Genomic DNA, 56080 nt, shown 5'->3' on the forward strand with positions numbered 1-56080 from the left:
CGCCCGCCCCGACCCGGCCGACGCACCCGGCCCGCCCGACCGGTGCGGGCGGCCAGGCCCGGCCCACCGCGACGGCCACGCCCACCGCGACCCCCACGCCGTGACCGGTCGCCCGCGGGGACGTCGCGCGAGCGCGTCCGGCCAGGCCCCGCGGGAGGCCCGCAGCCACTGGGTCCTGCTCGCCCTGGTCCTGGTCGCGGTCCTCGGGCTGCTGGTCGTGTCGGGACTGACGCACGGCCAGGTGGGCGAGGGGGCCCACGACCCCCGCTCGCCCGACGGCGGCCGGGTGCCCGCCGGGGTGGCCGGGGGCGGGCCGCTGGTCGACCCGTCCCGACCGACGTCGCCCGGCCGGCACGTCCCGGACGGTCGCGTCGTGCTCACCTTCGACGACGGCCCCGACCGGTTCACCGGACCGATCCTGGACGAGCTGCGTCGCCTCGGGGTGCACGCCACCTTCTTCGTCACCGGCGCCGCGATCGTCGACCACCCCGAGCTGGTCCGTCGGATGCGGGCCGAGGGCCACGAGGTCGGCCTGCACACCTTCACCCACCCCAACCTGGCCCAGGTGCCCGTCTGGCGGCAGCGCCTGGAGCTGGCCCAGACCCAGCTCGCGCTCGCCGGCGCCACCGGGCAGACGACCGACCTGCTGCGGCCGCCGTACTCCTCCCGGGTCGACGCCCTCACCGGCAGCGAGTGGGCGGCCGCGCGGCACGACACCGGCTACCGGCTCGTCTACACCGACGTCGACACCCGCGACTGGGCGCGTCCGGGGGTCGCGCGCATCCGCGCCGCCGCGGTGCCGCCGGGTCGCGGCACGCCCGGCGCCGTGGTGATGCTGCACGACGGCGGGGGTGACCGCTCGCAGACCGTGCGCGCGCTCCCCGGGATCGTCCACGACCTGCGGGCGCGGGGCTACCGGTTCGACACCGTCACCCAGGCCCTCGGCACGACCTCCTCCTGGCACCCGGCGACCACCTCCCAGCGGCTCCAGGGGCTGCTGGTGCGTGGGGTCGTGCGCACGGCCGAGACCACCGTAGCCGTGCTGAAGGTCGCCTTCGCCGCCGTCGCCGTCCTGGCCCTCCTGCGCACCCTCCTGCTCCTGGCGCTCGCCCGCCGGCACGCGCGCTCGCTGCGCCCGGGGGCGCGCCGGACGGAGAGCTGGCCCGCCCCCGAGGACGTCCCGGCGGGCGCCTGGCCACCGGTGTCGGTCGTGGTGCCGGCGTACGACGAGGAGCTGGGGGTCGGACCGGCCGTCCGCTCCCTGGTGGCCAGCGACTACCCCGAGCTGGAGGTGATCGTGGTCGACGACGGGTCGACCGACCGCACGGCGGCCGTGGTCGAGGAGCTCGGGCTGCCCGACGTCCGCGTCGTGCGCCGCACCAACGCCGGCAAGCCCGCGGCGCTCAACACCGGCATCGCCCTGGCCCGTCACGACGTGCTGGTGCTGGTCGACGCCGACACCGTCTTCGAGCCCTCGGCGATGAAGGCCCTGGTGGCCCCGCTCCTGGACCCCGAGGTCGGGGCCGTCTCGGGCAACACCAAGGTCGGCAACCGCGGCGGGCTGCTGGGCCGCTGGCAGCACCTGGAGTACGTGATCGGCTTCAACCTCGACCGGCGCATGTTCGACGTGCTGCGCTGCATGCCGACCGTGCCCGGGGCGATCGGGGCCTTCCGCCGCGCCACGCTCGACGACGTGGGCGGGCTGAGCAGCGACACCCTGGCCGAGGACACCGACCTCACCATGGCCGTGTGCCGCGCCGGCTGGCGGGTCGTCTACGCCCCCGAGGCGCGGGCCTGGACCGAGGCGCCGGCCTCGCTCGGGCAGCTGTGGCGGCAGCGCTACCGCTGGTGCTACGGCACCATGCAGGCGATGTGGAAGCACCGCGGCGCCGTGCTCGAGCGCGGGGCCGCCGGCAAGCTGGGCCGGCGCGGGCTGCCCTACCTGCTGGCCTTCCAGGTCGCCCTGCCGCTGCTGGCCCCGGTCATCGACGTCTCGGCCGTCTACTCGGTCCTCTTCGCCCGCACGCCCGAGATCGCCGCCGTGTGGCTGGGCTTCCTGGGCGTGCAGCTGGCCGCGGCGGCGTACGCGTTCCGGCTCGACGGGGAGCGCCTGACCCCGCTGTGGAGCCTGGTCGCGCAGCAGTTCGTCTACCGCCAGCTGATGTACCTCGTGGTGCTGCAGTCCGTGGTCAGCGCCGTCTCGGGCCTGCGCCTGCGCTGGCACGTGATGCGCCGCACCGGCGACCTGGGCTCGGTGCCCGAGGGGCTGGGCGAGGCGGTCGGGACCGGGGCCGCGCGCGAGGACGCCGCCGCGCGCGGCTGACGCACCCGGCGCGGCACTCCGGGGCCTCACGGTGCATGCCTGTGGATCGTCGTTCGACGGATCTCGCGAGGCGTCGCAGGGTGGGGTCATGCCCGACCAGCCCCAGCCCCAGCCCCGTCTCGCGCCCTCGTCCCGGCCCGACGCCCGGTCCGAACCGTGCCGCGACCTCCCGCTCCCGGGCGGCCCGGACCTCGACGAGCTCTGCTCACCCCTCCCGCTGGACCGACCCTTCACCCGCGCCGGCGCGGCCGCGGCGGGGGTCGACCGGGTCGCGCTGGAGCGCCTGCTGCGCAGCGGGTCGGTGCGACGGCTGCTGCGCGGGGTCTACGTCTCCCGCCACGCACCGGACGACGCCGTGGTCCGGGCCACGGCGGCCCGGATGGCCCTGCCGCGCGCCGGCGTCGTGGTGGACCGGACGGCCGCCTGGGTGCACGGGGTCGAGGCCGAGGTGCTCGTCAGCGCTGCGGGTGGGCCCGGTGGGCCCGTGGGTGCCGTGCCGGTGGACCAGGCGCCGCGTCGTCGCCCGGGCCGGCACCTCCTGGGTCGCGACGTGACCGGTGTGCACGGCCTGCTGGTGACCACGCCGCTGCGCACCGCGCTCGACGTCGGCCTGCACCTCCCGCCGGGCCGGGCGCTGGCCGCCATGGACGCCCTGGTGCGCCGGGGGTCGGTCACGCACGCGGAGCTGCTCGCCGAGCTGCCCCGCTTCACCGGCACCGCCGGGGTGGGCCAGCTGCGGGTCCTGGCCGCGCAGGTCGACGACCGCGCCCGGTCGGCCGCGGAGTCGGTGCTGCGGCTGCACTGGCACACGGCCCGCCTGCCCACCGCCGTCCCCGGCCTGGGGGTCGCCACCGGCACCCGGCGGGTCCGGCTGGCCCTCGGGGTCGAGGGCCGGCAGTTCGGGGCCGTGGTGTCGGGGCAGGTGGCGACCGGGGAGGTGGCGCAGGAGCACCTGCGCGCCCTGGAGCGGCTGGGCTGGCGGGTCGTGGTGCTGGAGGACCACCGTCTCCTCCACACCGACCACGACCTGTGGGTCCGCCACCTCGAGCGCGAGTTCCACCTGCAGCTGCTGGCCCAGGCGGGGTAGGCGGTCAGCGCCTCCCGGGAGGTGGGTGGGCTGCGGGGCTCAGCGGCGCCGGAGGGCGGCCAGGGTCTCGTCCGCCATGGCCTGCTCGCCGGTGGCATTGGGGTGGACCGGGTAGGCGTTGACCGGGGCCAGGGGCTCCAGCCAGCGCACGCCGGGCCCGGAGCAGGCGTCGTGGCCGGCCGAGGGGGTGAAGGTGTCGACGTAGCGTGCGCCGGTCCTGGCGGCAGCTCGCCGGACGACGCGGTTGAGCACCTTCTCCTGCGCGACGAGCCAGGGGACGTCCCCGACCGCGATGCCGCTGACGGCGGTGCACCCCAGGGATCCCGTGGGCGGGAGGATCTGCGGGTAGCCGAGGATCACCACGGTCGCGCGCGGCGCGTGGTGACGCACGGCGCGCAGCGCGCGGACCACGTTGGGGTAGGTCCTGGACCGGATCAGGTCGGTGAAGGTGCTCCCGTACTTCTGCTGGCAGGGATTGCCCGTCGGGTCGGTCGCCGTGAGCTGGGTGCAGCCGAAGAACGAGCTGGTGAAGACGTCCTCGTCGTTCCCGCCGATGGTCATGGTGACCAGGCGGGTTCGCTTGCTGAGGGCCTGCAGCTGCGGCGGCACGCCGGCGGCCTGGGAGCCGAAGAAGTCGGCGGTCTTGGCGCCGCTGCAGGTCACGTCGGTGAAGGACGCCGGGCGCGTGATCGCGGCGATGTCGTGGGCGAAGTTCAGCGTCGAGCGGCTGCACGTGGCGGGGGAGCCCGCGACGAAGGGGGCGATCCCGGCGCCGGAGGAGTAGCTGTCGCCCAGGGCGACGTAGGGCGAGGTCTTGACCGACGCCCGGGCCGCCGGGGGCGGGGTGGTCTTGGCGTCCGCGGCGGCGGTGCCGCCGAGGACGCCCGCCCCGACGAGGGTGAGACAGGCAGCGAGAGAGGTGAGGGGTCGCACGGGTCCTCCGGATCACAGGGCCGGCGCCGGTGCGCCCACCTCGGTGTGACCCACGTTACGAACACGACCGGCCGGCGTCGAGCGCGGGGGGCCCGAGCACGGTCAGCCTGGCGTCAGGCGAGCTGCTCGATCGCCTCGTGCAGCGCGAGGGTGCGCCGGGCGGACTCGACGTGGAGGTTCTCGATCATCCGGCCCTGGTAGGTGACCACGCCGGAGCCACGACCGTCCTCCCACGCCTGGAGGATCCCGCGGGCGTCCTCCACGGCCTGCTCGCTCGGGGCGAAGGCGGCGTTGGCGCCCTCGACCTGGCCGGGGTGGATCAGGGTCTTGCCGTCGAAGCCCATCTCGCGACCCTGGCGGCACTCGTCGAGGAAGCCGTCGATGTCCTTCACGTCGTTGTAGACGCCGTCCAGGATCACCTTGCCGGCGGCCCGGGCTGCGAGCAGGGAGAGCGAGAGCCCGGTCAGGAGCGGGTGGCGGCCGGGCACGTGCTCGGCGTACAGCTCCTTGGCGAGGTCGTTGGTGCCCATCACCAGCACGCTCAGGCGCTCCGAGGCCCGGGCGATCTCCTCGGCGTGCAGCATCGCGACGGGCGTCTCGATCATCGCCCACAGGGTGGTGTGCTCGGGGGCACCGTGGCGCTCCATCGCCTCGACCAGGGTGTGCACGGCCGCGGCCGAGTCGACCTTCGGCACGACCACCGCGGCGGGCCCGGCCTGGCACACGGCGGCCAGGTCGTCCTCGTGCCACTCGGTGCCGGCGGCGTTGATCCGCACGGTGAGCTCGCGGGCGCCGTACCCACCCGAGGTGACGGCGGCGCAGGCGGCCTCGCGGGCACCCGGCTTGGCGTCCGGGGCGACGGCGTCCTCGAGGTCGAGGATCAGGCCGTCGCACGGGATGGACCTGGCCTTCTCCAGCGCGCGGGCGTTGGAGGAAGGCATGTAGAGCACCGACCGGCGGGGGCGGAGCTCGGTGGCGTCGCTCATGCGCCGGCCTCCGTCCCGGCGGACCCGATGGCGTCGTACTGCTCCTTCAGGGCGGGGTCGATGGCGGCCAGCTGCTCGGCCAGGCGCACCATCACCAGGCACTGCTTGAGCGAGGCGTCGTCCTCCATCTTGCCGTCGAGCATGACCGCGCCGGTGCCGTCGCCCATCGCCTCGACCACGCGGCGCGCGTGCGCGACGTCCTCGGGAGCGGGGGAGAAGACCTTGTTCGCGATCGCGATCTGCTTGGGGTGCAGCGACCAGGTGCCGACGCACCCGAGCAGGAAGGCGTTGCGGAACTGGTCCTCGCACGCCACGACGTCGGCGATGTCGCCGAACGGGCCGTAGTAGGGGTAGATGCCGTGCATGGCGCAGGCGTCGACCATCCGCGCGATCGTGTAGTGCCAGAGGTCCTGCTGGAAGACCGGGCGCTCGGCGGCGACGTCCTCGGCGCTGGAGGACGCCGGGTCGCGCCGCACCAGGTAGCCCGGGTGGCCGCCGCCGACGCGGGTGGTCTTCATCCGGCGGTCGGCCGCCAGGTCGGCGGGGCCGAGCGAGAGGCCCTGCATGCGCGGGGAGGCGCCGCAGATCTCCTCGACGTTGACCATGCCGCGCGCGGTCTCGAGGATCGCGTGGACCAGGATCGGGCGGTCGAGCCCGGCCTTGGCCTCGAGCTGGGCCAGCAGCCGGTCGACGTAGTGGATGTCCTCGGCGCCCTGCACCTTCGGGATCATCACCACGTCGAGGCGACTCCCCATCTCGGTGACCAGGGTGGTGAGGTCGTCCAGGCCCCAGGGCGAGTCCAGCGCGTTGACGCGGGTCCACAGCTGGGTCGGGCTGTCGGGGCCGCCGAGACCCTCGGTGCTGCGCGCGATGTCGACCAGGCCCTGGCGCGCGGCGAGCTTGTTGTCGGCCTTGACGGCGTCCTCGAGGTTGCCCAGGAGCACGTCGACCGATCCGACCATGTCGGGGACCTTGGCCGCCATCTTCGGGTTGCTGGGGTCGAAGAAGTGGATCGCCCGGCTGGGGCGGGCCGGGATCTCGCGGACGGGCTGGGGGGCCCCGACGGCGAGCGGGGCGAAGAAGTCCTTGGCGCTGCGCATGGCCGGACGCTAGCAGCGTCCCGGCGTGCCCGGGGTATGACGAATCCCACCCGAGACGCGTCGCGTCGCGCGCCCCGGAGGGCGTCCCGCGCCCGGTCAGGGCACCTTCGTCGCCGCGAGCAGCGCCTTGACGATCACCGCGACGCCGGCGGCGTCGGGGTGGTCCCCGTCGGCCGCGAGCAGCGGGGTCACGTCGACGGGGTGGGCGGCCGTGCCCTTGAAGGGGTGCAGCAGGTCGACGCAGGTGTCGCCGTGCCCCACCGCCGCCGCGCAGATCTCGCGGTTGGCGGCGTCGGTGACGTCCTCGCTGAAGTCGATCTGGGCCTGCCCGACGGACTTGCGGGTCATGGCGCCGTCGGTGAAGACGTTCCAGTAGTTCGTGACCAGGACCTGGGCCGACGCGGGCACGAGGGCCTTGATCTCGTCCAGGACCGTGGACAGGCTGCGCCCCATCCGGGAGGCCAGCGCCCCGTAGCAGGTCTCGTCGCAGGTGGCCGAGCGCCACTTGTCCAGGGCGGGGTAGAGGTCGTTGGCGCCGATCGTGACCAGCACGACGTCGGCCGTGCGCAGGGCCTGCTGCTGGGACGAGTCGTCGGTGAGGTCCTTCTCCACGTCGCCGGTGACCAGGCCGCCGTCGGAGAGGTCGCTGGTCGTGACGCGGCCCGGGGTCGTGCGGGCCAGGCCGGCGGCGTACTCCTTCACGATGCCGTCGCAGTCGCAGTTGGTGCCGGCCATCACCGAGTCGCCCAGCCCCACGACGTGCCACGAGGTCGGGGAGCCCGGGGTGCTGGAGGCGGTGCCGGCGGCGGAGGTGGACGGCGTCGCCGCGGCGGTCGACGAGCTGACCCCGCAGGCGGACAGGGTCAGGGCCAGGACGAGGAGGACCGCGGCCAGGAGGGGCCGGGTCGCCCCCCGGCACGCCCGCGTCACGGGCGCCACCCTCGGCCGCTCCACACGATGCCCTGGGGCAGGTAGGCGGAGTAGTTGCGGTAGTTGTGACCGCCCTGGGGGAACTCGATGCTGCTGACGGCCGGGTCGAGGTAGGAGGCGTGCAGCATCCGCTGGGTCGAGAGCCAGGACTCGCGGTCCTGCCGCCCGGCCACGAGCAGCATCCGGGACCCGTGCAGACCGCCGAGGTGGCCGTAGAGCCACTGCGGCGAGTTGTGCTGGCGCAGCTTGCGGCGTCCCCCGAACAGGCTGCCGGTCGTGTGGTCCTGGATCGGCTGGTAGTAGCCGCCGTAGCTCACCGCCGAGCTGAACCACGCGGGGTGGGAGGTGACCAGCTTGGCCGCGCAGAATCCGCCGGTGCTCCAGCCGCCCACCGACCAGTTCCGCCCCCGCGGCTGGGTCCGGAAGTGGCTGCTCATGAAGCGCGGCACGTCGGTCGAGAGCCACGTGTCGGCCGCGGGACCGCCGGGCACGTCGGTGCACTCGGTGTCGCGGGGCGGGGAGACCATCAGGGTCGGGAACACCGCGACGAACGGCTGCACCTGGTGGTGGGCGATCAGGTTCGTGGCGTCCCGGGCGAAGCCGAACTGGGTGAAGGCCAGCTCCGGCGAGCTCGGCTGACCGGCCAGGAACATCATCACGGGGAACTTGTGGTGGGCGTACGCCGGCTCGTCGTACTGCTTGGGCAGCCAGACGATGACCTGGTCGTCGCGACCCACGGACGGGTGCCGCACCGTCATGACGACCGCGCGGCCCTCGCCGGGCGCCACCAGGTCGTGGGTGCTGATCGCGGCGCCCTGGGTGACGTGACCGGTCAGGTCGGCCCAGCTGGTGTAGAAGGCGTAGCGGTCGTTGACGTCGAGGGCGAAGGCCAGCACCGCCAGTCCCTGGGCCAGCAGCGCCAGGACCAGGACGGGCACCCCGCGCAGCAGCAGCCGCCGCCCCCGCCCGGGCCGGCGCGTGCCGAGGACCGCCACCGCGACCGCGGCGAGCACCGCCACCGCGGCGCCGAGCACCGCCAGCACGAGCAACGGACGTCCTGTCAGCGCGAGCATCGTCGAGCACCTTCCTCAGGCGGACGGGGTCGGGAGCGGCCCCGTGGCCGTGTCGGCCCTCGGCGACGCTAGGAACGTCGCGCTGTCTGCGACCTGACACCGCAGCCCTCCTCGGGGTTCCCTTCGCCACCTCTCAGGCCCTTCTTGGACTGGGGGCGATTCCTGCGTGGGGGGAGTGGGTACCCGGAGGACCTCAACACCCTGTCTATCCCTGGAAGAGGACCTTCGTGACCGACCTGAGCTTCACCATCCCCGGCCTGACCCCCGAGCAGGGCTCCCGTGTCGTGGAGCTGCTCCAGCACCGGCTGGCGGCGTACAACGACCTCCACCTGACGCTCAAGCACGTGCACTGGAACGTCGTGGGACCCAACTTCATCGCGGTCCACGAGATGCTCGACCCGCAGGTCGAGCTCGTGCGCGGGTACGCCGACGAGGTCGCCGAGCGCATCGCCGCGATGGGCGGCTCGCCCGACGGCACCACGGCCGGGATCGCCAACGTGCGCAGCTGGGACGACTACAGCCTGGGTCGCGACACCGTCGACGCCCACCTGGCCGCCCTCGACCTCGTCTACAACGGCGTCGTGGCCTCCAACCGCGAGGGCATCGCCGAGGCCGGCGACCTCGACCCGATCACCGAGGACCTGCTGATCGGCCAGACCGCCGAGCTGGAGAAGTTCCAGTGGTTCATCCGCGCCCACCTCGAGAGCGCCGGCGGCGCCCTGCGCCACGAGGGTGCCAGCAGCGAGACCGAGGCGGCCGACGCCGCTCGCTGAGCGCCGCCGGAGGCCGTCGAGCGCGGCCTCCGACCCGTTCCCTGCACGGGCCTCCTCCGGAGCGACTACGTTCCGGGTGGAGGCACCGTGCAGACCCACCACCGTCGGACCACCCGCCGCGATCCTGTCGACCAGGCTCGCCGCGGGTGGTCCCGCGCGTTCGTGCTCGCGGTCGTCGCCGTGTCCCTCGCCGCCCTGGGGCCGGCCCTGACCCCGGCGAGCGCCGTGGCCGCGACGGCTCCCGGCCCCCGTGCGGAGTGGGTCTGGACCCGTCCGAGCCCCCGGACCCTGGTCGACCAGGCCCGGACCAACGGCGTCGGCGAGCTCTTCCTCGCCGTCCCGCCCGCCCTCGGGTCCTCACCGGACCTGGCGTGGGTCCGGTCCGTGGCCGACCGCGCCCACGCCGTCGGCATCCGGGTCGCGGCCCTGGGCGGCGACCCGGGGTGGATCGACGACCCGGGCGCCGGCGTGGCCTGGGCGCAGTCGGCGCAGGCGACCGGCCTCTTCGACGGCCTCCACGTCGACGTCGAGCCCTGGGTGCGTGCCGACTGGACCTCGAACCGCACGACGGTCGTGACCGGCTACCTCGAGGTGCTGCGCCGGCTCCAGGAGGTCGCCGCCGTGCCGCTCGAGGCCGACGTCGCCTTCTGGCTGGACACCGTCACCACCTCGGACGGGCGCGCGCTGGACGACGCGGTCGCCGGCCTGGTCGACGCCCTGACCGTGATGAGCTACCGCACCAGCGCCACCGGCCCCGACAGCATCACCGGCGTCGGGGCCCGCGCCCTGGCGACCGGGGCCGCGCACGGCATCCCCGTGCGACTGGCCGTGGAGACCCACGACCTACGTCCCGACCCCGACTGGGCCAAGCAGACCTTCTACGGCCAGCGCCGCTCCACCATGGCAGCGGTGATGGCCGCCGTCGACCGCGCCTCGGCCGGCGCCCCGGCGTACCGCGGGATCGCGGTGGAGGACCACGCCGGCTGGGTCGCGATGCGCCCCTGACGCGTCCCGGCTCAGGCCTCGACCTCGGAGCCGTCGCCGGCCCAGAGGGTGTGGAAGGTGCCCTCGCGGTCGGTGCGCTCGTAGGTGTGGGCGCCGAAGTTGTCGCGCAGGCCCTGGATCAGTGAGGCCGGGAGGCGGTCGCGGCGCAGCGCGTCGAAGTACGACAGCGAGGACCCGAACGCCGGCACGGGGATGCCGGCCGCGGTCGCGGTGGACACGACCCGGCGCCAGCCCGCCTCGCCCTTCTTCAGCGCGTCGGCGAAGTACTCGTTGGTCATCAGCGTGGTCAGGTCGGGCTCGGCCTCGAAGGCCTCGCGGATGCGGTCCAGGAACTTGGCCCGGATGATGCAGCCGCCACGCCAGATCGTGGCCATGTCGCCGGGGGAGACGTCCCAGTCGTGCTCGTTGCTGCCCTCGACGATCTGGTCGAAGCCCTGCGCGTAGGCCACGATCTTGGCGGCGTACAGCGCGGAGCGGACGTCCTCGACGAACGCGTCCTCGTCCTCGACCTGCGGGGCCTCGGTGGTCTGGGAGAAGACCGCGCGGGCGGCCTCGCGCTGGGCGGTGTGGCCCGAGACGCTGCGGGCGAAGGTGGCCTCGGCGATCCCGGTGACGGGTACGCCGAGGTCGAGCGCGCTCTGCACCGTCCAGCGGCCGGTGCCCTTCTGCTCCGCCGCGTCGCGCACGACGTCGACGAACGGCTGGCCGGTCGCGGCGTCGGTGTGCTTGAGCACCTGGGCGGTCATCTCGATCAGGAAGGAGTCGAGGTCGCCCTCGTTCCACTTCTCGAAGGTGGAGGCCAGCTCGGCCGGCTCCGTGCCGAGCACGGTGCGCAGGACGTCGTAGGCCTCGGCGATCAGCTGCATGTCGGCGTACTCGATGCCGTTGTGCACCATCTTGACGAAGTGGCCGGCGCCGTCGGGCCCGACGTGCGTGGCGCACGGGGTGCCGTCCACCTGCGCGGCGATGTCCTCGACGATCGGCCCCAGGGTCTCGTAGGCGTGCTCGGACCCGCCGACCATGATGGAGGGGCCCTCCAGCGCGCCGACCTCGCCGCCGGAGACGCCCATGCCGACGAAGTGCAGACCCTTCTCCTGGAGCGCCTCCTGGCGGCGCAGGGTGTCCTCGAAGTGGGCGTTGCCGGCGTCGACGACGATGTCGCCCTCGTCGAGCAGGGGGGTCAGCTCGTCGATGACGGCGTCGGTGGCGGCACCGGCCTTGACCATGATGATCACGGCGCGGGGCTGCTTGATGCTGGCCACGAAGTCGGCCATCGACTCCGACCCGACGAACGCGCCCTCCTCGCCGTGGGCGTCGAGGAACGAGGTCATCTTCTCGGTGGTGCGGTTGTGCACCGCGACGGTGCGGCCGTGGCGCGCCATGTTGCGTGCGAGGTTGCTGCCCATCACGGCCAGGCCGGTGAGACCGATGTCGGCGGTTGCGTGCTCAGAAGTCATGCTCCCGACCCTAGGGCCAGGGTGGGAGCGCCGGCACCGGGACCTCGGAGGGCTCCGCACGGGTCAGGGCGAGACCAGGCGCCCCAGGGCGAGCCGGGCCACCGGCAGGTAGGGCAGCACGACGACGGCCGGGCCGCTGACGCGCAGCCACGTGCCCGACCCGGAGCCGCGGGCGACGACGCCGTGGTCGAGGTGCAGCGTGACCGGGCCGAGGTGGGCGCGCCAGGTCCACTCGCGTCGGGCCTCGTCGACGTGCTCGACGGTGAACGGCACGGGCAGGGTCGGGCGGGGGAGCAGGCCGGCGCGCACGGTCCCGGTGGTGCCGGTCACCAGCCGCGGGGTGGAGCGCTCGACGCGCTGGATCTGGGGTGACCAGGTCGACCAGAGGTCGGGGTCGGCGTACCGCTCCCAGGCGCTGTCGACGTCCAGGCTGCCGTGCGTCTCCAGGGTGAGGGTGACCATCCCACGACGCTAGTCCGGGACGCCTGGGCCGCCCCGCTAGGTTGGCACGACCACCGGCCACACCGAGGAGACCGATGACCCGCTTCAGCGCGAGCAACCGCTCGAGCGCCACCCTGCAGTCCTCGCGCGGCGACGTGTGGAAGGCCCTGACCGACCCCGACCTGCTGCCGAGGCTCACGCCCTACCTGCAGCGCATCGACGTCGACGGCGACCGGTGGACCTGGCACGTCACCCGGATCCCGATCCTGGGCAAGTCCATCGGCAGCACCTTCACCGAGGTGATGACCTTCGACGAGCCGAACCACATCGAGTACCACCACGACCCGGAGCGCAGCGAGGAGCAGACCGAGGTCGAGGGCAGCTACGACCTCGAGGACGCGGGCTCCGGGTGCCGGGTCTCGATCGACCTCACCGTGACCGTCGAGCTGCCCTTCCCCCGCGCCATGCGCAAGCCGGTCGAGGGCACCATGAGCACCGTGATGGCCGGCATGGGCAAGGTCTTCGCCCGCAACCTGCTGCGTCACCTGGGCGAGCGATGAGGATCCTGGTCCTGGGCGCCACCGGCTACGTCGGCTCCCGTCTGGTCCCCGCCCTGGTCGAGGCCGGTCACGAGGTCGTCGCCGCCTCCTCCTCCGAGCCCGACCCCAGCCGCTTCTCCTGGGGCGAGGACGTCGAGTGGCGCCGGTGCGACGTCACCGACCCCGAGGCTGTCTCCGGCGCGCTCGAGGACGTCGAGGGCGTCTGCTACCTGGTGCACTCGCTGAACATCCGGGCCTTCGAGGACCGCGACCGCCAGGGTGCCGAGATCGTCCGCGACGCCATCCCCGGCACCGGCGTGCGCCGCGTGGTCTACCTCTCCGGCCTGGTGCCGGACCTGCCCGAGGACCAGCTCTCGCGGCACATCCACTCCCGGCTCGAGGTCGAGCAGGTGCTGCTCGAGGCCGCCACGGACGACGTCGCGGTGGTCGCGCTTCGGGCGGGTGTGGTCATCGGCGCCGGCTCCACGTCCTTCGAGGTGATCCGCCAGCTGGCCACGCTCCTGCTGGTGCAGCCGGTGCCGGGCTGGCTGCGCCACCGCGTGCAGCCGATCGCGGTCACCGACGTGCGCCGGGCGGTCGTCGAGATGTTCGCCTCCGACGACCTGCGCGGCGCCGTCGACATCGGTGGCCCCGACGTGGTGCCGTACGCCGGGTTGATGGGCGAGGTCTCCCGGGCCGCGGGCCTGCTGCGCCTGCGCGTCCCCACGGTGCCGGTCCCGGCGCCGATCGTCAGCCTCGGTGCCGCCCTGATGACGGCGGCGCCGTTCTGGACCGTGGCCTCGCTGATCGAGAGCCTCAAGGACGACATGGTCTGCCGCGAGGGACACACCTGGGAGCCGGCCGACGGGCCGCCGCTGCTGGGCGTGCGCGAAGCGATGACCCGGTGCTTCGCCGAGCCGGGCACGGTGCCCGAGGCCGCCGAGGCCAGCGACCCCGGCTGGACGCGGATGCGCGCCCCCGTGCTCGACGAGCTGAGGGCCCCGGCCACGGTCCGCGCCGGGGCCAGCCTGGCGCTGCACCGGGTGCGCGCCGTCCTGCCCTCCCGGGGCTGACCCCGGGCGCGGGGGGCGCGGTCAGGCCTGCGGGCCCCGGTCGCGCACCTGCTGCACGCTCGTCATGGCCTCCCGCAGCTCCTCGAGCCACTCCTCGGTGTGCTGGCCCACCAGGCGCACGCACCAGGCCAGGGCGTCGGCCCGGCTGCGGGCGACCCCGGCCTCGACCAGGGTGTCCAGGATGCGTCGCTGGGGCTGCCGCAACCGGGTCATGACCGGCACGGCCAGGTGGGTCCACACGGTCTCGACCGGCCCGCACTCCGCGCCCCAGGCCACCTTGCGCTCGAACCGGTGCTCGGCCTCCCGGGCGATGGCGATGCGCTGCTCGCGGGTGTCCTCGCGGAAGCGGGAGAGCCGGCCCCGCGCCGCCTCGGTCGCCGCGGCCCCGTCGTCCGCTGCTCCGTCGGGGACCGCGAGCGTGCCCACGATCGTGATCTCCTCCCGGTCCACCGTGACCCGGGCGGGGCCGGTGAACCAGTCGTCGGGGAGTCGTCCCAGCACCCAGCCGGTGACCTGACCCGTGATGTCCTCACTCATGTCCACTCCTTCGCCGTAATGAAGTAATTATGTAATCAGCGAGGGAGATCGGCAAGGGCCTCTGCCGTGGGCAGAACTGCCACCGGCAGAAGCGCTGGGACTCCGTCGGCGGGGTCGGCACGGTGGAGGGACCCACCCCAGGAGGTCCCGTGACCACACCACTGCTCACCGTCGGCTCGCTGGACGACCAGCTGGCCGCGCGGCTGCTGCACCAGCGCATCGTCCTGCTCGGTCAGGAGGTCGACGACGTCGTCGCCCGACGTGTCTGCGCCTCGCTGCTGCTGCTGTCCGCCGAGGACCCGCGCCGCGACATCAGCCTCCACATCAACTCCCCGGGCGGGTCGGTCACCGCCGGGCTGGCGATCCACGACGTGGTGCGGCTGATCCCGAACGACGTCAGCACCCTGGCGCTCGGGCTGGCGGCGGGCACGGCGCAGCTCCTGCTCTCTGCCGGTACGCCGGGCAAGCGGTTCGCCCTGCCGCACGCCCGCGTGATGGTGCACCGGGGCTCGGCCGGTGACGGCACACCGGGCGACCTCGGGATCCAGGGGGAGGACCTCGAGCACACCAAGGGCGTGCTGGTGGGGCTGATCGCCGAGCACACCGGCCAGCCCGTCGAGCGGGTCGAGCAGGACGCGTCGCGCGGCCGGTGGTTCACCGCGGAGCAGGCGCGGGACCACGGGATCGTCGACGAGGTGCTGCTCGACCTCGCCCCGGTGACCCCGATGGGCACGGGCCGTGCCGTGGGGCTGGGGGTGCGGGCGTGAGCTCGCGCACGATCCCCGGCGTCCGGGACCGTCCGCGGGCGGCTGCCTGGGGCTCCGGGGCTCGCCTCAGGCGGCCAGGGCCAGCGGCGCCGACGAGCGGGCGCCTGGCGCCAGGTCGCGGGTGACGCGTGCGGTGAGGTCCACCAGGCGCAGGCCGAGAGCTCCGGCCACCGCCCCGAGGATCTCCGAGCTGGGTTCCTTGCGGCCCCGCTCCACCTCGGAGAGGTAGGGCAGCGAGACGCCCGACCGCGAGGCGACGTCGGCCAGGGTGCGGTCCTGGCGGCGGCGCTCCGCGCGCAGCGCCCGGCCGACGGCCTCGCGCCACAGCGGCTCGGCGGGGGCGGGCCCGACGGGCTCGGTCCCCGACCGGTCCGCCGAGGGACCGGGCCGCACGTCGACGATGTCTCCCATGACCCGACGGTAGGCCCAGGACGGCGCACGTCCCAGGCGCGTTCGCCGCCGGCGTAACCGGCACGCCGGCGCCCGGACCAGGACCCGCGTGGGTCCCTACGCCTGCGGCGAGCGGCTCAGCCGGGCGCGCAGCGCGCGAGCCGGCTGGTCGTCGTCGAGCCGGGTGGCCTCGGCCCGCAGGGCCTCCGGCAGGTCGGCGATCCGCTGACCGGGCACGAGCACGGGCGCGTGCCCCAGGGGCAGGATGGTCCACCCGGTCGCGAGGGCCACCTGCACGAGGACGTCCCAGACCGTCTCGCCGCGCAGGTCGCTGAAGACGGCGGTCCCGCTGCTGCTGCGCTCCTCGAGGCCGAAGACCTCCCCGCCCCCGTCGGGGGTGACGATCCGCCCCCGGCCGAAGCGGTCGAGGCCCTCGGGCAGGTAGGGACCGAGCACCGCCAGCGCACGCTCCCGGCCCTCGTGGCCGTCGTGGCCCTCGACGAAGTGCTGGAGCAGGACCTCGACCGTCACGGGCGACAGGATGCCGGGTGCGGTGGCAGACCGACCTCGACTTCTCCGATCGTGGCGGCTCCCCGCCAACGACCAGGTCAGCGGGGCGCTCGTCCACCTCGATCCCGGCGTCCGGGGTCGGTCCGTCTCACTCCTGCGCGAGGTCGACCAGGTCGGTGGACTCCTGGGCCAGGCGGTCGGGGTCGATCTCCTGTCCCACGATCCGGCGCACGTCGTCGATGGCGTCCCAGTCGTTGGCGTGCATGCCGGCCACGACCTGCCGGCCGCGCAACCACCAGGCGGTGAACGCGGGCGACTCGGCCGACGAGGTGTCGCCGCGCACGACCACGCGGTCGAAGCCCTCGGGGCCGGGGGAGCCGACGTACTCCATGCCGAAGTCGTACTGGTCGGTGAAGAAGTAGGGCAGCGCCGTGTGGGTCTCGTCGCCGCCGGCCAGGTTGTGGGCCGCGACGGTGCCGTGCTGCTGGGCGGTGTCCCAGTGCTCGACGCGGACCGGACGACCCAGCACCGGGTGGTCGGCGTTGGCCACGTCGCCCGCGGCGAACACGTGCGGGTCGCTGGTGCGCAGCCGGGCGTCGGTGCGGATGCCGTCGTCGATGCGCAGGCCGGCCGCTCCCGCGGGCTCGACGACGGGCTCGGCGCCCACGCCGACGACCACGAGGTCGCAGCGGACCGCGTCGCCCTCGCGCAGGCTGACCAGGGCCCCGTCGCCGGAGCGCTCGACGCCGGTGATGTGGACCCCCGTGCGCAGGTCGACCCCGTGGGCGCGGTGCAGCCGGGTGAAGACCTGGGCGACCTCCTCGCCCAGCACCCGCAGGAGCGGGTGCGGCGCGGACTCGAGCACGGTCACCTCGGCGCCGCGGCTGCGGGCCGCGGCCGCCACCTCGAGGCCGATCCATCCACCGCCCACGATCGCGATGCGAGCCCCCTCGTGCAGCTGCTCGCGCAGCGCCAGCGACTCCTCGAGCGTGCGCAGGTAGGCGACGGGCGCGCCGCTGCCGTCGGCGACCGGGAAGGCCTTCGAGCGCGAGCCGGTGGCCAGCAGCAGCCGGTGGTAGCGCAGCGACTCGCCGCCGACCAGGACGGTGCGGGCGGCCAGGTCGATCGCCGTGGCACGCGTGCCCAGGCGCAGGTCGACGTCGTGGTCGGCGTACCAGCCCTCGTCGTGCAGCAGCGGGTCGGTCTCCTCGGCCTCGCCGAGCAGCAGGTCCTTCGACAGCGGCGGGCGCTCGTACGGCGGCCTCGACTCGTCGGTGACCAGCACCACCGGGCCGTCGTACCCCTGCTCGCGCAGCTCGGTGACGGCGGTGCCGGCGGCCACGCCGCCTCCCACGACGACGATCGGCTCGGACGTCCCGGAAGACTCGGACACGGTGCGCTCCCTCCACGGACCGTCGCTCGGTCCTCGTGGCCCCGAACCTAGCCCCGGCCTGGTGGCGTGGGGCACGCTCCCGGCCGGGCCCGGACCGGGGGGTCGTGGCTCTGGCAGGGTGGGCCCATGACGCAGCGCGACGTGCGGGTGCGACCCGTCGAGGTGGGCGACCGCGAGGCCTGGCGCGAGCTGTTCGCCGCCTACCGGCAGTTCTACGAGGTGCCCGACGACGGCGCCGTCCTGAACCGCGTGTGGGGATGGCTGCTCGACGACGACCACGAGGTGCACGGGCTGGTGGCCGAGGTCGACGGCGTCGTGGTCGGCCTGGCCCACCACCGCCTGTTCAGCCGGCCCTCCCGGGGAGCCCGGGGGCTCTACCTCGACGACCTGTTCACCTCCCCGGACGCCCGTGGCCGTGGCGTCGGCCGCGCCCTGCTGGCGCGGCTCGCCGAGCTCGCTCGGGAGCAGGGCTGCGACCGGGTCCGCTGGATCACCGCGGAGGACAACGCCACCGCCCGCAGGCTCTACGACGACGTGGCTCAGCGCACGAGCTGGGTGACCTACGACCTCGAGGTCTGAACCGGTCGGGCGACGGGACGGGTCTGGCAGGGTGACCCCATGAAGTTGGGACTGCAGCTGGGGTACTGGGGCGCACAGCCCCCCACGGGCACCGCGGAGCTGGTGGCGGCCGCCGAGGACGCGGGCTTCGACGCCCTCTTCACCGCCGAGGCCTACGGGTCCGACGCCTTCACACCGCTGGCCTGGTGGGGCCGCGAGACCAGCCGGCTGCGCCTGGGCACCTCGATCGTGCAGATGTCGGGCCGCAGCCCGGTCAGCATCGCGATGCACGTCCTGACCCTGGACCACCTCTCGGGCGGGCGCGTGATCCTGGGCATGGGCGTCAGCGGCCCCCAGGTCGTCGAGGGCTGGTACGGCGCGCCCTTCGCCAAGCCGCTGGCCCGCACCCGCGAGGTGGTCGACATCGTGCGCCAGGTCCTGGCCCGCGAGGCGCCGGTCACCGGTGACGGCCCCCACCACCCCCTGCCGTACGCCGGGGAGGGGTCGGTCGGGCTGGGCAAGCCGCTGCGCTCGATCACCCACCCCCTGCGCTCCGACGTGCCGATCTGGCTGGGCGCCGAGGGTCCGAAGAACGTCGCGCAGACCGCCGAGATCGCCGACGGTTGGATCCCGCTGTTCTACTCCCCGGCCTCGTCGGGGATGTACCAGCCCTGGCTCGACGAGGGGTTCGCCCGGCTCGGGGCCCGCCGCACCCGCGCCGACTTCGAGATCGCCGCCAGCTGCCACCTCCAGGTCACCGACGACAAGGCCGGCGTGCTCGCCTCGCTCAAGCCCTCGGTCGCCCTCTACATGGGTGGCATGGGGGCCAAGGAGCAGAACTTCCACAACGCCGTCTTCGTGCGGATGGGCTACTCCGACCTGGCCGAGGAGGTCCAGGAGCTGTACCTGGCCGGCCGCAAGGAGGAGGCGGCGGCCCGGGTGCCCGACGAGCTGGTCGACCAGCTGCACGTCGTGGGCGACCCGGCCTTCGTGCGCGAGCGGGTCGGCGAGTGGGAGGCCTCCGGGGTCACCACCCTGCTGCTCAGCTGCCGCACGCCCGAGGAGGTCCGGCTGGTGGCCGACACCCTGGGCTGATCCGGGAGCACGGCGGGACGGCTCAGGCCCGGGCCACGACCATCGCCGCGCCGAGCAGCCCGTCGCGGGTGGCGGCGACGTTGCGGCGCAGCCGGTCGAGGAACACCTCGCCGAACACCGCGGCCGGGGACAGCGACCCCGGGGGAGGTCCGCCCAGCGTGGAGGCGGTGCGGTCCTCGACCTCGAGCACCTCGAACCCGGCGGCGCGCAGGTGCTCGACGTACTCCTCGACCGACTCCACGAACGAGGACCGCTCGTCCTCGGCCCACGGCATCGGGAACGGCAGGTCGCCCTCGCGCGTCCGCACCTGGTCGTACGCCGCGAACAGCCCGCCCGGGGCCAGCACCCGCCGGACCTCGGTGAACAGCGCGCGCTTGTCGGGCACGTTCATGCCCACGTGGACCATGATCGCGGCCTCGAACGAGCCGTCGTCGAAGGGCAGCGACTCGGCCGGCGTCACGGCGTACGTCACCTGGTCGGCGAGGCCCACCCGCTCGGTCAGGTCGCGCGCCGCCTCGACCAGCGCGGGCGTGAGGTCGACCCCGGTGACGCGGAGCCCGCGGACGGCCGCGAGCCGGGCCGGGCCGCCGATGCCGCAGCCGACGTCGAGCAGCGTCGTGCCCGGCGCCAGGTCGAGCTGGTCGAGCAGGTGGGCGGTGGCGGGGGCGCCGCCCGCGTGCAGCTGGTCGACCGGGGCCAGGTCCTGCACCCGCAGCGCCTCGACGTCGACCCCGGCGTCGGCGAGGGTGGCCAGCACCGCCGCGGCGACCTCCCGGGTCCCGTAGTGCCGCGTGACCAGCTCCCGCACGTCCATGGCCGCTCCCTCGCCCCGGTCCCACCTGCTCGCACCCGGCACGCTAGGTGGGGACGGGGTCGGGCCGCCATGGTCGGAGGTCCCGGGCGCACGCTCAGCCGCCCGCGGGCCCCTCGTGCCGACGACGCCGCTCGAGCTCGCGCTGCTCGCGGCGCGACCGGGTGGCCAGGCGCCTCTCCTCGCGACGCACGAGCTCCTGCTCGATGTCGGCCACGGTGTCCTGCCGCGAGGTCAGCAGCTGCACCCACCGGATCCCCGAGAGCATCACGAAGACCGGCCACGGGAAGCCAAGCCCCGAGGCGAGCCAGATCGTCCAGCAGATGAGCGTCGGGGTGAGGAACGCCGCCAGGGCGGCCTGCCGACGCTGTCGGTAGCGGCGCTCGGCCTCGGCGTGCAGCAGCGGGCGCGGCGTGGCCCACGGGTCGCCGGAGGTGGCCAGCCGGGTGGGCGGGGCGGGGACGACCACGTCCTGGAGCAGCGGGACGAGCTCGCCCAGGGTGCGGGTGCGCGCCAGCGTGGCGGTCCGCTCGTCGACCTCGTCCTCGTCCAGACGGCCCTCGGCGTACGCCGACAGGAGATGCTCGCGGGCGACGTCGCGGTCCCGGTCGGAGGCACGCAGGTGCTGGTGCTGGGCCTGGCGGGGGTCCAGCGTGAACTGCTCCCAGAGCGTCGCACCCGACATGCGGGCCAGCCTAGTGCGCGTCCGGGGAGGTGCGGTCGCGCCGCAGGAGCACCAGCACGACGGTCGTCAGCACGCCCACGAGCACGGCGAACACCACGCCCGCCGTGACCAGGCCGACCAGCGTCGTGAGCAGTCCCACGCCCACGACCGGCACCGAGATGCCGACGTAGAGCACCACGAAGTACGCCGACGAGATCGCGCCGCGCCTCGCCGCCGGGCTGGCCTGCCCGACCGCGCCCAGCCCCGCGCGGAAGGTGAGGCCCTGGCCCACGCCGGCGACCAGGCCGCCGAGCACCAGCAGGACCAGCTGGCCCAGCAGCAGGCTGGCGGCCAGCACGACCATCCCGCCGGTCAGCGCGAGGCACCCGACCGTCATGGCGCGGGGGTGGCTCAGGCGCAGGGAGAGCACCTGCCCGGCGATCGAGGCGACGAAGACGAGCAGGACCACCAGCCCGACCAGGGCGGGGGAGCGCAGGTGCAGGACCTGGCCCAGGAAGGCCGGCGAGACCGCGGTGAACAGGCCCAGCACCGCGAAGCCCGCGAACCCGGCGACGGAGGCGCGCAGGAACACCGGCCGGACCTCGCCCGGGACGCTGATCCGCTGGGGGCGCAGCCGGGCGGACGGGTCGCGGTGCACGGTCTCGGGCTGGGCGAGGACGCAGGCGAGCGCCACGCCGACCAGGACCAGGTCGACGACGAACGGGACCACCAGCGGGCGCGGCGCCCACTGCGCCAGCAGGCCCGCGACGACCGGGCCCAGGCCGAGCCCGCCCATGTTGGCGGCGGCCGCGACCAGCCCGGCCCGCTCGGCGCCGCCCTCGTCGGCCAGGTCGACCACCGCGGCGGTCGCGGTGCCGGTGAAGATGCCGGCGGAGAGGCCGGAGACCAGCCGGGCGGCGTACACCCACGCCATCGAGCCGGTAGGGCTCGCCAGCAGGAACAGCACCGCCGAGACGGCGGACAGGCCGAGGCCGGCCAGCAGCATCGGGCGCCGGCCCACCTGGTCCGACCAGTGCCCCGAGAGCAGCAGCGCGGCGGCCACCCCGACGGGGTAGACCGCGAACACCACCGTGGTGGTGAGCTCCCCGAAGCCGAAGCGCTGCTCCAGGAACGGGTAGAGCGGGGTGGGCAGGGTGGTGCCCAGCATCGCGACCGCGAAGGCGGTCGCGACCAGGGCGACCGGGGCGACCCGGGCGACCCGGGGGCTCACGCCGGCTCTACCGGGGCGATCCCGTCCCGGTGCCGCACGGCGAGGTCGCGGTAGACCTCCTCGTTGTGGTCGACCCAGAACTGCGCCCCGGTGCCCTCGATCGGACCCTTGACCTTCGCCGGGGACCCGGTGACGAGCAGCTCGTCGCCGAACTCGGTGCCCGCCAGCACCAGCGAGCCCGCGGCGACCAGGGTGCGGCGGCCGATCCTGGCGCCGTCCAGGACCGTCGCGTGGTTGCCGATCAGGGCGTTGGCCCCGACGGTGGCGCTGTGCACCAGGCAGAGGTGGGCGATGGTGGCGCCGGCGCCGATGTCGCACGGCATCTCGACGCCGGAGTGCAGCACCGAGCCGTCCTGCACGTTGGCGCCGGCCCGGATCGTGATCGGGGAGTAGTCGGCGCGCAGGACCGCGCCGTACCAGATCGAGGCGCCGGACTCGACGCGGACGTCGCCGACCAGGGTGGCGGTGGGGGCGATGAAGACGTCGTCGGCGACGGTGGGGGAGATCCCGTCGAGGGAGTAGAGCGGCATGCCGCTCACCCTAGGGCGACTACCAGCCCCGCTCGCGCCACTCCGCCAGGTGCGGGCGCTCGCGCCCGAGGACCGAGTCGTCGCCGTGGCCGGGGTAGAACCAGGTCTCGTCCGGCAGCCGGTCGAAGACCTTGGTCGCGACCTCGTCGACCAGGGTGCGGAAGGCCTCGGCGTCGCCGAAGGTGTTCCCCACGCCCCCGGGGAACAGGCTGTCGCCGGTCCACAGGTGCGGGGTGCCGTCGGGGTCGTCGTACAGCAGGGCGATCGACCCCGGGGTGTGCCCGACGAGGTGGATGACCTCCAGGCGGACCTCGCCGAACTCGACCGTGTCGCCGTGGCGGACGCGGTCGTCGACCTCGGTGCCGGTCTGCTCGGTGACCGAGTCGGCGTCGTCCTCACCGGCGACGACCACGGCGCCGGTGGCCGCCACGACCTCGGCCAGGGCGCGGTGGTGGTCCCAGTGGCGGTGGGTGGTGACGACGTGACCCAGGCGCGTGTCGCCGACCAGCTCGAGCAGGCGCGGCCCGTCCGCGGCGGCGTCGACCAGGAGCTGGGCGTCGGTGGCCCGGCAGCGCAGCAGGTAGCAGTTGTTCGACATCTTCTCGTCGACCGCCAGCTTGGTGATCACCAGGCCGGCCAGCTCCCGGGTGTCGGGCGGCCCGCCGGGGGTGACCTTGCCGGTGTAGGGGCCCGGGTCCCCGTTGCTGGGGGTGCTGCCGTCGCTGCTCGTCGCCATGGGGCCAGCCTAGGGGCCCGTACGCTCGAGGTCGGGCCGCCGCACGTTAGGCTGGGCGAACACGTGTTCGACCGCCGCGTCCGACTCTCCGGCCGGCACCGTCCATCCACCACGCGTAGGGGTTCGACCAGTGGCTGACCAGCTCGTCATCCGAGGTGCTCGCGAGCACAACCTCAAGGACATCTCCCTCGACCTGCCGCGCGACTCCCTGATCGTGTTCACCGGCCTGTCCGGGTCGGGCAAGTCGAGCCTCGCCTTCGACACCATCTTCGCCGAGGGCCAGCGTCGCTACGTCGAGTCGCTCTCGGCGTACGCCCGTCAGTTCCTGGGGCAGATGGACAAGCCCGACGTCGACTTCATCGAGGGCCTCAGCCCCGCGGTCTCGATCGACCAGAAGTCGACCTCGAAGAACCCGCGCTCGACCGTCGGCACCATCACCGAGGTCTACGACTACCTGCGCCTGCTCTACGCCCGCGCGGGCCGCCCGCACTGCCCGCAGTGCGGCGCCCCGATCGAGCGCCAGACCCCGCAGCAGATCGTGGACCGCGTCCTCCAGCTCGAGGAGGGCACCCGCTTCCAGGTGCTGGCCCCGGTGATCCGCGGGCGCAAGGGGGAGTACCTCGAGCTGTTCCGCAGCCTGCAGTCCCAGGGCTTCAGCCGTGCCCGCGTCAACGGCGACACCATCCAGCTCGCCGAGCCGCCGACGCTGGAGAAGCAGAAGAAGCACACCATCGAGGTCGTGGTCGACCGGCTCTCGGCCAAGGAGTCCAGCAAGCGCCGCCTGACCGACTCGGTCGAGACCGCGCTGGAGCTGGCCGGCGGCCTGGTGCTGTTCGACCTGGTGGACCTCGACGCCAAGGACCCGCGCAAGGAGCTGCGCTTCTCGGAGAAGATGTCGTGCCCCAACGAGCACGACATCGAGACCGACGAGCTCGAGCCGCGCTCGTTCTCCTTCAACTCGCCCTTCGGCGCCTGCCCGGAGTGCCACGGGCTGGGCACCCGGATGGAGGTCGACCCCGAGCTGGTCGTCGCCGACCCCGGGGCCACCCTGGGCGAGGGCGTCATCCAGCCCTGGTCCGGCGCCCACGTCGCCGACTACTTCACCCGCCTGCTGGGTGCACTGGGCGACGAGCTCGGCTTCGACCTGAACACCCCGTGGGAGAAGCTGCCCGCCAAGGCCCGCAAGGCGGTGCTCGAGGGGCACGCCACCAAGGTGCACGTGCGCCACACCAACCGCTACGGCCGCCAGCGCTCCTACTACACCAACTTCGAGGGCGTGCGGCCCTACATCGAGCGTCGCCACCGCGAGGCCGAGAGCGACACCAGCCGCGAGCGCTTCGAGGGCTACATGCGCGAGGTCGCCTGCCCCGCCTGCCAGGGCACCCGCCTCAAGCCCGTGATCACCTCGGTGTCGCTGGGCGGCGAGTTCGACCGGGGCGGCCTGAGCATCGCCCAGGTCTGCGCGCTGCCGCTCAACGAGGCCGCGGCCTGGCTCAACGCGCTGGAGCTGTCGGCGCGTGAGCGGCAGATCGCCGAGCAGGTCCTCAAGGAGATCCAGGAGCGGCTGCGCTTCCTGCTCGACGTCGGCCTGGACTACCTGTCGCTGGACCGGCCCTCGGCCACCCTCTCGGGTGGCGAGGCCCAGCGGATCCGGCTCGCGACCCAGATCGGCGCCGGGCTGGTGGGGGTCCTCTACGTCCTCGACGAGCCCAGCATCGGGCTGCACCAGCGCGACAACCAGCGGCTGATCGAGACGCTGGTCAGGCTCAAGAACCTCGGCAACACCCTGATCGTGGTCGAGCACGACGAGGACACCATCAAGGTGGCCGACTGGGTGGTCGACATCGGGCCCGGCGCCGGCGAGCACGGCGGCCAGGTGGTCCACTCCGGCACGGTCCAGGGCCTGCTCGAGCACCGCGACTCCGAGACCGGGCTCTACCTCTCGGGGCGCAAGAGCATCGCGGTCCCGGCCACCCGGCGCCCGCCGACGAAGGGCCGCGAGCTCAAGGTCCACGGTGCGCGGGAGAACAACCTGCAGAACGTCGACGTGGCGTTCCCGCTGGGCTGCTTCGTCTCGGTCACCGGTGTCTCCGGCTCCGGCAAGTCCACGCTGGTCAACGACATCCTCTACACCGCGCTGGCCAAGCAGATCTACAACGCCCGCACCGTGCCGGGTCGGCACCGCAAGATCACCGGCATCGAGCAGGTCGACAAGGTGATCCACGTCGACCAGTCGCCGATCGGTCGCACGCCGCGGTCCAACCCGGCGACCTACACCGGGGTCTGGGACCACGTGCGCAAGCTGTTCGCCTCGACCCCCGAGGCCAAGATGCGCGGCTACCTCCAGGGCCGGTTCTCCTTCAACGTCAAGGGCGGCCGCTGCGAGGCGTGCTCCGGCGACGGCACCCTGAAGATCGAGATGAACTTCCTGCCCGACGTCTACGTGCCCTGCGAGGTGTGCCACGGGGCCCGCTACAACCGCGAGACCCTCGAGGTGCACTACAAGGGCAAGACCGTCGCCGACGTCCTGGACATGCCGATCGAGGAGGCGGTGGACTTCTTCGCCGCCATCCCGGCCATCTCGCGCCACCTCACCACCCTGGTCGAGGTCGGTCTGGGCTACGTCCGGCTGGGCCAGCCCGCCACCACCTTGTCCGGCGGCGAGGCGCAGCGCGTCAAGCTGGCCAGCGAGCTCCAGAAGCGCAACACCGGAAGCACGGTCTACGTCCTCGACGAGCCGACCACCGGTCTGCACTTCGAGGACATCCGCAAGCTGCTGGGGGTGCTCTCGAGCCTGGTCGACAAGGGCAACACCGTGCTGGTCATCGAGCACAACCTCGACGTCATCAAGACCTCGGACTGGGTCATCGACATGGGCCCGGCCGGCGGCAACCGTGGCGGCACGGTGGTGGCCACGGGCACCCCCGAGCAGGTGGCGCAGCACCCGGACAGCTTCACCGGCGAGTTCCTCAAGCCGTTGCTGGGCTGAGGGCGCCCGGGGCTGCCCGGGGCCGCGCAGGCCGGCCAGGGCCGGTCGTCTTCAGCGCAGTCTCAGCCGGGTGCGGCACGCTGGAGGGGCGCGCGGGGCCCGGAGTCCACCGGGACACCAGCCCTCGTCACCAGCCCGCGCCCGTCCCGACCGGAGGTCCCCATGAGCGTCGATCGATCCACCCCCACCCCGCTGGTCGCCGACCGGCGGCACCTCCTCGGCGGGCTCCTGGGCCTCGGGGTGGGGCTGCCCCTGCTGGCCGCCTGCGGCTCCTCCGACTCGTCCGGGTCCTCCGGGTCGTCCGGCTCCGGCGGCACGACCGCCAAGGGCGCGATCGGCAAGGCCGCCGACGTGCCGGTCGGCGGCGGCAAGATCTACAGCGGCGACAAGGTCGTGGTCACCCAGCCGACCCAGGGGCAGTTCAAGGCGTTCAGCGCCATCTGCACCCACCAGGGCTGCCCGGTCTCCGAGATCAAGGGCACCTCGATCGACTGCACGTGCCACGGCAGCAAGTTCTCGATCAAGGACGGGTCCGTCCTCCAGGGGCCGGCCACCAAGCCCCTCCAGGAGCTCAAGGTGACCACCAGCGGCGGGGAGATCAGCGTCTCCTGACGCCACCACCCGGTCCGGGCCGACGGCCCGGACCGGGTCAGGCGTCAGGCCTTGACCGAGAGCACCGGGCAGGGGGCGTCGAGCAGGATCTGCTGGGCGGTGCTGCCGGTGATCAGCTTGCCGGCCGGGCTCCGGCGGCGCATCCCGATCACGATCAGGTCGGCGTCCTCGCTCGCGGCGAGGGTGAGGATGGCCTCGGCGGCCGACTTGCCGTCGGTGGGCTGCATCACCGCGTGGTCGAGGTCGGCGTCGGCCAGCTCGGCCTCGATGGCGTCCATGTCCTGCGCGGTGGCGAAGCTGGCGTGCGCGTAGTCGCCGTTGTGGCCGGTGTTGAGCACCACCAGGCGCGCGGAGGACGCCGACGCCCACTTCTTGGCGTGCTGGAAGGCCGCGAGGCCCTCGGGGGTCGGCAGGTACCCGACGACGATGGTCCGCAGGTCGTTGCTCATCAGCTGCTCCTCGTGAGTGCGGCGACGCGGGACCACGTCGCCGCGGACAGGATATCGGTGCCCGCGCCTGGGCCTGGTGCTGTCGGTAGCGTCTCGTAGGCTTGAGCCCGTGGCCGACCCGTCGACGTACCGTCCTGCCGCCGGCTCGATCCCCACCCGTCCGGGCGTCTACCGCTTCCGCGACAAGGACGGGCGGGTCGTCTACGTCGGCAAGGCCAAGAGCCTGCGGCCGCGGCTGTCGTCGTACTTCCAGGACCTCGCCAACCTGCACCCCCGCACGGCCACGATGGTGACCACGGCGGCGTCGGTGGAGTGGACCGTGGTCGGCACCGAGGTCGAGGCGCTCCAGCTGGAGTACTCCTGGATCAAGGAGTTCGACCCCCGCTTCAACGTCAAGTACCGCGACGACAAGTCCTACCCGTGGCTGGCGATCACGATGGGCGAGGAGTTCCCGCGCGTCATGGTCGGCCGGGGGGTCAAGCGCAAGGGCGTGCGCTACTTCGGCCCCTACAGCCACGCGTGGGCGATCCGCGAGACCGTCGACCTGCTGCTGCGGGTGTTCCCGATGCGGTCCTGCAGCAACGGCGTCTTCAAGCGGTCCCAGCAGATCGGTCGCCCCTGCCTGCTGGGCTACATCGAGAAGTGCGCGGCGCCCTGCGTGGGCCGCGTCGACGCCGACGAGCACCGCGCCATCGCCGACGACTTCGCCGAGTTCATGGGCGGCAAGACCGACGCCTTCGTCAAGCGCGTCCAGCAGCAGATGTACGCCGCGTCCGAGGTCCAGGACTACGAGCGCGCGGCGCGCCTGCGCGACGACCTCGGGGCGCTGACCAAGGCCCTGGAGAAGCAGGCCGTCGTCTTCGGCGACGGCACCGACGCCGACGTGATCGCCCTGGCCGAGGACCCGCTCGAGGTGGCCGTGCAGATCTTCCACGTGCGCTCGGGGCGCATCCGCGGCCAGCGCGGCTGGGTCGCCGACCGGGTCGACGACCTCGACACCGCGGGGCTGGTGGGGGAGTTCCTGCTCCAGCTGTACGCCGGCGAGGACGGCGACGCCATCCCGCGAGAGATCCTGGTCCCCGAGATGCCCGAGGACGCCGTCACCTTCGAGCAGCTGCTCTCGGAGAGCCGGGGCAGCCGGGTCAGCATCCGGGTGCCGCGGCGGGGCGACAAGCGCACGCTCCAGGAGACCGTCGCGCAGAACGCCCAGCAGTCCCTGCTGCTGCACAAGACCAAGCGGGCCAGCGACCTCACCGCCCGCAACCAGGCCCTGGAGGAGATCCAGGAGGCCCTGGACCTGCCCGGCGTGCCCCTGCGGATCGAGTGCTACGACATCTCCCACCACCAGGGCAGCGAGACGGTGGCCTCGATGGTGGTCTTCGAGGACGGACTGGCGCGCAAGAGCGAGTACCGCCGGTTCGTGATCAAGACGGTGGAGGGGTCCAACGACGTCGCCTCGATGCACGAGGTGATCACCCGACGCTTCCGGCGTCTCCTCGACGAGCGCATCGAGCACGGCGACCTGGCCGGTGGCGAGGTCGACCCCGACTCGGGCCCGATGCTGATCGACCCCGACACCGGTCGCCCCCGCAAGTTCGCCTACACCCCGGGCCTGGTCGTGGTCGACGGCGGGCTGCCCCAGGTCGCCGCCGCCCAGCGCGCCCTCGAGGAGCTCGGCATCGACGACGTCCCCCTGTGCGGGCTGGCCAAGCGCCTGGAGGAGGTGTGGCTGCCCGGCGAGGAGGACCCGGTGATCCTGCCGCGCAGCAGCGAGGGGCTCTACCTGCTCCAGCGCGTGCGCGACGAGGCGCACCGCTTCGCCATCAACCACCACCGCTCGCGACGGTCCAAGACCATGGTCGAGAGCACCCTGGACGACGTCCCCGGTCTCGGCGAGGTCCGGCGCAAGACCCTGATCAAGCACTTCGGGTCGTTGAAGAAGCTCCGGTCCGCGACGGTCGAGGAGATCGCCCTGGTGCCCGGCATCGGCACCCGCACCGCCACGGCCATCGCCGACGCCGTGGCCGCCACCCCCCGCTCGGCGGCGGTCAACACCGCCACCGGTGAGATCGAGGAGAGCTGATGTCGCACCCGTCCCCACCGGCCGGAGGAGCGCCTGGAGCAGCCGACGCGCCGGAGCCCGGCGAGCTGGTCGTGGTCACCGGCATGACCGGGGCGGGCCGCAGCACGGCCGCCAAGGAGCTCGAGGACCTCGGCTACTTCGTGGTCGACAACCTGCCCCCCGAGCTGGTGGGCGCGGTCGTCGGTCTCGTCGACGAGCGGCAGGGCCTGCAGCAGCCGGTCGCGGTGGTCGTCGACGTCCGCGCCGGGGTGTTCTTCGACGCCCTGCGCGCCCAGCTCCACGAGCGGTTCCACCTGCGGCGGCGCACCCTGCTGTTCCTGGAGGCCTCCGACGACATCCTGGTCCGGCGGCAGGAGGCGGCCCGGCGTCCGCACCCCCTCCAGGGGGCGGGACGGCTGCTGGAGGGCATCGCCCAGGAGCGGGTCGTGATGGCCACCCTGCGCGGCGACGCCGACCTCGTGGTCGACACCACCTCGCTCAACGTCCACCAGCTCAAGGACAAGATCGCCAGCTCCTTCGGCACGACCGAGACCGTGCGGCTGCAGGTCACCGTGATCAGCTTCGGGTTCAAGTACGGCGTCCCGGTCGACGCCGACCTGATGGCCGACATGCGCTTCCTGCCGAACCCGTTCTGGGTCCCCGAGCTGCGGCTGCGCACCGGCCTGGACGACGACGTGGCGGCGTACGTCAAGGACCGGGACGACGCCCAGGAGTTCCTGGAGCGCTACGTGCCCGTGATCGAGACCGTGGGGGAGGGCTACCTGCGCGAGGGCAAGCGGTTCATGACGGTGGCCGTGGGCTGCACCGGCGGCAAGCACCGCAGCGTGGCGATGTCGGAGGAGATCGCCCAGCGGCTGCGCGGACTGGGCCTGGCCGCGACCGCCACCCACCGCGACCTGGGCCGGGAGTAGGCCGGCGTGGCGACGACGCGGTGGTCCTCCGAGCCGTCCGTGGTGGCGCTGGGTGGCGGGCACGGCCTCGCGGCCTCCCTGACCGCCCTGCGGAGCCTGACCGCCGACCTGACCGCGGTGGTGACGGTGGCCGACAACGGCGGCTCGTCGGGCCGCCTGCGCGAGGAGTTCGGCGTGCTCCCCCCGGGCGACCTGCGGATGGCCCTGGCCGCCCTGTGCGGCGACGACCGCTGGGGCCGCACCTGGGCCCAGGTGCTCCAGCACCGGTTCGCCTCCGACGGCGACATGCACGGCCACTCCATGGGCAACCTGCTGATCGTCACGCTGTGGGAGCTGCTGCACGACCACGTCGACGGGCTGGACTGGGTCGCGGGCCTGCTGGGCGCCCGCGGACGGGTGCTGCCGATGGCCGTGACCCCGCTGGACATCACCGCTCGCGTCCGCGGGGCCGGGGACGACCCGGAGGCCGTCGAGGTCGTCCGGGGACAGGTGGAGGTGGCCTCGACGCCGGGTGAGGTGCTGTCGGTCAGCCTGGACCCCGAGGACGCGACGGCGTGCCCCGAGGCGGTCGAGGCGATCGCGCAGGCCGACTGGGTCGTCCTGGGGCCCGGGTCGTGGTTCACCAGCGTGCTGCCGCACCTGCTCGTGCCCGACCTGCGCCGGGCGCTGTGCAGCACCGACGCCGGCGTGGTGGTGACGATGAACCTCGAGCCCAACACCGAGGAGACCCGGGGCCTGGACCACGCCGACCACCTGCGGGTGCTGCTGGACCACGCCCCCGACCTCGGGGTCCACACCGTGCTGGCCGACACCTCCGCCGCGGGCGACGAGCGCCTGGCCGAGGCCGTGGCCGCCGCCGGCGCCCGCCTGGTCCTGGCCGATCTCGCCTCCGACACGCCGGGGGTGCACGACCCGGTGAAGCTGGGCACCGCGTATGCGTCCCTCACCGGCGCGAACTAGGGTGGCGACCATGGCGATGACGGCACAGGTGAAGGCGGAGCTAGCCAGCACGAACGTGACGAAGACCTGCTGCCGCAAGGCCGAGGTCTCCTCCACGCTCCGGTTCGCGGACGCCCTGCACCTGGTGAACGGCGGCATCGTGGTCGAGGCCGAGCTCGACACCGGTGCTGCGGCCCGCCGGATGCGCAAGGACATCACCGAGGTCTTCGGCCACCAGCCCGAGGTGGTGCTGCTCAAGGGCAGCGGCATCCGTCGCGGCTCCCGCTACATCGTGCGCGTGGCCAAGGACGGCGAGTCCCTGGCTCGCCAGACCGGCCTGATCGACCAGCGCAACCGGCCCGTGCGCGGGCTGCCCCCCGTCGTGGTCAACGGGTCCGGCTGCGACGCCGTCGCCGCCTGGCGCGGGGCGTTCCTGGCCCACGGCTCGCTGACCGAGCCCGGCCGCAGCAGCGCGCTCGAGGTGACCTGCCCCGGCCCCGAGGCCGCCCTGGCCCTCGTCGGGTCGGCGCGCCGGCTCGGCATCTCGGCCAAGGCCCGCGAGGTGCGCGGCGTGGACCGGGTCGTGATCCGCGACGGCGACGCCATCAGCCAGCTGCTCACCCGCCTGGGGGCCCACGAGTCGGTCCTGGCCTGGGAGGAGCGCCGGATGCGGCGCGAGGTCCGCGCCACCGCCAACCGCCTGGCCAACTTCGACGACGCCAACCTGCGCCGCTCCGCCCGCGCCGCGGTGGCCGCCGGCGCCCGCGTCGAGCGGGCCCTGGAGATCCTGGGCGACGAGATCCCCGACCACCTCCAGCAGGCCGGGCGGCTGCGGCTGGAGCACAAGCAGGCCTCCCTGGAGGAGCTCGGTCAGCTCAGCGACCCGGTGCTGACCAAGGACGCGATCGCGGGCCGGATCCGCCGCCTGCTGGCCATGGCCGACAAGCAGGCCGAGGACCTCGGCATCCCCGACACCGAGTCCTCGTTGACCCCGGAGATGCTGGCCGAGGAGGCCTGACCCGGCCCGTCGAGGTCACGGCCGGATCACGATAGGGTCGCAGTCCGACCAGATCGCCGATCCAGGAGATTTCGCTGTGACTGTCCGCGTTGGTATCAACGGCTTCGGCCGCATCGGCCGCAACTTCTTCCGCGCGGTGCGCGCGTCGGGGGCCGACATCGAGATCGTGGGGGTCAACGACCTCACCGACAACAAGACCCTGGCCCACCTGCTGAAGTTCGACTCGATCCTGGGTCGCCTCGACGCGGACGTCTCCGCCACCGACACCTCGATCCGGGTCGGCGACCAGGAGATCACCGCGTTCGCCGAGCGCGACCCCGCCGCCCTGAAGTGGGGCGAGATCGGCGCGGACGTCGTCGTGGAGTCCACCGGCTTCTTCACCGACGCCACCAAGGCCAAGGCCCACCTCACCGGCGGCGCCAAGAAGGTCATCATCTCGGCCCCCGCGACCAACGACGACTTCACCGTCGTCATGGGCGTGAACCACGAGGACTACGACCCGGCCACGCACCACGTCATCTCCAACGCCTCGTGCACCACCAACTGCCTGGCGCCGATGGCCAAGGCGCTCAACGACGAGTTCGGCATCGTCAAGGGCCTGATGACCACCATCCACGCCTACACCGCCGACCAGAACCTCCAGGACAACATCCACAAGGACCCGCGTCGCGCCCGCGCGGCCGCCATCAACCTGGTGCCGACCTCGACCGGTGCCGCGAAGGCGATCGGCCTGGTCCTGCCCGAGCTCAAGGGCAAGCTCGACGGCTACGCCATCCGCGTGCCCGTCCCGACTGGCTCCGCCACCGACCTCACCTTCGAGGCCGGCCGCGAGACCACCGTCGAGGAGGTCAACGCCGCGGTCGAGAAGGCCGCCGACGGCCGCTTCCTGCGCTACTCCACCGACCCGCTGGTCTCGACCGACATCGTCACCGACCCGGCGTCCTGCATCTTCGACGCGCCCCTGACCAAGGTCATCGGCAACCAGGTCAAGGTCGTCGGCTGGTACGACAACGAGTGGGGCTACTCCAACCGCCTGGCCGACCTGATCACCCACATCGGCGCGACCCTCTGATCGTGGGCGACTACGCGAACCTCGGCGACGTCGCCGGCCAGCGGGTCCTGGTCCGCTCGGACCTGAACGTCCCGCTCGACGGCCGGACCATCACCGACGACGGCCGGATCCGCGCCAGCGTCCCCACCATCCGTGCCCTGGCCGACGCCGGGGCGCGGGTGGTGGTGATGGCGCACCTGGGCCGCCCCCAGGGTGAGCCCGACGAGAAGTACTCCCTCGCTCCCGTGGCGACGCGACTCGGTGAGCTGCTGGGCACCGAGGTGGCCTTCGCGAGCGACACGGTGGGCGAGTCCGCCCGGTCCGTCGTCGACGGCCTCGGTGACGGTCAGGTCGCGGTCCTGGAGAACGTCCGCTTCAACGCGGGCGAGACCAGCAAGGACGACGCCGAGCGAGGGGCGTTCGCCGACCAGCTGGCGGCCCTGGGCGACGTCTTCGTCAGCGACGGCTTCGGCGTCGTGCACCGCAAGCAGGCCAGCGTGTACGACGTCGCGCAGCGGCTCCCGCACGCCATGGGCGGCCTGGTCAGCGCCGAGATCGAGGTGCTGCGGCGCCTCACCGACGCCCCCGAGCACCCCTACGTGGTCGTGCTCGGCGGGTCCAAGGTCAGCGACAAGCTCGCGGTCATCGACAACCTGCTCGGCAAGGCCGACACCCTGCTGATCGGCGGCGGGATGGTCTTCACCTTCCTCGCGGCCCAGGGTCACGAGGTGGGCAAGAGCCTGCTCGAGACCGACCAGGTCGAGACCTGCCGCGACTACCTGCGCCGCTCGGAGGAGTCCGGGGTGCGGATCGTGCTGCCCACCGACGTCGTCGTGGCGCCGGAGTTCTCCGCCGACGCGACGCCCACGGTCGTCGCGGTCGACGCGATCCCCGCCGACCAGATCGGTCTCGACATCGGGCCCGACTCGGGCGCGGCCTTCGCGGCCGAGATCGCGGGCGCCCGCACGGTGTTCTGGAACGGGCCCATGGGCGTGTTCGAGTTCGACGCCTTCGCCGCCGGCACGCGCGCGGTCGCCCAGGCCCTCACCGAGGTCGACGGCCTCTCCGTGGTCGGGGGAGGCGACTCCGCGGCCGCCGTACGCCGTCTGGGGTTCGCCGACGACGCCTTCGGCCACATCTCCACCGGTGGCGGCGCCAGCCTGGAGTACCTCGAGGGCAAGGACCTGCCCGGCGTCGACGTCCTGTCCTGAGCCGCCCCAACCCCGCCACCTCCTCGACGATCGGACTCCCACCTTGGCCACGAGCACGCGCACGCCCCTGATGGCGGGCAACTGGAAGATGAACCTCAACCACCAGGAGGCCGTCGTCCTGGTCCAGAAGCTCGCCTGGACGCTGTCGGACAAGAAGCACGACTTCGCCCGCACCGAGGTCGTGGTCGTCCCGCCGTTCACCGACCTGCGCAGCGTGCAGACGATCGTGGACGGGGACCGGCTGCACCTGCGCTACGGCGCCCAGGACGTCTCCGCGCACGACAACGGCGCCTGGACCGGTGAGGTCTCCGCGAGCATGCTGGCCAAGCTCGGGTGCTCCTACGTCGTGGTGGGCCACAGTGAGCGCCGGCAGCACCACGCGGAGGACGACGCGCTGGTCAACGCCAAGGCGCACGCCGCCCGCGCGGCCGGGATGACCCCGATCGTGTGCGTCGGCGAGGGCCTCGAGGTCCGCCAGGCCGGTCGCCAGGTCGAGCACACGCTGGCCCAGGTGGACGGCTCGCTGGCCGGGTTCGCCCCCGAGCAGGTCGCCGGCATCGTCGTCGCCTACGAGCCCGTCTGGGCGATCGGCACCGGCGAGGTCGCGACCCCGCAGGACGCCCAGGAGGTGTGCGGCGCGATCCGCGCCCGGGTCGGCGAGACCTTCGGCGCCGAGGCGGCCGCCGGGGTGCGCGTGCTGTACGGCGGCTCGGTCAAGGCCGCGAACGTCGCCGGCATCATGGACCAGGACGACGTCGACGGGTGCCTCGTCGGTGGGGCCAGCCTGCAGGTCGAGGAGTTCGGCGGGATCTGCCGCTTCCGCGACATGCCCCGCCTGGGATGAGGGTCGTCCGGCCCCGGCGCGTCAGGGCTTGTTAGGCTGCCGCCGTGGTTATCGTCTTCGAGGTCTTGCTCATCATCTCGAGCTTGCTCATGATCCTGCTGGTGCTCCTCCACAAGGGGCGCGGCGGCGGGCTCTCCGACATGTTCGGCGGTGGTGTCTCGAGCGGGCTGGGCGGATCGTCCGTGGCCGAGCGCAACCTGGACCGCATCACGATCGGCATCGGTCTGGTGTGGATCGCGTGCGTCGTCGGTCTGGGCCTCCTGCTCAAGACCGGGAACTGAACTCAAGCTCTCTCGAAGGAGACCACCGTGGCAGGCGCAGGAAACGCCATCAGGGGCAGCCGTGTCGGTGCCGGCCCCATGGGCGAGGCGGAGCGTGGCGACGCCGCTCCGCGACAGAACGTGACCTACTTCTGCTCCCACGAGCACGTCACGCTGATCGCCTTCGCGATGGAGGCCACGGTCCCCGAGACCTGGGACTGCCCCCGCTGCGGGCTGCCGGCCAGCATGGACTCGGACAACCCGCCCCCGGCGCCCAAGATCGAGCCCTACAAGACGCACCTGGCCTACGTGAAGGAGCGCCGCTCCGAGACCGAGGCCAAGGACATCCTCGAAGAGGCGATCACCACCCTGCGGCGCCGTCGCAAGAGCGGTGACGTCGTCTTCTGAGACCTCAGCCGGCCTGGAGGTCCCCAGGCGGCGGGTCTCGCCTCGTGGACTTCGCGCCCCGGACGTGCTGCTGGTCGTGGCCATGGTCGCGTGGTTGCTGCTGACGACCACGTGGCTCTCGTGGAGCAGCCAGTTCCGCGCCTCGGGCGACTCGCAGTCCTACATCCGGATGGCAAGGGCAGCACCTGGGTTGCCGAGCAGCAGCATCGGCTCCGCGTACACCGACCGGTTCGTCCCCCACTACGCGGTCGGACTGACGGCCAGGGCTCTCGGCGTGCAGGTCGAAGTGGTCTACTGCGCCTTCTCGGGGGTGGTGCTCCTCGGTGTCGTCCTCGTCGCCCGCGCGATCCTGCTCAGGCTGGTGGCACCTCGGTGGCCGGTCAGCCTGGGCCTCGCGGTGCTCCTGCTGAACCCGTACTTCTTCCGCACCTACCTCCCGTTCCCGGCGCTGTACGCCGACCCGCTCTTCGTCCTGGGCCTGGCTGTTGCCATCCTCGGGCTGGTGGATCGTCGTCTCGTGATCCTGGGGCTGGGTGTGGTGATCGCCGTGCTCGCACGTCAAACGGCTCTCCTGGCGGTCCCACCTCTGGCCATCTGGGTCTGGTGCGACAGGACGTGGGACCTCACCCGGCGGACGAGAGTCGTGACCGCTCTGGGTCTCGTGGTCGTCCCGTGGTTGGGCCACCGCGCCATCCGACAGGTCACGGCTCCGTTCACGGCGCAGTTCGAGCCCCGCATCCCCCAAGACACGGTGCTGCCGCTCGTCCTGCACCCGTCCGGCCACGTCTCGCCGCTCGTCATCCACGTGGCGCGGACGTTCCTCCCGCTCCTGGTCGCTCTCGCGCTGCTGGCGGTGGGGTGGGCCGTGGGGCGGCGCACCCGCCGGGGCTGGAGCAGTCCCCACGCCTTGGGGGCAGGTGTCCTCCTGGTGGTCTCGGCCGCCATCGTTGCTCAACCCCTGTTGATCAGCCCTGACTTCCCGGGTCTCGCCGCCAACGAGCAACGGTTGTCGGCCTTGGCCGTCCTCACCCTCGCGCTGGCCGTCGCGTTGTTCTCGAGCGAGCCGCTGAGGGCGACGCGGGTGAGGGGGGGAACGATGCTCGATCGGGCCGGCGTTGCCCTCTTCCTCGTGTCGATGCTCATCTCGTCGCTGCGGGCCGAGTCCACGGTGATCGGCCCGGCGAGCAAGGCGGCGGTCATAGCGGTCCAGCTCGTCTGCGCCCTGATTGCCGCCGGGAGCCTGTGGTGCATGTCCCGTTCGGGTCAGCGCCCAGCGGTCAGCCCTGCAACCGGCTCGCTGCCGCCTCGTCGAGGAACCAGGTGGCGTTCTCGACGGTGATGCCGCGGGCGGGGGTCTCGGCGACCGACCCCTCGTCGGCCAGGGCGCGGGCGACGGCGTCGGCCTTGCCCTCGCCGGAGACCAGGAACCACACCTCGCGCGCGTGGTTGAGCGCGTCGAGGCTCAGCGTGATCCGCTCCGGCGGGGGCTTGGGGGAGTCGGTGACCCCCATCGCGATCGCGTCGTGGCGCTCGAGCTGGTCGAAGCCGGGGAACAGCGAGGCGACGTGGCCGTCGGGACCGACGCCGAGCAGGACGAGGTCGAACAGGTCCGTCTCGTGCATCCGCACCTGGTCGCCGTACGCCGACGCGGCGGTCTCGAGGTCGGCGTGCGCCTCGTCGCTCGCGGGCATCGCGTGCACGCGCGACGGGTCGACGCCCACCTTGTCGAGCAGGTCGAGCCCGACCGAGCGGTCGTTGCGGTCCTCGGAGTCGGCCGGCACGTAGCGCTCGTCGCCCCAGAAGAAGTCGACGACCGCCCAGTCCAGCCCGGCGTCGGGCAGCTCGGCGACCTGCTGGTAGATCGCGTCGGCGATGGTGCCGCCGGTCAGGACCAGGGACGGCACCCGCCCCTCCCGCTGCACCTCGACCAGCCGCTCGACCAGCCGCAGGGCGACCGTGCGCGCCAGGGTCTCGGCGTCGGGGTGGACCGCCACGGTCACGCCCGAGGACGCGTCGGTCGGGGTGGGGTCGGAGGGGGAGTGGGACATCAGGACTCCAGGGTGACGAGACGTCGGGCGGTGGCGGCGTAGATGTCGTCCTCGTCGAGGCGACGCAGCTCCTCGGCCAGGAGCTCGGGGATGGTGCGCCGCTTGAGCGCGACGGGACGGTCGGGCTGACCGGGGGAGACGAACGTCGCGAGCTTGCCGTCGGGCCGGGTGATCGAGATGTCCCCGCCCTTGGTGGTCATCACGACCTCGGTGATGCCGGGCCCGCCGGAGGTGTGCCGGTCGACGTCGACCTTGAGCCGGTCGGTCAGCCAGGCGACCAGGAGGTCGGCGCTCGGGCTGGTGCGCTCGGCGGTCACCGAGGCCCGCGTGACCTTCTGGGGGTGCTGGTCGAGGGCGGCCGCCATCAGCGCCCGCCAGGGGGTCAGGCGGGTCCAGGCGAGGTCGGTGTTGCCCTTGGCGTACGCCGCCGCCTGCTGCCGGATCGCCGTCGTCCTGCCGCGCGTGACCGAGGCCGCGTCGGTGACCCGGCGCTGGGCCAGCGCGCCGAGCGGGTCGGCGGCCGGGTCGCTCGGGGCGTCGGTGGGCCACCACACGGCGACGGGGGAGTCGGGGAGCAGCAGCGGCAGCACGACCGACTCGGGGTGCTTGACGACCTCGCCCCGGAGGCGGATCAGGGCGGTCTCCCCGCTCCAGCCCTGGCCGGTGCCGACCTGGGCGTTGATGTGGCCGTGCCCGCGCCCGTCACCGAGGATGACCCCCAGCACGCGGGCCGGGTGCTCCTGGGAGGCGGCGCGGGCGCAGTCCATGGCCTGGGCGGAGCCGTCCTCGTCGACGACGACGACCAGCGTCATCACCATCCCCATCGCCGGCGACCCGGCCTTGCGCCGGGCGTCGGTGAGGGCCGCGGCGATGCCGGCGGAGTTGGTCTCGGTCAGCTCGATCACGACGGGCTCCTCACGCTGCTCGGACGGGGGTCGGACGGGGTGGCGGGGGCGCTCACGGCCGGCGCCAGGTGCGGCCGTCGCGGGCGAGCATCTGGTGGGCCGACTCGGGGCCCCACTGGCCGGGGGCGTACTGCTCGACCGAGGTCTTGCCGGCGGCGTCCTGGCGCTCCCAGTGCTGGAGGACGGGGTCGAGGATCTTCCAGGACAGCTCGACCTCCTCCTGCTGGGGGAACAGGGGCGGGTCGCCGAGCAGCACGTCGAGGATCAGGCGCTCGTAGGCCTCCGGGCTGGCCTCGGTGAAGGTGCCGCCGTAGGCGAAGTCCATGTTGACGTCGCGGATCTCCATCGCCGTGCCGGGCACCTTGGAGCCGAAGCGCATGGTGATGCCCTCGTCGGGCTGGATCCGGAAGACCACGGCGTTGTGGGTCAGGTCCTCGGTGGCGGTCTCGCTGAAGGGCAGGTGCGGCGCCCGCTTGAAGACCAGCGCGACCTCGGTGACGCGGCGGCCGAGGCGCTTGCCGGTGCGCAGGTAGAACGGCACCCCGGCCCAGCGCCGGGTCTCCACGTCGACCCGGATGGCGGCGAAGGTCTCGGTCGTGGAGGACTTCGAGATGTCCTCCTCGTCGAGGTAGCCGATGGTCTCCTCGCCGCCGGCCCAGCCCGCGGCGTACTGCCCGCGGGCGGTGGTCAGGTCGAGTCGGTGCGGCAGGGAGACCGAGGAGAGGATCTTCTGCTTCTCCACGCGCAGGCTCTCGGCGTCGAACGCGACCGGCTCCTCCATCGCGACCAGCGCCATCAGCTGGAGCAGGTGGTTCTGGATGACGTCGCGCGCGGCGCCGATGCCGTCGTAGTAGCTCGCCCGGCCGCCGATGCCGATGTCCTCGGCCATGGTGATCTGCACGTGGTCGACGTAGTTGCTGTTCCAGATCGGCTCGAACAGGTTGTTGGCGAAGCGCATCGCCAGGATGTTCTGCACCGTCTCCTTGCCGAGGTAGTGGTCGATGCGGAACACCGCCGAGGGCGGGAAGACCTCGTTGACCACGGCGTTGAGCTCGCGGGCCGACTCCAGGTCGTGGCCGAAGGGCTTCTCCACCACGACGCGACGCCACGAGCCCTCGCCGCCGTCGGTCAGCCCGTGCTCCTGCAGCTGCCCGATCACGTTGCCGAAGAACTTCGGCGGGATCGAGAGGTAGAAGGCGTGGTTGCCGCCGGTGCCGCGGACCTCGTCGAGCTCCTCGATGGTGCGGCGCAGGTTGCCGAACTGGATGTCGTCGTCGAAGTCGCCCTGGACGAAGCGGATGCCCTCCGACAGCTGCTGCCACACTTCCTCGCGGAACTCGGTGCGGGCGTGCTCGCGCACGGAGTCGTGCACGATCTGGGCGAAGTCCTGGTGCGCCCAGTCGCGGCGCGCGTAGCCGACCAGGCTGAAGCCGGGCGGCAGCAGACCGCGGTTGGCCAGGTCGTAGATCGCCGGCATCACCTTCTTGCGCGCCAGGTCGCCCGTCACGCCGAACAGCACCAGGCCGCAGGGCCCGGCGATCCGGGGCATCCGCCGGTCGTCGGGGTCGCGCAGCGGGTTGACCGAGCTGACGTGGTCGCTCACGCGAGCCTCCTGGGGCGAGTGCTGCTGGGGGTGGAGCCGCTGCTCACCGTGGTCACCGGGTGCGGTGGGTCCGGTAGTAGTCGATCAGCGCGCGGGTCGAGGCGTCCTGCTGGGCCAGGGCCTCGGCGTCGCCGTCGAGGGCGGGCCCGACCTCCTGGGCCAGCTTCTTGCCCAGCTCCACGCCCCACTGGTCGAAGCTGTCGATGCCCCAGACGGCCCCCTGGGTGAAGGTGACGTGCTCGTAGAGCGCGACCAGCTGACCCAGGACCGCGGGGTCCAGACGGGGAGCGATGATCGAGGTGGTCGGGCGGTTGCCGGTGAAGACCCGGGCCGGCACGATCGCCTCGTCCGTGCCCTCGGCCCGGACCTCCTCGGCGGTCTTGCCGAAGGCCAGCGCGCGGGTCTGGGCCAAGAAGTTGGCCAGGAACAGCTCGTGGACGTCGGTGTCGCCGTCGGTCAGGGCGTACGCCGGGTTGGCGAACGCGATGAAGTCGGCCGGGACGAGCCGGGTGCCCTGGTGGATCAGCTGGTAGAAGGCGTGCTGCCCGTTGGTGCCGGGCTCCCCCCAGAAGATCTCGCCGGTGTCGGTCGTGACCGGGCTGCCGTCCCAGCGCACCCCCTTGCCGTTGGACTCCATCGTCAGCTGCTGGAGGTACGCCGGGAAGCGGTGCAGCAGCTGGGCGTAGGGGAGCACCGCGTGGCTCTGGGCACCGAGGAAGTTGGTGTACCAGACGTTGAGCAGCCCCATCAGCAGCGGCACGTTGCGCGCCGGCTCGGTGGTGCGGAAGTGCTCGTCCACCGCGTGGAAGCCGGCCAGGAACTCCGCGAACCGCTCGGGGCCGATCGCGACGACCAGCGAGGTGCCGATGGCGGAGTCGACCGAGTAGCGCCCGCCGACCCAGTCCCAGAACCCGAAGGCGTTGTCGGGGTCGATCCCGAAGTCGGCGACCTTGTCCAGGGCCGTGGAGACGGCCACGAAGTGCTTGGCCACCGCCTCGGCCTCGTCGGCGTCACCCAGGCCCTCGAGCAGCCACGCCTTGCACAGGCGCGCGTTGGTCAGCGTCTCCAGGGTGCCGAAGGTCTTGCTGGAGACGATGAACAGCGTGGTGGCCGGGTCCAGCCCGGCCAACGTGGTCGCGGCGTCGGTCGGGTCGATGTTGGAGATGAAGCGGCACTCCAGGCCGTCCTGGCGGTAGGGGGCGAGCGCCTCGTAGGCCATCACCGGACCCAGGTCGGAGCCACCGATGCCGATGTTGACCACCGTGCGGATGCGCTCGCCCGTGACGCCGGTCCACGAGCCGTCGCGGACCTTGCGCGCGAACGCGTAGACCCGCTCGAGCACCTCGTGGACGTCGGCCGCGACGTCCTGGCCGTCGACCTCCACCCCGGAGGTCTGGGGGAGCCGCAGGGCCACGTGCTGCACCGCGCGGTCCTCGGTCACGTTGACGTGCTCGCCAGCGAACATCGCGTCGCGGCGGGCCGTCACGCCCACCTCCTCGGCCAGCTGCAGCAGCGCGGCCAGCACCTCGTCGTCGAGCAGCGCCTTGGAGAGGTCGACCGTGAGGTCGGCCGCGGTGAAGGTCAGCCGGGGGACGCGGTCGGCGTCGGCGGCGAACCAGCCCCGCAGGTCGGGCTCGAAGGCCTCGGCCAGCTCGGTCAGCCGGGACCAGGCCGCGGTGGTGGTGACGTCCACGGGCGCCTCGGTCACGCCTGCTTCGCCGCCTCGAGCTGGCCCTTGACGGTGTCCAGCAGCTCGCCCCAGGCGGACTCGAACTTCTCCACGCCCTCCCGCTCGACGGTGGTGATCACGTCGTCGTAGTCCACGCCGGCCGCGGCGAGGTCGTCCATGACCTTCTGGGCGTCGGCGTAGAACGGCCGCACCCGGTCACCGGTGATCTCGCCGTGGTCCTTGGTGGCCTCGAGGGTCTTGCCCGGCATCGTGTTGACGGTGCCGTCGACGCAGAGGTCCACGACGTACATCGTGTCGGGCAGGGAGGGGTTCTTGACCCCGGTCGAGGCCCACAGCGGCCGCTGCTTGCGGGCACCGGCGGCCTCGAGGGCCTCCCAGCGCTCGCCGCTGAAGAACTGCTCGTAGGCCTGGTAGGCCAGGCGGGCGTTGGCGACGCCGGCCTTGCTGAGCAGCTCGGTGTCGGCGCCGGACTTGTTGATCCGGTTGTCGATCTCGGTGTCCACGCGCGAGACGAAGAAGCTGGCCACGGAGTGGATCTTGGACAGGTCGTGCCCGTTGGCCTGCGCCTTCTCCAGGCCCGCGACGTAGGCCTCCATCACCGAGTGGTAGCGGTCCAGGCCGAAGATCAGGGTCACGTTGACGCTGATGCCCCCGCCCAGGGTGTCGGTGATGGCCGGGGCGCCCTCGGTGGTGGCCGGGATCTTGATCAGGAGGTTCTCACGGTCGATCTCGGCCCACAGCTCCTTGGCCGAGGCGAAGGTCGCCTCCTGGTCGTGCGCCAGCAGCGGCGAGACCTCGATCGAGACACGACCGTCGACGCCGTTGGTCGCGTCGGCGATCGGCTTCAGCACGTCGCAGGCGTTGCGCACGTCGGTGGTGGTCAGGGCGAAGACGGTCTTGTCGACGTCGGCGCCCTGGGCGGCGAGCTCGCGCACCTGGTCGTCGTACTTCTCGCCCTTGGCCAGCGCCGAGGCGAAGATCGAGGGGTTGGTGGTGACGCCGACGACGTGGTCCTCGTCGAGCAGGCGCTTGAGCTCACCGCTGTCGATGAGCTCGCGCGACAGGTCGTCGAGCCAGATCGAGACGCCGGCGTCGGACAGGTCCTTCAGGTGGTCGGTCATGCGGTTCCTCCCGGAACTGGCCCGTTCGGGGCCGTTGGTTGGTCGGTCGGTGCGGTGGCTCCGGTCGCCGGGTCGGCTCAGCCGGTGGCGACGCGGATGCTGTCCTCCGCCGCCGCGGCCACGGCCTCGGCGGTGATGCCGAACTCGCGGTAGAGGCGCAGGTAGTCGGCCGAGGCGCCGTAGTGCTCCAGCGACACGATCCGGCCGTGGTCGCCCACGATCTCGCGCCAGCCCTGGGCCACGCCGGCCTCGACGGCCACGCGGGCCTTGAGGGTCGGGGGGATCACGGTCTCGCGGTACGCCGGCTCCTGCTCGTCGAACCACTCGCGACACGGCATGGACACCACACGAGCCTGAACGCCCTGGCCCGCCAGGATCTTCCGCGCCTCGACGGCCAGCTGCAGCTCCGAGCCGGTCGCGACCAGCACGACGTCGGGGGTGCCGTCCTCGGCGTCGAGCAGGACGTAGCCGCCCTTGGCGACGTCGTCGGTGGTGGCGTAGCCGTCGGTGCCGCGGGGGTAGGTCGGCACGTTCTGGCGGGTCAGGATGATGCCGGCCGGACGGTCGTGGTTCTCGATGATGCGCTTCCAGCAGGCGGCCGTCTCGTTGGCGTCGCCGGGACGCACGACGTCGAGGCCCGGGATCGCCCGCAGCGCCGCGAGGTGCTCGACCGGCTGGTGGGTGGGACCGTCCTCGCCGAGGCCGATGGAGTCGTGCGTCCACACGTAGGTGACGGGCAGGTGCATCAGGGCCGCCAGCCGGACGGCGCCGCGCATGTAGTCGGAGAAGGTCAGGAAGGTGCCGCCGAAGACGCGGGTGTCACCGTGCGCGGCGATGCCGTTCATGATCGCGCCCATGCCGTGCTCGCGGATGCCGAAGTGCAGCACGCGGCCGGCGTACGGGTCGGCCTTCCACATCTTGGTGGCGCGGTCGGCCGGGATGAAGGAGGGAGCCCCTTCGATGGTGGTGTTGTTGGACTCCGCGAGGTCGGCCGAGCCGCCCCAGAACTCCGGCAGGGCCGCGGCGATGGCCTGGATGACGGCGCCGGAGGCCTTGCGGGTCGCGACACCCTTCTCGTCGGCGTCGAAGGTGGGCAGGTCGGCGTCCCAGCCGTCGGGCAGCGTCCTGCTCTTCATCCGGTGCAGCAGCTCGTGGCGGTCGGGGTGCTTCTTCGACCACGCGGCGTACTTCTCGTCCCACTCGCTGCCCCAGCTGGTGCCACGGTCGCGCAGCTGGCGGGTGTGGGCGATGACGTCGGCCGGGACCTCGAAGGTCTGCTCCGGGTCGAAGCCCATCAGCTTCTTGGTCGCGGCGACCTCGTCGGCGCCGAGCGCCGACCCGTGGGCCTTGCCGGTGCCCTGCAGGTTCGGGGCAGGCCAGGCGATGATCGTCTTGAGCCGGATGAAGCTCGGGCGGTCGGTGACCTCCCGCGCCGCGACGATGGCGGCGTGGAGGGCGTGGACGTCCTCCTTGTACTCCTTGCCGCCGTGGGTCCAGTCGACGGTCTGCACGTGCCAGCCGTAGGCCTCGTAGCGCGCGGCGACGTCCTCGGTGAAGGCGATGTTGGTGTCGTCCTCGATCGAGATCTGGTTGTCGTCGTAGATCAGCGTCAGGTTGCCCAGCTGCTGGGTGCCGGCGATCGAGGAGGCCTCGGCGCTGACGCCCTCCTCCAGGTCGCCGTCGGAGCACAGGGCGTAGACGTGGTGGTCGAAGGGCGACTCGCCCTGCTTGGCCTCCGGGTCGAACATGCCGCGCTGGCGGCGGGCGGCCATCGCGAAGCCGACGGCGTTGCCCACACCCTGGCCCAGCGGGCCGGTGGTGGTCTCGACGCCGGCGGTGTGGCCGTACTCCGGGTGGCCCGGGGTCTTGGAGTCCCAGGTGCGCAGGGCCTTGAGGTCCTCCAGCTCCAGGCCCCACCCGCCGAGGAACAGCTGGATGTAGAGCGTGAGGCTGGAGTGGCCGCACGAGAGCACGAAGCGGTCGCGCGAGAGCCAGTCGGGGTCGGCCGGGTCGTGCCGCATCACCTTCTGGAAGAGCAGGTAGGCCGCCGGCGCGAGGCTCATCGCCGTGCCCGGGTGTCCGTTGCCGACCTTCTGCACGGCGTCCATGGCCAGGACACGCACGGTGTCCACCGCCTTGTCGTCGAGCTCGTTCCAGTCGAGATCCTGCTTGGTGCTGGCCACGTCGATGACGTCCTTCCCTAGGTGCTGCAGACGATGTCGAGCCTAGTGCGCGAGTACGGCGCAGGTCACGTCCGGCTGGTGCGGCATCCTGCCCACCCCGGCGATAGACTCACCGGGTTGCGTACCCCGAACGTGTCCCACGACCCGTCCCCTCCCGGGGCGCCCGTCGGGGAAGATGAAGGTGAGGCCCGAGTGACCGCCCTCGACTCCGAGGTGTCCGTCCACGGGCGACCCTCGGAACGGGCGACGCTGCGCGACGTCGTCGGCGCCTACGTCGGCCTGACCAAGCCGCGCGTCATCGAGCTGCTGCTGCTGACGACCGTCCCGGTGATGTTCTTCGCCCAGCGCGGCGTCCCGCCCCTGCTCCTGGTCGTGGCCACCGTCGTCGGCGGGACCCTGTCGGCCGGCAGCGCCAACGCGCTCAACTGCGTCTACGACCGCGACATCGACGAGCAGATGCGGCGCACCCGTCGCCGCGCCCTGCCGCGCCACATCGTCACGCCGCGCTCGGCCCTGGTCTTCGGCCTGGTGATGATGGTCGTCTCGACCGTCGTCCTGGGCGTGTTCGTCAACTGGCTCTCGGCCGCGCTCGCGCTGGCGGCCAACGCCTTCTACCTGTTCGTCTACACGATGCTGCTCAAGCGGCGCACCACCCAGAACATCGTCTGGGGCGGCCTGGCGGGGTGCTTCCCGACCCTGATCGGCTGGACCGCGGTCACCGGGCAGGTCGCCTGGCCGCCGGTGGTTCTCTTCCTGGTGGTCTTCTTCTGGACCCCGCCGCACACCTGGGCGCTGGCGATGCGCTACCGCGAGGACTACGCCCGCGTCGACGTGCCGATGCTGCCCGTGGTCAGGGACGCCGAGACCGTCGCGAAGCAGATCGTCGCCTACTCCTGGGTCATGGTGGCCACCTCGCTGGTGCTGTGGCCGGTGGCCGGGACGCACTGGCTCTACCCGGTCGCCGCCGTCGTGCTGGGGGCCGCGTTCCTGGTCGAGGCGCACCTGATGTGGGGCCGGGCCAAGCGCAGCGACGAGCTGGTCGACGTCCGCCCCATGCGGCTCTTCCACTGGTCGAACATGTACCTCTCGCTGCTGTTCGTCGCCGTCGCGCTGGACCCGCTGATCTCGCGCTGACCGCGCGAGCGCCGGGCGACCGGCTGCTCTAAGAGCCGGACGACTCTAAGAGCCGGACGACAGCGACGACAGGACGCCCTCGAGGACCTGCTTGCCGCGCTCCAGGGCCGTGCTGGCCGAGGCGGGCGCGTCGTAGCGCACGACGACGACCTGGCGTCCGGCGGTCGCCGCGATGGTCGAGGACCCCTGCCCCTTCTGGGCGCCGGAGGCCGCGCAGGCGTGGTCGGCGCCCTGGGCGGAGAAGCCCGAGGTGACCGTGTAGACCAGCTTGTCGAAGGAGCGGCACTGGCTGGCCAGGACGTTCGCGGCGATGCTCTCGTCGTCGGAGGCCAGCCAGGTCACCAGGATGCGGGTCTGCTGCTTGGCGTCGACGGACGACTGCAGCGAGCACGCCGCGGTCGGGCTGCCACCGGAGGCCGAGCTGCTGTCGTCGACCAGGCCGGTGCGCAGCTGGGAGGGGACGGCGGAGCACAGGTTGGCCGGGACCGGGTCGACGGCGGGCCCGACGGGCTGCGGCTTCTCCGACGCCCCGCACCCGGCGAGCAGGAGCAGCGGGACCAGCGTCCACGCGGCAGGGGCGAGCCTGGTCGTGAGTCCGGTCGTCCGGGGCATCATGGGGTCCTCCTGGTCACCGCACGACGTCGTGCCGCAGGAGTATCCCCCACGCCGGGGCGTCGGCGGCGCAGATCAGGCGTGCGCGTGGCGGGGTTCGCGCACCTCGAGCAGGGCCCAGGTCACCGCGGCCGTCAGGACACCCGCGCCGAGCAGGTGCAGGCCCACGACCAGGACCGGCAGGCCAGTGAAGTACTGCACGAACCCGACGACGCCCTGCGCCAGCTCGACGGCCAGCACCACCAGGACGGCGCGCCGCTGGGAGCTCGGCGCGTCGGTGGCCTGAAGCGCCAGCAGCAGCCCGGCCGTCAGCCCGACCAGCAGGAACACCAGGTCGGCGTGCAGCTGGGAGAGCTGCTCGGGGTCCAGCCCGTTGCGCGGGGCCTTGAGGTCACCCGCGTGGGGGCCCGAGCCGGTCACCACCGTGCCGAGGTAGAGCACGACCCAGGTGGCGGCGTACGTCGTCCACGCCAGGCCGGTGAGCCCCCGCGGACCGGACCGCCGCGCTGAGACGGGGTGGTCGACGCGGCGCAGGAAGAGCACCGCGAGGCTGATGATCGCCATCGAGACCAGCAGGTGCAGCGAGACGATCCAGGGGTTCAGGTCGGTGAGCACCGTGATGCCGCCGATGACGGCCTGCGCCGGGATCCCGAGCAGCATCAGCAGCGCCAGCCGGCGCAGCTCGCGGCGACCCGAGCGCCAGGCGCTCACCAGGGTCGCCACCGCGACCGCCACCAGGACGAAGGTCAGCATCCGGTTGCCGAACTCGATCGCGGAGTGCTCGTTGAGCGCCCGGTGGGGCGTGAACGCCTGGTCGGTGCACCGGGGCCAGGTCGGGCAGCCCAGGCCGGAGGAGGTCAGGCGCACGGCGGCGCCGGTGACCACGATCAGCACGTTGGCCACCAGGCTGGCCCAGCCCCAGCCGCGCAGCCAGCTGCGGCGGCTGGTGGTCGGGATCGGGGTCGGGTCCGTGGTCGGTGCCACCGCTGCGCTCACTCCCACTTGAAGGTCCGGGCGGTCAGGACGGTGCCGATCAGGGTCCAGGCGGCCAGCACGAGCAGCGAGGTCCAGCGGAACTCCCCGGTCCACGAAGCGTGCCGCAGGGCGTCGCCCAGGGCGCCCGAGGGGAGCAGGGTGGCGACGTGCCCGAAGGCGCCGTACGCCGTGGAGGGGAGCACGACCGCGCCGCCCGCCATCAGCAGCAGGTAGACCAGGTTGGCGGCCGCCAGCGTGGCCTCGGCCCGCAGCACCCCGGCGACGAACAGGCCCAGCGAGGCGAAGGCGGCGGTGCCCAGGACGATCGACAGGACCGCCGGGAGCAGGGCCGGGTGGGGGCTCCAGCCCAGGGCGAGGGCCACCGCGGAGATCACCAGCACCTGGAGCACCTCGACGAGGAGGAGCGCGCCCACCTTGCCCAGCAGCAGGCCGGAGCGGGGGAGCGGCGAGGAGCCGAGGCGCTTGATCACGCCGTACCTGCGCTCGAAGCCGGTCGCGATGGCCAGCGAGGTGAACGCGGTCGACATCACGGCCAGGGCCAGGACGCCGGGGGCGAAGACGTCGATCGGGGCCCGGCTGAAGGAGATGCCGAGGTGGCGCGAGCCCTCGACCCCGCCGACCAGCACGATCACCGGGATCACCACGGCGAGCAGGAGCTGCTCGCCGTTGCGCAGCATCAGCCGGGCCTCCATCGAGGCCTGGGCCAGCACCTGCCGCGCGAGCGGGGCGCCGCCGGGGCGGGGGGCGAAGGAGGTGGGGGTGCTCACGGGGCCAGCTCCCGTCCGGTGAGCTCGAGGAACGCGTCCTCGAGGGTGCGCTGGCCCAGGTGCAGCGACTCGGGCAGCACGCCCTGCTGCTCGCACCAGGTCGAGACGACCGCGAGCGTGGTGCTGTCGGCGGCGCCGGTGATCAGCAGGCTGACGTCGCTGACCTCCTGCACCTCCAGCCGGCGTCCCAGGGCGGCCTGGAGCGACTCGGGCGAGCCGTCGGGGAAGGGCTTGGTGACCACCAGGCGGATCGTCGAGGTGCCGCCGCGGGTCAGCTCCAGCGGGGAGCCCGACGCGATCAGGCGGCCGTGGTCGATGACGTGGACGTGGTCGGCCAGGCGCTCGGCCTCGTCCATGTGGTGGGTGGTGAGCACGACGGTGACGCCGTCGGCGCGCAGCTGCTCCAGCAGCTCCCAGGTGGTGCGGCGGGCCGCGGGGTCCATGCCGGCGGTGGGCTCGTCGACGAAGACCAGCTCGGGACGGCCGACCAGGGCCAGGGCCAGCTTGAGCCGCTGCTGCTGGCCACCCGAGAGCCGTCGGTACGGCGTGCGGCCGCAGTCACCCAGGCCCAGGCGCTCGCCGAGCTCGTCGACGTCGAGCGGGTGCGCGTGCAGCTTGGCCACGTGGCGCAGCATCTCGTCGGCGCGCACCCCCGACCACGCGCCGCCGTCCTGGAGCATCACCCCGATGCGGGGGAGCAGGTCGCGCCGGTCGCGGTGCGGGTCGAGACCGAGGACGCGCACGGTGCCCTCCTGCGGGCGGCGGTAGCCCTCGCAGGTCTCGAGCGTCGTGGTCTTGCCGGCGCCGTTGGGGCCGAGCACGGCGGTGATGGTGTGCCGGTCGACGACGAGGTCGAGGTGGTCCACGGCGACCTTGTCGGCGTAGCGCATCACCAGGCCGCGCACCTCCACGGCCGGGCCGGATGCTCCGGACGGGCCCGACGGGTGTGCCAGCGCCCCGGGGACCGGGGTGGGGGCGGGGGAGGCGGGCACCCCCTGATCCTACGGACCGGGCCCCGGGCGGCCCCTGACGGGTTCAGGGGCGGTTCAGGACCCCGGAGGGCGGCTCACCGCTGGCTCAGCAGGCCCCGGACGTAGGCGGCCTGACCGAGGTGCTGGAGGCAGTCCCCGACCACGCTGACCAGGCGGACCCCGGCGGTGACGGGCGGGTCCCAGGCCTCGTCGACCACCCGGTCCAGCTCGTCCTCGTCGACCCGGGCCAGGTAGTCGAGCGTGAGCGCGTGCACGTCGCGGTGGTAGCCGGCCAGCAGCGCGAGGTCCTCGACCCGCACGAGGTCCACCTGCTCGTCGGTGTGGCCGTAGCCGATGTCCGCGACGTCCAGCGGCAGCCCGAACCGCTGCTCCCAGTCGCGCCAGGCCTGGGGCACGCCGGCCAGCGCCGCGACGTGGTCGTCCTGGACGCGGGCGGTGTGCCAGAGCAGCCATACGACCGGGTTGCCGCCGGAGCTGCCGCCCGAGCTGCCGCCCGAGCTGCCGTGGGGGCCGGCCCCGGGTCGGCGGTGGGCGAGGTCCACGGGCAGGTCGGTGAGCGCGCCGGCGTACAGCTCGGCGATGCGGTCGGCGTGGTCGGTCAGCAGCGCGGAGACGTCCATGGGGGCGAACGTACGCCTGCGGCCGAGGGACGGGCCCGGAGGTAAGGGCAGGCTTATTTGAACGGCCCCGACCAATAAGGGCACACTGGTGTTGTGGAAATGACGACGGCACCGGCGCGCACCGCTGCGCCCGCCTCGTCCCGGGACTCCGGGGCCGACCCGTCGACGCGCGAGCGCGTCGTCCGGTCCGTCCTGTCCGAGGGCCCCTCCAGCGCCACCGACCTGGCCAGCCGGCTCTCGCTGACCCCGGCCGCCGTGCGCCGCCACCTCGACCAGCTCCTCGAGGAGGGCCTCGTCGAGGCCCGCGAGCCCCGGGCGAACGCCAGCCGCGGTCGAGGTCGTCCGGCGAAGGTCTTCGCGCTCACCTCGGCCGGTCGCGACCGCCTCGACCAGGCCTACGACGACCTGGCCGTCCAGGCGATCCGCTTCCTGGCCGAGACCGGCGGGTCCGAGGCCGTGCGCCAGTTCGCCGACCGCCGCGCCGCCGGCATCGAGGAGCGCTTCGAGGACCTCGTCGAGCGCGAGCCCGGGCTGGAGCGCAGCCAGGCGCTGGCCCAGGTCCTCACCCAGGACGGCTACGCCGCCGCGGTGCGCGACCTGCCCGTCGGCGAGCAGCTCTGCCAGCAGCACTGCCCGGTCTCCCACGTCGCGCACGAGTTCCCCGAGCTCTGCGAGGCCGAGACCGCCGCCATCAGCCGGATGCTCGGACGCCACGTCCAGCGACTGGCCACCATCGCCCACGGCGACGGGGTGTGCACCACCTGCATCCCCGACCTGCTGCCCGACCCGGTGCTCGTCACCGGTGGGCACCACCACCAGGATCACCCGACGCACGTCAACCAGGAGAGGGTCACGCGATGACTTCGATCGAGGAGCTCAACCCCGAGCTCAAGGGCATCGGCCGCTACGAGTTCGGCTGGTCCGACAAGAACGACGTCGGCGCCAACGCGACGCGTGGCCTCAACGAGGACGTGGTGCGCAACATCTCCACCCTCAAGAGCGAGCCGCAGTGGATGCTCGACCTGCGCCTCAAGGGCCTCAAGCTGTTCGGCCGCAAGCCCATGCCGACCTGGGGCTCCGACCTCGACGGCATCGACTTCGACAACATCAAGTACTTCGTGCGGTCCACCGAGAAGCAGGCCCAGACCTGGGACGACCTGCCCGCGGACATCAAGAACACCTACGACAAGCTCGGCATCCCCGAGGCCGAGAAGGCCCGCCTGGTCTCCGGCGTCGCGGCGCAGTACGAGTCCGAGGTCGTCTACCACGCGATCAACGAGGAGCTCGAGGCCCAGGGCGTCCTGTTCCTGGACACCGACACCGCGCTCAAGGAGCACCCGGAGATCTTCCAGGAGTACTTCGGCACCGTCATCCCCGTCGGTGACAACAAGTTCTCCGCGCTGAACTCCGCGGTGTGGTCCGGCGGGTCGTTCATCTACGTCCCCAAGGGCGTCCACGTCGAGATCCCGCTGCAGGCCTACTTCCGGATCAACACCGAGAACATGGGCCAGTTCGAGCGCACGCTGATCATCGCCGACGAGGGCTCCTACGTGCACTACGTCGAGGGCTGCACCGCGCCGATCTACTCCTCGGACTCGCTGCACTCCGCGGTCGTCGAGATCATCGTCAAGAAGAACGCCCGGGTGCGCTACACGACCATCCAGAACTGGTCGAACAACGTCTACAACCTGGTGACCAAGCGCGCGACCTGCGAGGCCGGCGCGACGATGGAGTGGGTCGACGGCAACATCGGCTCCAAGGTGACGATGAAGTACCCGGCCGTCTACCTGATGGGCGAGCACGCCCGTGGCGAGACCCTGTCGATCGCCTTCGCCGGCGAGGGCCAGCACCAGGACGCCGGCGCCAAGATGGTCCACGCCGCGCCGAACACCTCCAGCTCGATCCTGAGCAAGTCGGTGGCCCGTGGCGGCGGCCGGACGTCGTACCGAGGCCTCGTGCAGGTCAACGAGGGTGCCCACGGCTCCCGCAGCAACGTCCTGTGCGACGCGCTGCTGGTCGACCAGATCAGCCGCTCCGACACCTACCCCTACGTCGACGTCCGCGAGGACGACGTCTCGATGGGCCACGAGGCGAGCGTTTCGAAGGTCTCCGAGGACCAGCTCTTCTACCTGATGAGCCGGGGCATGGAGGAGGACGAGGCGATGGCCATGATCGTGCGCGGCTTCGTCGAGCCCATCGCCAAGGAGCTCCCCATGGAGTACGCCCTCGAGCTCAACCGGCTGATCGAGCTGCAGATGGAAGGCGCGGTCGGCTGAGCCGGCGGAGCCGGCTCAGCCGACCGAGCGTTCTCGTCCTCGCTGACGCTCGTCCTCGTGTGGTGCCGGCCCCAGGGGCCTCCCGGGCCCCGCGTGACCTCCCGAACCGATGAAGAAAGATGATCTGTGACTGTCACTGACTCTGTGCGCTCTGCACTGGAGATGCCCGTCGAGAAGGTGCTCTCGCACCTGCACCCCGAGGGGTCGTTCGAGGTGGGCGACCACGCCGTGCCCACGGGACGCGAGGAGGTGTGGCGCTTCACGCCGCTCAAGCGGCTGCGGGCGCTGCACGCCGATGCGCCCCTGGGGGCCGGCTCGGTTGAGCCCACCTGGACGACGCCCGACTCCGTGCGGGTCGAGCGCGTCGAGGGTGACGAGGCGCGCGCGCTGCGCGGGGTGAGCGGTCTCGTGCCGCCCACCCGGTACGCCGCGCGCGTGCTCGCCGAGGTGCCCGGCACCCTGCTCGTCGACGTGCCCGCCGACACCGAGGTGCCCGAGCCGGTCGTCGTCGACGTCACCGGCACCGACGCCGCGGCCACCCAGGGCAGCCACGTCGTGCTGCGGTTCGGCCGGCACTCCCAGGCCATCGTGGTGCTCAACCACACCGGCAGCGCCGGCCTGGCCCAGGTCGTCGAGGTCGTCGTCGGCGACGGTGCCCAGGTCTCGGTGATCTCGCTGCAGGACTGGGCCGACGACACGGTCCACCTGGCCCAGCACCAGGCGCTGGTGGGACGCGACGCGTCGTACAAGCACGTGGCGGTGACCTTCGGCGGCGACGTCGTCCGCATGGACGTCAACGTCACCTACGACGGCCCCGGCGGCTCCGCCGAGCTGCTCGGCCTCTACTTCGCCGACGCCGGCCAGCACCTCGAGCACCGGCTGTTCGTGGACCACGACGCCCCGCACACCTCGAGCAACGTGACCTACAAGGGCGCGCTCCAGGGCGACGACGCCCACACCGTGTGGGTCGGCAACGTGCTGATCCGCAAGGTCGCCGAGGGCATCGAGACCTACGAGGAGAACCGCAACCTGGTCCTCACCGACGGCTGCCAGGCCGACTCCGTGCCCAACCTGGAGATCGAGACCGGCGAGATCGAGGGGGCCGGCCACGCCTCCACCATCGGCCGCTTCGATGACGAGCAGCTGTTCTACCTGCGCTCGCGCGGCATCTCCGAGGCCGAGTCGCACCGCCTCGTGGTGCACGGGTTCTTCAACGACCTGATCCGCCGCGTCCAGGTGCCCGCCCTCCAGGAGCGCGTCATGGCCGTCGTCGAGGACGAGCTGGCCAAGAACGTCCTGAAGGACCTCTGATGGCGTTCCGGCGCGTCTGCGCCCTCGCCGACCTCACCGACAGCGTCCCGCTGAAGGTGGACGTCGACGGGCTCGACGTCGCGGTCGTCCAGCACGACGACGAGGTCTTCGCCATCGAGGACGAGTGCTCGCACGCCGCCGTCGCGCTCTCGGAGGGCGACGTGGAGGACTGCACCATCGAGTGCTGGCTCCACGGCTCGCGCTTCGACCTGCGCACCGGCAAGCCCACCGGCCTCCCGGCCACCCAACCCGTTCCCGTCTTCCCCGTCCGCATCGACGGCGACGACGTACTGATCGACCTAGGAGAGAACTGACATGGCAACGCTCGAGATCAAGGACCTGCACGTCAGCGTCGCGGCCACCGACGAGGACGGCGGCGTCGAGGGCTTCAAGGAGATCCTCAAGGGCGTCGACCTGACGATCCGTGACGGCGAGACCCACGCGATCATGGGCCCCAACGGCTCCGGCAAGTCGACCCTGGCCTACTCCATCGCCGGTCACCCGAAGTACACCGTCACCCGCGGCTCGGTCACCCTCGACGGCGTCGACGTGCTGACCATGAGCGTGGACGAGCGCGCCCGCGCCGGCCTCTTCCTGGCGATGCAGTACCCCGTCGAGGTCCCCGGCGTCTCGGTCGCGAACTTCCTGCGGACGGCCAAGACCGCCGTCGACGGCGAGGCCCCCAAGCTGCGCACGTGGGTCAAGGACGTCAACGCCGCGATGGACAAGGTGAAGATGGACACCGCCTTCGCCCAGCGCTCGGTCAACGAGGGCTTCTCCGGTGGTGAGAAGAAGCGCCACGAGATCGTGCAGCTGGAGCTGCTCGACCCCAAGGTCGCGATCCTCGACGAGACCGACTCCGGCCTCGACATCGACGCGCTCAAGATCGTCAGCGAGGGTGTCAACCGGTTCAAGGAGGACGGCGACAAGGGCGTCCTGCTGATTACGCACTACACCCGGATCCTGCGCTACATCACCCCCGACTTCGTGCACGTGTTCGTCAACGGCCGGATGGTCGAGCAGGGTGGCCCCGAGCTCGCCGACAAGCTCGAGGCGAACGGCTACGACGAGTACGTCACGGCCAAGGCCTGATCATGGACGGCCTGCTGCCCCAGCTCGAGGTGATCCGCAAGGACTTCCCGATCCTCGAGCGTCGACTCGCCGGTGACCTGCCGCTGGTCTACCTCGACAGCGCCAACACCTCGCAGAAGCCGCAGGTGGTGATCGACGCGATGGTCGACCACCTCGAGCGGCACAACGCGAACGTGGCGCGGGCGATGCACCAGCTGGGCGCCGAGTCGTCGGCGGCGTTCGAGGAGGCCCGCGACAAGGTCGCGCGGTTCCTCAACGCGCCCAGGCGCGAGGAGGTCATCTTCACCAAGAACGCCACCGAGGGCCTCAACCTGGTGGCGGGCACCCTGGCGTGGGCGACCGGCGACCTGGCGGTCGGCGAGGGCGACCGCGTGGTGATCACCGAGATGGAGCACCACTCCAACATCGTCCCGTGGCAGCTGCTCACCCAGCGCACCGGCGCCGAGCTGCGCTGGTTCGGGCTCACCGAGGACGGCCAGCTCGACCTGTCGAACATCGACGAGCTGATCACCGAGCGCACCAAGGTCGTCTCGCTGACCTGGGTCTCCAACATGCTCGGCACGATCAACCCGGTCGCCGAGATCGCCCGCCGCGCCCACGAGGTCGGCGCGATCGTGGTCGTGGACGCCTCGCAGGCGGCCCCCCAGCTGCCCGTCGACGTGCAGGCCGTGGACGCGGACTTCCTGGTCTTCACCGGTCACAAGGTGACCGGCCCGACCGGCATCGGCGTGCTGTGGGGCCGGGCCGACCTGCTCGGCCAGCTGCCGCCGTTCATGGGCGGCGGCGAGATGATCGAGACCGTGTCGATGGAGCGGTCGACGTACGCCGGCATCCCGCACCGCTTCGAGGCCGGCACCCCGCCGATCGTCGAGGCCGTCGGCCTGGGCACGGCCGTGGACTACCTGACCGAGATCGGCCTGGACGACATCCACCGCCACGAGCAGGCGGTCACCGGCTACCTGCTCGAGGGCCTGGCCTCGCTCGGCGGCGTCCGCGTGATGGGTCCGCTCGAC

56 protein-coding genes (1 of these 56 cut by a window edge) are annotated in these 56080 nt (G+C 72.7%); 28 read left to right on the forward strand and 28 right to left on the reverse strand.

What is annotated here, in order from left to right:
- Positions 1–2323: bifunctional polysaccharide deacetylase/glycosyltransferase family 2 protein (locus tag ACYVDA_RS18570; RefSeq protein ID WP_460819981.1), on the forward strand; the 2323-nt coding region annotated here is incomplete at its 5' end.
- A gap of 88 nt (positions 2324–2411) precedes the next feature.
- On the forward strand, positions 2412–3410 hold the full coding sequence (locus ACYVDA_RS18575) for a type IV toxin-antitoxin system AbiEi family antitoxin domain-containing protein (protein ID WP_460819982.1): 999 nt from the start codon (positions 2412–2414) through the stop codon (positions 3408–3410).
- A 39-nt stretch (positions 3411–3449) separates the two neighbouring features.
- Here the strand turns inward: ACYVDA_RS18575 and ACYVDA_RS18580 are convergent, their stop codons facing one another.
- From ACYVDA_RS18580 to ACYVDA_RS18600, 5 genes are all read right to left on the reverse strand, one after another.
- Complete coding sequence (locus ACYVDA_RS18580; RefSeq protein WP_460819983.1) at positions 3450–4343, reverse strand: SGNH/GDSL hydrolase family protein; 894 nt, start codon at positions 4341–4343, stop codon at positions 3450–3452.
- Positions 4344–4456: 113 nt separating this feature from the next.
- On the reverse strand, positions 4457–5329 hold the full coding sequence (locus ACYVDA_RS18585; protein WP_460819984.1) for an HpcH/HpaI aldolase/citrate lyase family protein: 873 nt from the start codon (positions 5327–5329) through the stop codon (positions 4457–4459).
- Positions 5326–6429: an HpcH/HpaI aldolase/citrate lyase family protein gene (locus ACYVDA_RS18590; protein WP_460819985.1), complete on the reverse strand. Its 1104-nt coding sequence runs from the start codon at positions 6427–6429 to the stop codon at positions 5326–5328. Before ACYVDA_RS18590 ends, ACYVDA_RS18585 begins: the two co-directional genes overlap by 4 nt.
- A gap of 96 nt (positions 6430–6525) precedes the next feature.
- Positions 6526–7359, reverse strand: coding sequence for an SGNH/GDSL hydrolase family protein (locus ACYVDA_RS18595; protein WP_460819986.1), 834 nt, complete (start codon positions 7357–7359; stop codon positions 6526–6528).
- The gene (locus tag ACYVDA_RS18600) at positions 7356–8432 is read right to left on the reverse strand and encodes an alpha/beta hydrolase (protein WP_460819987.1); all 1077 of its coding nucleotides are present in this window, start codon (positions 8430–8432) and stop codon (positions 7356–7358) included. Before ACYVDA_RS18600 ends, ACYVDA_RS18595 begins: the two co-directional genes overlap by 4 nt.
- A gap of 227 nt (positions 8433–8659) precedes the next feature.
- Between ACYVDA_RS18600 and dps the strand changes: the two genes are divergently transcribed.
- Both dps and ACYVDA_RS18610 read left to right on the forward strand, forming a co-directional pair.
- Positions 8660–9205 (forward strand): DNA starvation/stationary phase protection protein Dps, encoded by a 546-nt coding sequence (gene dps / locus ACYVDA_RS18605; RefSeq protein WP_460819988.1) that lies wholly within the window; start codon positions 8660–8662, stop codon positions 9203–9205.
- Between the two features lie 87 nt (positions 9206–9292).
- Positions 9293–10210 carry a hypothetical protein gene (locus ACYVDA_RS18610; protein WP_460819989.1) on the forward strand — a complete coding sequence of 306 codons (918 nt, stop codon included), beginning with the start codon at positions 9293–9295 and terminating at the stop codon, positions 10208–10210.
- An 11-nt stretch (positions 10211–10221) separates the two neighbouring features.
- Here the strand turns inward: ACYVDA_RS18610 and gndA are convergent, their stop codons facing one another.
- Together gndA and ACYVDA_RS18620 are read right to left on the reverse strand one after the other, a co-directional pair.
- On the reverse strand, positions 10222–11667 hold the full coding sequence (gene gndA, locus ACYVDA_RS18615) for an NADP-dependent phosphogluconate dehydrogenase (protein WP_460819990.1): 1446 nt from the start codon (positions 11665–11667) through the stop codon (positions 10222–10224).
- A gap of 63 nt (positions 11668–11730) precedes the next feature.
- The gene (locus tag ACYVDA_RS18620) at positions 11731–12129 is read right to left on the reverse strand and encodes an SRPBCC family protein (RefSeq protein WP_460819991.1); all 399 of its coding nucleotides are present in this window, start codon (positions 12127–12129) and stop codon (positions 11731–11733) included.
- Positions 12130–12203: 74 nt separating this feature from the next.
- On the opposite strand from ACYVDA_RS18620, the gene ACYVDA_RS18625 reads away from it, so the two are divergent.
- The gene (locus ACYVDA_RS18625) at positions 12204–12668 is read left to right on the forward strand and encodes an SRPBCC family protein (RefSeq protein WP_460819992.1); all 465 of its coding nucleotides are present in this window, start codon (positions 12204–12206) and stop codon (positions 12666–12668) included.
- Positions 12665–13720, forward strand: a complete 1056-nt coding sequence (locus ACYVDA_RS18630; RefSeq protein ID WP_460819993.1) for an NAD-dependent epimerase/dehydratase family protein — start codon at positions 12665–12667, stop codon at positions 13718–13720. The genes ACYVDA_RS18625 and ACYVDA_RS18630 overlap by 4 nt, the downstream gene beginning before the upstream one ends.
- Positions 13721–13741: 21 nt before the next feature.
- Here ACYVDA_RS18630 and ACYVDA_RS18635 read toward each other — a convergent pair whose 3' ends face one another.
- The gene (locus tag ACYVDA_RS18635; protein WP_460819994.1) at positions 13742–14257 is read right to left on the reverse strand and encodes a hypothetical protein; all 516 of its coding nucleotides are present in this window, start codon (positions 14255–14257) and stop codon (positions 13742–13744) included.
- Between the two features lie 149 nt (positions 14258–14406).
- Here ACYVDA_RS18635 and ACYVDA_RS18640 point away from each other — a divergent pair, with 149 nt between their 5' ends.
- On the forward strand, positions 14407–15024 hold the full coding sequence (locus ACYVDA_RS18640) for a ClpP family protease (protein WP_460819995.1): 618 nt from the start codon (positions 14407–14409) through the stop codon (positions 15022–15024).
- Between the two features lie 66 nt (positions 15025–15090).
- Here the strand turns inward: ACYVDA_RS18640 and ACYVDA_RS18645 are convergent, their stop codons facing one another.
- The 3 genes from ACYVDA_RS18645 to ACYVDA_RS18655 form a co-directional block, all read right to left on the reverse strand.
- The gene (locus ACYVDA_RS18645) at positions 15091–15435 is read right to left on the reverse strand and encodes a helix-turn-helix domain-containing protein (RefSeq protein ID WP_460819996.1); all 345 of its coding nucleotides are present in this window, start codon (positions 15433–15435) and stop codon (positions 15091–15093) included.
- A gap of 96 nt (positions 15436–15531) precedes the next feature.
- Positions 15532–15945 (reverse strand): hypothetical protein, encoded by a 414-nt coding sequence (locus tag ACYVDA_RS18650; protein ID WP_460819997.1) that lies wholly within the window; start codon positions 15943–15945, stop codon positions 15532–15534.
- 127 nt (positions 15946–16072) lie between these two features.
- Positions 16073–17317 carry an NAD(P)/FAD-dependent oxidoreductase gene (locus ACYVDA_RS18655; RefSeq protein ID WP_460819998.1) on the reverse strand — a complete coding sequence of 415 codons (1245 nt, stop codon included), beginning with the start codon at positions 17315–17317 and terminating at the stop codon, positions 16073–16075.
- Positions 17318–17443: 126 nt separating this feature from the next.
- On the opposite strand from ACYVDA_RS18655, the gene ACYVDA_RS18660 reads away from it, so the two are divergent.
- Together ACYVDA_RS18660 and ACYVDA_RS18665 are read left to right on the forward strand one after the other, a co-directional pair.
- The gene (locus ACYVDA_RS18660) at positions 17444–17896 is read left to right on the forward strand and encodes a GNAT family N-acetyltransferase (protein ID WP_460819999.1); all 453 of its coding nucleotides are present in this window, start codon (positions 17444–17446) and stop codon (positions 17894–17896) included.
- Between the two features lie 39 nt (positions 17897–17935).
- Positions 17936–18970, forward strand: coding sequence for an LLM class F420-dependent oxidoreductase (locus ACYVDA_RS18665; RefSeq protein ID WP_460820000.1), 1035 nt, complete (start codon positions 17936–17938; stop codon positions 18968–18970).
- Positions 18971–18992: 22 nt separating this feature from the next.
- Here the strand turns inward: ACYVDA_RS18665 and ACYVDA_RS18670 are convergent, their stop codons facing one another.
- The 5 genes from ACYVDA_RS18670 to ACYVDA_RS18690 all read right to left on the reverse strand — a co-directional run bounded on the left by ACYVDA_RS18670 (position 18993) and on the right by ACYVDA_RS18690 (position 22942).
- A complete protein-coding gene (locus ACYVDA_RS18670; RefSeq protein ID WP_460820001.1) occupies positions 18993–19784 on the reverse strand; it encodes a class I SAM-dependent methyltransferase in 792 nt (263 codons plus the stop codon).
- Between the two features lie 94 nt (positions 19785–19878).
- Positions 19879–20466, reverse strand: coding sequence for a DUF1707 SHOCT-like domain-containing protein (locus tag ACYVDA_RS18675; RefSeq protein WP_460820002.1), 588 nt, complete (start codon positions 20464–20466; stop codon positions 19879–19881).
- A 10-nt stretch (positions 20467–20476) separates the two neighbouring features.
- Positions 20477–21676 (reverse strand): MFS transporter, encoded by a 1200-nt coding sequence (locus ACYVDA_RS18680; protein WP_460820003.1) that lies wholly within the window; start codon positions 21674–21676, stop codon positions 20477–20479.
- Positions 21673–22206 carry a gamma carbonic anhydrase family protein gene (locus ACYVDA_RS18685; protein WP_460820004.1) on the reverse strand — a complete coding sequence of 178 codons (534 nt, stop codon included), beginning with the start codon at positions 22204–22206 and terminating at the stop codon, positions 21673–21675. Before ACYVDA_RS18685 ends, ACYVDA_RS18680 begins: the two co-directional genes overlap by 4 nt.
- 19 nt (positions 22207–22225) lie before the next feature.
- Entirely contained in the window at positions 22226–22942 is a 717-nt protein-coding gene (locus ACYVDA_RS18690; RefSeq protein WP_460820005.1) for an MBL fold metallo-hydrolase, read from the reverse strand.
- Between the two features lie 130 nt (positions 22943–23072).
- Between ACYVDA_RS18690 and uvrA the strand changes: the two genes are divergently transcribed.
- Both uvrA and ACYVDA_RS18700 read left to right on the forward strand, forming a co-directional pair.
- Positions 23073–25931: an excinuclease ABC subunit UvrA gene (gene uvrA / locus ACYVDA_RS18695; protein WP_460820007.1), complete on the forward strand. Its 2859-nt coding sequence runs from the start codon at positions 23073–23075 to the stop codon at positions 25929–25931.
- A gap of 162 nt (positions 25932–26093) precedes the next feature.
- The gene (locus tag ACYVDA_RS18700; RefSeq protein ID WP_460820008.1) at positions 26094–26543 is read left to right on the forward strand and encodes a Rieske (2Fe-2S) protein; all 450 of its coding nucleotides are present in this window, start codon (positions 26094–26096) and stop codon (positions 26541–26543) included.
- 44 nt (positions 26544–26587) lie between these two features.
- On the opposite strand, the gene ACYVDA_RS18705 is transcribed toward ACYVDA_RS18700, so the two are convergent.
- Positions 26588–26992, reverse strand: a complete 405-nt coding sequence (locus tag ACYVDA_RS18705) for a universal stress protein (RefSeq protein WP_460820009.1) — start codon at positions 26990–26992, stop codon at positions 26588–26590.
- 109 nt (positions 26993–27101) lie between these two features.
- Here ACYVDA_RS18705 and uvrC point away from each other — a divergent pair, with 109 nt between their 5' ends.
- The 10 genes from uvrC (at position 27102) to ACYVDA_RS18755 (ending at position 37056) form a co-directional block, all read left to right on the forward strand.
- Complete coding sequence (gene uvrC, locus ACYVDA_RS18710) at positions 27102–29075, forward strand: excinuclease ABC subunit UvrC (protein ID WP_460820010.1); 1974 nt, start codon at positions 27102–27104, stop codon at positions 29073–29075.
- A complete protein-coding gene (gene rapZ / locus ACYVDA_RS18715; protein ID WP_460820011.1) occupies positions 29075–29986 on the forward strand; it encodes an RNase adapter RapZ in 912 nt (303 codons plus the stop codon). Before uvrC ends, rapZ begins: the two co-directional genes overlap by 1 nt.
- A gap of 6 nt (positions 29987–29992) precedes the next feature.
- Complete coding sequence (locus ACYVDA_RS18720; RefSeq protein WP_460820012.1) at positions 29993–30946, forward strand: gluconeogenesis factor YvcK family protein; 954 nt, start codon at positions 29993–29995, stop codon at positions 30944–30946.
- A gap of 10 nt (positions 30947–30956) precedes the next feature.
- Positions 30957–31943 carry a DNA-binding protein WhiA gene (gene whiA, locus ACYVDA_RS18725; protein WP_460820013.1) on the forward strand — a complete coding sequence of 329 codons (987 nt, stop codon included), beginning with the start codon at positions 30957–30959 and terminating at the stop codon, positions 31941–31943.
- 76 nt (positions 31944–32019) lie between these two features.
- Positions 32020–33015, forward strand: coding sequence for a type I glyceraldehyde-3-phosphate dehydrogenase (gene gap, locus ACYVDA_RS18730; RefSeq protein ID WP_460820014.1), 996 nt, complete (start codon positions 32020–32022; stop codon positions 33013–33015).
- A 2-nt stretch (positions 33016–33017) separates the two neighbouring features.
- Positions 33018–34205: a phosphoglycerate kinase gene (locus ACYVDA_RS18735; protein WP_460820015.1), complete on the forward strand. Its 1188-nt coding sequence runs from the start codon at positions 33018–33020 to the stop codon at positions 34203–34205.
- A gap of 70 nt (positions 34206–34275) precedes the next feature.
- Entirely contained in the window at positions 34276–35049 is a 774-nt protein-coding gene (gene tpiA / locus ACYVDA_RS18740) for a triose-phosphate isomerase (protein ID WP_460820089.1), read from the forward strand.
- A 44-nt stretch (positions 35050–35093) separates the two neighbouring features.
- Entirely contained in the window at positions 35094–35330 is a 237-nt protein-coding gene (secG, locus tag ACYVDA_RS18745; RefSeq protein WP_460820016.1) for a preprotein translocase subunit SecG, read from the forward strand.
- A gap of 27 nt (positions 35331–35357) precedes the next feature.
- On the forward strand, positions 35358–35717 hold the full coding sequence (locus ACYVDA_RS18750) for an RNA polymerase-binding protein RbpA (RefSeq protein ID WP_460820017.1): 360 nt from the start codon (positions 35358–35360) through the stop codon (positions 35715–35717).
- Between the two features lie 64 nt (positions 35718–35781).
- Positions 35782–37056, forward strand: coding sequence for a hypothetical protein (locus ACYVDA_RS18755; protein WP_460820018.1), 1275 nt, complete (start codon positions 35782–35784; stop codon positions 37054–37056).
- On the opposite strand, the gene pgl is transcribed toward ACYVDA_RS18755, so the two are convergent.
- The 6 genes from pgl to tkt all read right to left on the reverse strand — a co-directional run bounded on the left by pgl (position 36995) and on the right by tkt (position 45192).
- Positions 36995–37765 carry a 6-phosphogluconolactonase gene (gene pgl / locus ACYVDA_RS18760; RefSeq protein ID WP_460820019.1) on the reverse strand — a complete coding sequence of 257 codons (771 nt, stop codon included), beginning with the start codon at positions 37763–37765 and terminating at the stop codon, positions 36995–36997. The genes ACYVDA_RS18755 and pgl overlap by 62 nt on opposite strands.
- Complete coding sequence (locus tag ACYVDA_RS18765) at positions 37765–38670, reverse strand: glucose-6-phosphate dehydrogenase assembly protein OpcA (protein WP_460820020.1); 906 nt, start codon at positions 38668–38670, stop codon at positions 37765–37767. The genes pgl and ACYVDA_RS18765 overlap by 1 nt, the downstream gene beginning before the upstream one ends.
- 52 nt (positions 38671–38722) lie before the next feature.
- Positions 38723–40219, reverse strand: a complete 1497-nt coding sequence (gene zwf / locus ACYVDA_RS18770; RefSeq protein ID WP_460820090.1) for a glucose-6-phosphate dehydrogenase — start codon at positions 40217–40219, stop codon at positions 38723–38725.
- 106 nt (positions 40220–40325) lie between these two features.
- Positions 40326–41981 carry a glucose-6-phosphate isomerase gene (pgi, locus tag ACYVDA_RS18775; RefSeq protein ID WP_460820021.1) on the reverse strand — a complete coding sequence of 552 codons (1656 nt, stop codon included), beginning with the start codon at positions 41979–41981 and terminating at the stop codon, positions 40326–40328.
- Complete coding sequence (gene tal, locus ACYVDA_RS18780; protein ID WP_460820022.1) at positions 41978–43084, reverse strand: transaldolase; 1107 nt, start codon at positions 43082–43084, stop codon at positions 41978–41980. The genes pgi and tal overlap by 4 nt, the downstream gene beginning before the upstream one ends.
- A 77-nt stretch (positions 43085–43161) precedes the next feature.
- The gene (gene tkt, locus ACYVDA_RS18785) at positions 43162–45192 is read right to left on the reverse strand and encodes a transketolase (protein WP_460820091.1); all 2031 of its coding nucleotides are present in this window, start codon (positions 45190–45192) and stop codon (positions 43162–43164) included.
- Positions 45193–45480: 288 nt separating this feature from the next.
- Here tkt and ACYVDA_RS18790 point away from each other — a divergent pair, with 288 nt between their 5' ends.
- The gene (locus ACYVDA_RS18790; RefSeq protein ID WP_460820092.1) at positions 45481–46401 is read left to right on the forward strand and encodes a heme o synthase; all 921 of its coding nucleotides are present in this window, start codon (positions 45481–45483) and stop codon (positions 46399–46401) included.
- Between the two features lie 45 nt (positions 46402–46446).
- On the opposite strand, the gene ACYVDA_RS18795 is transcribed toward ACYVDA_RS18790, so the two are convergent.
- From ACYVDA_RS18795 to ACYVDA_RS18815, 5 genes are all read right to left on the reverse strand, one after another.
- A complete protein-coding gene (locus ACYVDA_RS18795) occupies positions 46447–47016 on the reverse strand; it encodes a hypothetical protein (protein ID WP_460820023.1) in 570 nt (189 codons plus the stop codon).
- Positions 47017–47088: 72 nt separating this feature from the next.
- Positions 47089–47997 carry a COX15/CtaA family protein gene (locus ACYVDA_RS18800; RefSeq protein WP_460820025.1) on the reverse strand — a complete coding sequence of 303 codons (909 nt, stop codon included), beginning with the start codon at positions 47995–47997 and terminating at the stop codon, positions 47089–47091.
- An 8-nt stretch (positions 47998–48005) separates the two neighbouring features.
- Entirely contained in the window at positions 48006–48776 is a 771-nt protein-coding gene (locus ACYVDA_RS18805) for an ABC transporter permease (protein WP_460820026.1), read from the reverse strand.
- Positions 48773–49768: an ABC transporter ATP-binding protein gene (locus ACYVDA_RS18810; protein ID WP_460820027.1), complete on the reverse strand. Its 996-nt coding sequence runs from the start codon at positions 49766–49768 to the stop codon at positions 48773–48775. Before ACYVDA_RS18810 ends, ACYVDA_RS18805 begins: the two co-directional genes overlap by 4 nt.
- A 74-nt stretch (positions 49769–49842) precedes the next feature.
- Positions 49843–50388 (reverse strand): mycothiol transferase, encoded by a 546-nt coding sequence (locus ACYVDA_RS18815; RefSeq protein WP_460820028.1) that lies wholly within the window; start codon positions 50386–50388, stop codon positions 49843–49845.
- Positions 50389–50487: 99 nt separating this feature from the next.
- Between ACYVDA_RS18815 and ACYVDA_RS18820 the strand changes: the two genes are divergently transcribed.
- From ACYVDA_RS18820 to ACYVDA_RS18845, 6 genes are all read left to right on the forward strand, one after another.
- Complete coding sequence (locus ACYVDA_RS18820; RefSeq protein WP_460820029.1) at positions 50488–51249, forward strand: helix-turn-helix transcriptional regulator; 762 nt, start codon at positions 50488–50490, stop codon at positions 51247–51249.
- Positions 51246–52664 (forward strand): Fe-S cluster assembly protein SufB, encoded by a 1419-nt coding sequence (gene sufB, locus ACYVDA_RS18825; RefSeq protein WP_460820030.1) that lies wholly within the window; start codon positions 51246–51248, stop codon positions 52662–52664. Before ACYVDA_RS18820 ends, sufB begins: the two co-directional genes overlap by 4 nt.
- Positions 52665–52808: 144 nt before the next feature.
- On the forward strand, positions 52809–53975 hold the full coding sequence (gene sufD / locus ACYVDA_RS18830) for a Fe-S cluster assembly protein SufD (RefSeq protein WP_460820031.1): 1167 nt from the start codon (positions 52809–52811) through the stop codon (positions 53973–53975).
- Positions 53975–54289 (forward strand): non-heme iron oxygenase ferredoxin subunit, encoded by a 315-nt coding sequence (locus ACYVDA_RS18835; RefSeq protein WP_460820032.1) that lies wholly within the window; start codon positions 53975–53977, stop codon positions 54287–54289. Before sufD ends, ACYVDA_RS18835 begins: the two co-directional genes overlap by 1 nt.
- 1 nt (position 54290) lies before the next feature.
- Positions 54291–55067 (forward strand): Fe-S cluster assembly ATPase SufC, encoded by a 777-nt coding sequence (gene sufC, locus ACYVDA_RS18840; RefSeq protein WP_460820033.1) that lies wholly within the window; start codon positions 54291–54293, stop codon positions 55065–55067.
- A 2-nt stretch (positions 55068–55069) separates the two neighbouring features.
- On the forward strand, positions 55070–56080 hold the 5' portion of the coding sequence (locus ACYVDA_RS18845) for a cysteine desulfurase (RefSeq protein ID WP_460820034.1). The gene runs 246 nt beyond the window's last position; the window shows 1011 of its 1257 coding nt (coding positions 1–1011); the start codon lies at positions 55070–55072; the stop codon falls past the right edge of the window.

The organism is Nocardioides korecus (genome assembly GCF_054778395.1).

Coding starts and splice junctions, on each gene's coding strand:
- ACYVDA_RS18575 (WP_460819982.1), top strand. CDS start 2,412: ATGCCCGACCAGCCCCAGCCCCAGCCCCGTCTCGCGCCCTCGTCCCGG.
- ACYVDA_RS18585 (WP_460819984.1), bottom strand. CDS start 5,329: ATGAGCGACGCCACCGAGCTCCGCCCCCGCCGGTCGGTGCTCTACATG.
- ACYVDA_RS18590 (WP_460819985.1), bottom strand. CDS start 6,429: ATGCGCAGCGCCAAGGACTTCTTCGCCCCGCTCGCCGTCGGGGCCCCC.
- ACYVDA_RS18600 (WP_460819987.1), bottom strand. CDS start 8,432: ATGCTCGCGCTGACAGGACGTCCGTTGCTCGTGCTGGCGGTGCTCGGC.
- gndA (WP_460819990.1), bottom strand. CDS start 11,667: ATGACTTCTGAGCACGCAACCGCCGACATCGGTCTCACCGGCCTGGCC.
- ACYVDA_RS18620 (WP_460819991.1), bottom strand. CDS start 12,129: ATGGTCACCCTCACCCTGGAGACGCACGGCAGCCTGGACGTCGACAGC.
- ACYVDA_RS18625 (WP_460819992.1), top strand. CDS start 12,204: ATGACCCGCTTCAGCGCGAGCAACCGCTCGAGCGCCACCCTGCAGTCC.
- ACYVDA_RS18630 (WP_460819993.1), top strand. CDS start 12,665: ATGAGGATCCTGGTCCTGGGCGCCACCGGCTACGTCGGCTCCCGTCTG.
- ACYVDA_RS18635 (WP_460819994.1), bottom strand. CDS start 14,257: ATGAGTGAGGACATCACGGGTCAGGTCACCGGCTGGGTGCTGGGACGA.
- ACYVDA_RS18645 (WP_460819996.1), bottom strand. CDS start 15,435: ATGGGAGACATCGTCGACGTGCGGCCCGGTCCCTCGGCGGACCGGTCG.
- ACYVDA_RS18660 (WP_460819999.1), top strand. CDS start 17,444: ATGACGCAGCGCGACGTGCGGGTGCGACCCGTCGAGGTGGGCGACCGC.
- ACYVDA_RS18665 (WP_460820000.1), top strand. CDS start 17,936: ATGAAGTTGGGACTGCAGCTGGGGTACTGGGGCGCACAGCCCCCCACG.
- ACYVDA_RS18670 (WP_460820001.1), bottom strand. CDS start 19,784: ATGGACGTGCGGGAGCTGGTCACGCGGCACTACGGGACCCGGGAGGTC.
- ACYVDA_RS18675 (WP_460820002.1), bottom strand. CDS start 20,466: ATGTCGGGTGCGACGCTCTGGGAGCAGTTCACGCTGGACCCCCGCCAG.
- ACYVDA_RS18685 (WP_460820004.1), bottom strand. CDS start 22,206: ATGCCGCTCTACTCCCTCGACGGGATCTCCCCCACCGTCGCCGACGAC.
- ACYVDA_RS18690 (WP_460820005.1), bottom strand. CDS start 22,942: ATGGCGACGAGCAGCGACGGCAGCACCCCCAGCAACGGGGACCCGGGC.
- ACYVDA_RS18700 (WP_460820008.1), top strand. CDS start 26,094: ATGAGCGTCGATCGATCCACCCCCACCCCGCTGGTCGCCGACCGGCGG.
- ACYVDA_RS18705 (WP_460820009.1), bottom strand. CDS start 26,992: ATGAGCAACGACCTGCGGACCATCGTCGTCGGGTACCTGCCGACCCCC.
- rapZ (WP_460820011.1), top strand. CDS start 29,075: ATGTCGCACCCGTCCCCACCGGCCGGAGGAGCGCCTGGAGCAGCCGAC.
- whiA (WP_460820013.1), top strand. CDS start 30,957: ATGGCGATGACGGCACAGGTGAAGGCGGAGCTAGCCAGCACGAACGTG.
- tpiA (WP_460820089.1), top strand. CDS start 34,276: ATGGCGGGCAACTGGAAGATGAACCTCAACCACCAGGAGGCCGTCGTC.
- pgl (WP_460820019.1), bottom strand. CDS start 37,765: ATGTCCCACTCCCCCTCCGACCCCACCCCGACCGACGCGTCCTCGGGC.
- zwf (WP_460820090.1), bottom strand. CDS start 40,219: ATGCCCCGGATCGCCGGGCCCTGCGGCCTGGTGCTGTTCGGCGTGACG.
- tal (WP_460820022.1), bottom strand. CDS start 43,084: ATGACCGACCACCTGAAGGACCTGTCCGACGCCGGCGTCTCGATCTGG.
- tkt (WP_460820091.1), bottom strand. CDS start 45,192: ATGGACGCCGTGCAGAAGGTCGGCAACGGACACCCGGGCACGGCGATG.
- ACYVDA_RS18795 (WP_460820023.1), bottom strand. CDS start 47,016: ATGATGCCCCGGACGACCGGACTCACGACCAGGCTCGCCCCTGCCGCG.
- ACYVDA_RS18815 (WP_460820028.1), bottom strand. CDS start 50,388: ATGGACGTCTCCGCGCTGCTGACCGACCACGCCGACCGCATCGCCGAG.
- ACYVDA_RS18820 (WP_460820029.1), top strand. CDS start 50,488: ATGACGACGGCACCGGCGCGCACCGCTGCGCCCGCCTCGTCCCGGGAC.
- sufB (WP_460820030.1), top strand. CDS start 51,246: ATGACTTCGATCGAGGAGCTCAACCCCGAGCTCAAGGGCATCGGCCGC.
- ACYVDA_RS18835 (WP_460820032.1), top strand. CDS start 53,975: ATGGCGTTCCGGCGCGTCTGCGCCCTCGCCGACCTCACCGACAGCGTC.
- sufC (WP_460820033.1), top strand. CDS start 54,291: ATGGCAACGCTCGAGATCAAGGACCTGCACGTCAGCGTCGCGGCCACC.